Annotated in this window: 47 protein-coding genes, 2 pseudogenes and 1 other annotated feature (1 of these 50 running past the window's edge); of the genes and pseudogenes, 13 read left to right on the forward strand and 36 right to left on the reverse strand. The window is 34.2% G+C overall.

Going from position 1 to position 57671, the window contains the following annotated elements:
* A pseudogene (locus AC0C45_RS26360) lies at positions 1–400 on the reverse strand (hypothetical protein); the annotation flags it as partial.
* Positions 401–1299: 899 nt separating this feature from the next.
* On the opposite strand from AC0C45_RS26360, the gene AC0C45_RS26365 reads away from it, so the two are divergent.
* Positions 1300–2817, forward strand: a complete 1518-nt coding sequence (locus AC0C45_RS26365; protein WP_472929051.1) for a glycine betaine uptake BCCT transporter — start codon at positions 1300–1302, stop codon at positions 2815–2817.
* A gap of 281 nt (positions 2818–3098) precedes the next feature.
* Here the strand turns inward: AC0C45_RS26365 and AC0C45_RS26370 are convergent, their stop codons facing one another.
* The 22 genes from AC0C45_RS26370 to AC0C45_RS26475 form a co-directional block, all read right to left on the reverse strand.
* Positions 3099–3371 (reverse strand): HU family DNA-binding protein, encoded by a 273-nt coding sequence (locus AC0C45_RS26370; RefSeq protein WP_472929052.1) that lies wholly within the window; start codon positions 3369–3371, stop codon positions 3099–3101.
* 635 nt (positions 3372–4006) lie between these two features.
* Positions 4007–4213 carry a hypothetical protein gene (locus AC0C45_RS26375; protein WP_472929053.1) on the reverse strand — a complete coding sequence of 69 codons (207 nt, stop codon included), beginning with the start codon at positions 4211–4213 and terminating at the stop codon, positions 4007–4009.
* A gap of 444 nt (positions 4214–4657) precedes the next feature.
* Positions 4658–4813 carry a hypothetical protein gene (locus AC0C45_RS26380; protein ID WP_472929054.1) on the reverse strand — a complete coding sequence of 52 codons (156 nt, stop codon included), beginning with the start codon at positions 4811–4813 and terminating at the stop codon, positions 4658–4660.
* Between the two features lie 341 nt (positions 4814–5154).
* Positions 5155–5328, reverse strand: coding sequence for a hypothetical protein (locus tag AC0C45_RS26385; protein ID WP_472929055.1), 174 nt, complete (start codon positions 5326–5328; stop codon positions 5155–5157).
* 117 nt (positions 5329–5445) lie between these two features.
* Positions 5446–7248 carry a hypothetical protein gene (locus AC0C45_RS26390; RefSeq protein WP_472929056.1) on the reverse strand — a complete coding sequence of 601 codons (1803 nt, stop codon included), beginning with the start codon at positions 7246–7248 and terminating at the stop codon, positions 5446–5448.
* Positions 7249–7326: 78 nt separating this feature from the next.
* Positions 7327–7638 carry a hypothetical protein gene (locus tag AC0C45_RS26395; protein ID WP_472929057.1) on the reverse strand — a complete coding sequence of 104 codons (312 nt, stop codon included), beginning with the start codon at positions 7636–7638 and terminating at the stop codon, positions 7327–7329.
* Between the two features lie 383 nt (positions 7639–8021).
* Positions 8022–8492 carry a hypothetical protein gene (locus AC0C45_RS26400; protein WP_328264103.1) on the reverse strand — a complete coding sequence of 157 codons (471 nt, stop codon included), beginning with the start codon at positions 8490–8492 and terminating at the stop codon, positions 8022–8024.
* A 281-nt stretch (positions 8493–8773) separates the two neighbouring features.
* Complete coding sequence (locus AC0C45_RS26405; protein ID WP_074684451.1) at positions 8774–9619, reverse strand: STAS domain-containing protein; 846 nt, start codon at positions 9617–9619, stop codon at positions 8774–8776.
* A 20-nt stretch (positions 9620–9639) separates the two neighbouring features.
* On the reverse strand, positions 9640–10035 hold the full coding sequence (locus AC0C45_RS26410; RefSeq protein WP_472929058.1) for a hypothetical protein: 396 nt from the start codon (positions 10033–10035) through the stop codon (positions 9640–9642).
* Positions 10036–10195: 160 nt separating this feature from the next.
* Positions 10196–10693, reverse strand: coding sequence for a hypothetical protein (locus AC0C45_RS26415; protein ID WP_472929059.1), 498 nt, complete (start codon positions 10691–10693; stop codon positions 10196–10198).
* Positions 10694–10716: 23 nt separating this feature from the next.
* Positions 10717–11847: a bifunctional lytic transglycosylase/C40 family peptidase gene (locus tag AC0C45_RS26420; RefSeq protein ID WP_472929060.1), complete on the reverse strand. Its 1131-nt coding sequence runs from the start codon at positions 11845–11847 to the stop codon at positions 10717–10719.
* Entirely contained in the window at positions 11828–12406 is a 579-nt protein-coding gene (locus AC0C45_RS26425; protein WP_472929061.1) for a hypothetical protein, read from the reverse strand. The genes AC0C45_RS26420 and AC0C45_RS26425 overlap by 20 nt, the downstream gene beginning before the upstream one ends.
* A gap of 14 nt (positions 12407–12420) precedes the next feature.
* Positions 12421–14748: a CD3337/EF1877 family mobilome membrane protein gene (locus AC0C45_RS26430; RefSeq protein WP_472929062.1), complete on the reverse strand. Its 2328-nt coding sequence runs from the start codon at positions 14746–14748 to the stop codon at positions 12421–12423.
* Positions 14749–14750: 2 nt separating this feature from the next.
* The gene (locus AC0C45_RS26435) at positions 14751–15320 is read right to left on the reverse strand and encodes a hypothetical protein (RefSeq protein WP_472929063.1); all 570 of its coding nucleotides are present in this window, start codon (positions 15318–15320) and stop codon (positions 14751–14753) included.
* Positions 15321–15394: 74 nt separating this feature from the next.
* Entirely contained in the window at positions 15395–17938 is a 2544-nt protein-coding gene (locus tag AC0C45_RS26440; RefSeq protein ID WP_472929065.1) for an ATP-binding protein, read from the reverse strand.
* 20 nt (positions 17939–17958) lie between these two features.
* Positions 17959–18360 carry a hypothetical protein gene (locus AC0C45_RS26445; protein ID WP_057275146.1) on the reverse strand — a complete coding sequence of 134 codons (402 nt, stop codon included), beginning with the start codon at positions 18358–18360 and terminating at the stop codon, positions 17959–17961.
* A 12-nt stretch (positions 18361–18372) separates the two neighbouring features.
* Positions 18373–18645 carry a hypothetical protein gene (locus AC0C45_RS26450; protein ID WP_050691499.1) on the reverse strand — a complete coding sequence of 91 codons (273 nt, stop codon included), beginning with the start codon at positions 18643–18645 and terminating at the stop codon, positions 18373–18375.
* Between the two features lie 19 nt (positions 18646–18664).
* Positions 18665–19801: a conjugal transfer protein gene (locus AC0C45_RS26455; RefSeq protein ID WP_472929067.1), complete on the reverse strand. Its 1137-nt coding sequence runs from the start codon at positions 19799–19801 to the stop codon at positions 18665–18667.
* Between the two features lie 12 nt (positions 19802–19813).
* The gene (locus AC0C45_RS26460) at positions 19814–20029 is read right to left on the reverse strand and encodes a hypothetical protein (protein WP_207372608.1); all 216 of its coding nucleotides are present in this window, start codon (positions 20027–20029) and stop codon (positions 19814–19816) included.
* 14 nt (positions 20030–20043) lie between these two features.
* Positions 20044–20889 (reverse strand): replication-relaxation family protein, encoded by an 846-nt coding sequence (locus AC0C45_RS26465; RefSeq protein ID WP_193426746.1) that lies wholly within the window; start codon positions 20887–20889, stop codon positions 20044–20046.
* Between the two features lie 109 nt (positions 20890–20998).
* Positions 20999–24064: a TraM recognition domain-containing protein gene (locus AC0C45_RS26470; protein WP_472929068.1), complete on the reverse strand. Its 3066-nt coding sequence runs from the start codon at positions 24062–24064 to the stop codon at positions 20999–21001.
* Between the two features lie 713 nt (positions 24065–24777).
* Complete coding sequence (locus AC0C45_RS26475) at positions 24778–26754, reverse strand: primase C-terminal domain-containing protein (RefSeq protein ID WP_472929070.1); 1977 nt, start codon at positions 26752–26754, stop codon at positions 24778–24780.
* A gap of 761 nt (positions 26755–27515) precedes the next feature.
* Between AC0C45_RS26475 and AC0C45_RS26480 the strand changes: the two genes are divergently transcribed.
* Together AC0C45_RS26480 and AC0C45_RS26485 are read left to right on the forward strand one after the other, a co-directional pair.
* A complete protein-coding gene (locus AC0C45_RS26480) occupies positions 27516–27701 on the forward strand; it encodes a hypothetical protein (protein ID WP_025753616.1) in 186 nt (61 codons plus the stop codon).
* A 1308-nt stretch (positions 27702–29009) separates the two neighbouring features.
* Positions 29010–29864, forward strand: coding sequence for a MerR family transcriptional regulator (locus tag AC0C45_RS26485; RefSeq protein WP_280168443.1), 855 nt, complete (start codon positions 29010–29012; stop codon positions 29862–29864).
* Positions 29865–30137: 273 nt separating this feature from the next.
* Here AC0C45_RS26485 and AC0C45_RS26490 read toward each other — a convergent pair whose 3' ends face one another.
* Both AC0C45_RS26490 and AC0C45_RS26495 read right to left on the reverse strand, forming a co-directional pair.
* Positions 30138–30518, reverse strand: coding sequence for a hypothetical protein (locus AC0C45_RS26490; RefSeq protein WP_472929071.1), 381 nt, complete (start codon positions 30516–30518; stop codon positions 30138–30140).
* A gap of 278 nt (positions 30519–30796) precedes the next feature.
* On the reverse strand, positions 30797–30931 hold the full coding sequence (locus AC0C45_RS26495; RefSeq protein WP_275765105.1) for a hypothetical protein: 135 nt from the start codon (positions 30929–30931) through the stop codon (positions 30797–30799).
* A gap of 139 nt (positions 30932–31070) precedes the next feature.
* Here AC0C45_RS26495 and AC0C45_RS26500 point away from each other — a divergent pair, with 139 nt between their 5' ends.
* Complete coding sequence (locus AC0C45_RS26500; RefSeq protein ID WP_275765106.1) at positions 31071–31289, forward strand: helix-turn-helix domain-containing protein; 219 nt, start codon at positions 31071–31073, stop codon at positions 31287–31289.
* Positions 31290–31615: 326 nt separating this feature from the next.
* On the opposite strand, the gene AC0C45_RS26505 is transcribed toward AC0C45_RS26500, so the two are convergent.
* From AC0C45_RS26505 to AC0C45_RS26525, 5 genes are all read right to left on the reverse strand, one after another.
* Positions 31616–32014, reverse strand: coding sequence for a hypothetical protein (locus AC0C45_RS26505; protein ID WP_472929072.1), 399 nt, complete (start codon positions 32012–32014; stop codon positions 31616–31618).
* 62 nt (positions 32015–32076) lie between these two features.
* Positions 32077–32304 carry a hypothetical protein gene (locus AC0C45_RS26510; protein WP_098449875.1) on the reverse strand — a complete coding sequence of 76 codons (228 nt, stop codon included), beginning with the start codon at positions 32302–32304 and terminating at the stop codon, positions 32077–32079.
* A 229-nt stretch (positions 32305–32533) separates the two neighbouring features.
* Positions 32534–32743: a hypothetical protein gene (locus tag AC0C45_RS26515; protein ID WP_472929073.1), complete on the reverse strand. Its 210-nt coding sequence runs from the start codon at positions 32741–32743 to the stop codon at positions 32534–32536.
* A gap of 777 nt (positions 32744–33520) precedes the next feature.
* Positions 33521–35443 (reverse strand): threonine--tRNA ligase, encoded by a 1923-nt coding sequence (thrS, locus tag AC0C45_RS26520; protein ID WP_472929074.1) that lies wholly within the window; start codon positions 35441–35443, stop codon positions 33521–33523.
* Between the two features lie 54 nt (positions 35444–35497).
* Positions 35498–35735 (reverse strand) — a binding site (T-box leader).
* Between the two features lie 114 nt (positions 35736–35849).
* Positions 35850–36560 carry a 4'-phosphopantetheinyl transferase family protein gene (locus tag AC0C45_RS26525; RefSeq protein WP_472929075.1) on the reverse strand — a complete coding sequence of 237 codons (711 nt, stop codon included), beginning with the start codon at positions 36558–36560 and terminating at the stop codon, positions 35850–35852.
* 366 nt (positions 36561–36926) lie between these two features.
* On the opposite strand from AC0C45_RS26525, the gene AC0C45_RS26530 reads away from it, so the two are divergent.
* From AC0C45_RS26530 to kynA, 7 genes are all read left to right on the forward strand, one after another.
* Complete coding sequence (locus AC0C45_RS26530; RefSeq protein WP_472929076.1) at positions 36927–37712, forward strand: 2,3-dihydro-2,3-dihydroxybenzoate dehydrogenase; 786 nt, start codon at positions 36927–36929, stop codon at positions 37710–37712.
* A gap of 53 nt (positions 37713–37765) precedes the next feature.
* On the forward strand, positions 37766–39007 hold the full coding sequence (gene dhbC / locus AC0C45_RS26535) for an isochorismate synthase DhbC (protein WP_472929077.1): 1242 nt from the start codon (positions 37766–37768) through the stop codon (positions 39005–39007).
* 3 nt (positions 39008–39010) lie between these two features.
* Positions 39011–40630 (forward strand): (2,3-dihydroxybenzoyl)adenylate synthase, encoded by a 1620-nt coding sequence (locus tag AC0C45_RS26540; protein ID WP_472929078.1) that lies wholly within the window; start codon positions 39011–39013, stop codon positions 40628–40630.
* A gap of 27 nt (positions 40631–40657) precedes the next feature.
* The gene (locus AC0C45_RS26545) at positions 40658–41557 is read left to right on the forward strand and encodes an isochorismatase (RefSeq protein WP_472929079.1); all 900 of its coding nucleotides are present in this window, start codon (positions 40658–40660) and stop codon (positions 41555–41557) included.
* A 165-nt stretch (positions 41558–41722) separates the two neighbouring features.
* On the forward strand, positions 41723–50038 hold the full coding sequence (locus tag AC0C45_RS26550; RefSeq protein WP_472929080.1) for an amino acid adenylation domain-containing protein: 8316 nt from the start codon (positions 41723–41725) through the stop codon (positions 50036–50038).
* A gap of 27 nt (positions 50039–50065) precedes the next feature.
* Positions 50066–50689, forward strand: a complete 624-nt coding sequence (gene kynB / locus AC0C45_RS26555; RefSeq protein ID WP_472929081.1) for an arylformamidase — start codon at positions 50066–50068, stop codon at positions 50687–50689.
* 215 nt (positions 50690–50904) lie between these two features.
* Positions 50905–51741, forward strand: a complete 837-nt coding sequence (kynA, locus tag AC0C45_RS26560; RefSeq protein ID WP_472929082.1) for a tryptophan 2,3-dioxygenase — start codon at positions 50905–50907, stop codon at positions 51739–51741.
* Positions 51742–51875: 134 nt separating this feature from the next.
* On the opposite strand, the pseudogene AC0C45_RS26565 reads toward kynA, so the two are convergent.
* From AC0C45_RS26565 to AC0C45_RS26575, 3 genes and pseudogenes are all read right to left on the reverse strand, one after another.
* A pseudogene (locus AC0C45_RS26565) lies at positions 51876–52047 on the reverse strand (DUF8096 family protein).
* A gap of 427 nt (positions 52048–52474) precedes the next feature.
* Positions 52475–52771 (reverse strand): hypothetical protein, encoded by a 297-nt coding sequence (locus AC0C45_RS26570; protein ID WP_472929083.1) that lies wholly within the window; start codon positions 52769–52771, stop codon positions 52475–52477.
* Between the two features lie 68 nt (positions 52772–52839).
* Complete coding sequence (locus AC0C45_RS26575; RefSeq protein WP_472929084.1) at positions 52840–52992, reverse strand: hypothetical protein; 153 nt, start codon at positions 52990–52992, stop codon at positions 52840–52842.
* A 137-nt stretch (positions 52993–53129) separates the two neighbouring features.
* On the opposite strand from AC0C45_RS26575, the gene AC0C45_RS26580 reads away from it, so the two are divergent.
* Entirely contained in the window at positions 53130–53330 is a 201-nt protein-coding gene (locus AC0C45_RS26580; protein ID WP_098399970.1) for a helix-turn-helix domain-containing protein, read from the forward strand.
* Between the two features lie 154 nt (positions 53331–53484).
* Here AC0C45_RS26580 and AC0C45_RS26585 read toward each other — a convergent pair whose 3' ends face one another.
* On the reverse strand, positions 53485–53775 hold the full coding sequence (locus AC0C45_RS26585; protein WP_472929085.1) for a YolD-like family protein: 291 nt from the start codon (positions 53773–53775) through the stop codon (positions 53485–53487).
* 357 nt (positions 53776–54132) lie between these two features.
* Between AC0C45_RS26585 and AC0C45_RS26590 the strand changes: the two genes are divergently transcribed.
* Positions 54133–56325: an anthranilate synthase component I gene (locus tag AC0C45_RS26590; RefSeq protein WP_472929086.1), complete on the forward strand. Its 2193-nt coding sequence runs from the start codon at positions 54133–54135 to the stop codon at positions 56323–56325.
* Positions 56326–56463: 138 nt separating this feature from the next.
* On the opposite strand, the gene AC0C45_RS26595 is transcribed toward AC0C45_RS26590, so the two are convergent.
* Together AC0C45_RS26595 and AC0C45_RS26600 are read right to left on the reverse strand one after the other, a co-directional pair.
* The gene (locus AC0C45_RS26595) at positions 56464–56598 is read right to left on the reverse strand and encodes a hypothetical protein (RefSeq protein WP_472929087.1); all 135 of its coding nucleotides are present in this window, start codon (positions 56596–56598) and stop codon (positions 56464–56466) included.
* A 133-nt stretch (positions 56599–56731) separates the two neighbouring features.
* A protein-coding gene (locus tag AC0C45_RS26600) for a hypothetical protein (protein ID WP_472929088.1) crosses the window boundary here: on the reverse strand, positions 56732–57671 show its 3' portion. Its footprint extends 614 nt past the window's final position; only the last 940 of its 1554 coding nucleotides appear in the window; its start codon lies beyond the right edge, outside the window — the gene reads right to left on this strand; it ends in the stop codon at positions 56732–56734.

Raw genomic sequence — 57671 nt, forward strand, 5'->3', positions numbered from 1 at the left:
CCTCTTTACGTCCTGGAACCATCAATAGATACTCACTATGTCTAATTCCATTAAGCTTAGTTGTGACGACACCATTATTTTCAACAGTTGAAACCACTTCAATTTCATTTAACGAATAATAATCCAGAGAGTCGGGACGTGGATTCGTAATTAAAATATAATCTCCCTCTTCAGCTTTTCTATCATTACAAAGCGTAAATAATTGACGGTTAAACACAAAACTATCAAGACTCTTGGGTTTGTATCTTTCAACTTTTGCAGCTGTGGTTAAATACTGAGTTAAATCTCTCAGCCTAATAAGATGAACAGACTGTTTATATAAAGGTTTCACGGAATATACCCTGTGTAACTCATTATTATAATATACAAATTGTCCTTTTCTTACCTGATAAAGTTTCATGAATTGGTCCTCCTTCAGGTGTTACATATAAGTAATTTTCAAACATTTTGATAGCCTAGTATTTGTTATAAAGCCGAGGGTTAATATATAATTCATTCAATGATAGAAAGAGTTAGTTCTTTCCCCCAGTTAACTTTTTTATTATTCAAATCTCTTATTAGTTTACCTCTCTATTCAATAAATTATATCCTTTTCAACAATATATAACAAAAAAGTCCTTACTTACAAACAAAATTATTGACGATCCCACTCGTAACCCTTATGAATTTCTAAGCCATATACATAGTGACATAATTATTTTAAAGATAAGTACGCTCTATAGTAAACTTCAAAACCTTTCGGATTGCCAAGAGGATCTAACAGGAATTGAAGGAATGTATAGGATACAGTAAGATGTACACTTTAATCCTACTGACATTATTGATTTAAACTAGACAAAACTAATATTTATCAGAAAAACATTATTGTGATAAAAAGAGTCGGTGATAAGACATTTGTTTATGAGTAGTGTTATACTAGTAAGCAGTCTACTAATATCCCCTGAAATAAGTCCATCAGAGCAGCATGTCCACGAGACAAAAAACAGACAAATAAACGACATTTCAAAAAAGATGAAGAGTATTAATTAAATTATAAGAAAAAGAATGCTCTTGGGAGGCGCCTTAGTTTATTGGCAGATCGAGAGTTATTCAATGCTCAATTGTTTTAAATACGGAATATGAGCTAAGTAAAGTGTAAATAATTTAATTAAGGTATTTTATTAACGCAATCTTTAAGGGTTAGTTACTATTGCTTCATAAAAAAGTACAATGTCTAAATTGGTTTTGCATATTCTAATGTTCTCCAATCGAAGTAATACCCTCTGCGAATCAATCAAAGATGGGAGTTTTTAATTTAACATGAAAAATGTTTCAATAGTTTTTTATATTTCGGTAGTCATACTGGCTCTTCTTGTTCTTGTGGGAGTTACAATGCCTGCAACACTTGAAAATGTAACGAGTAGCTTGCAAGATGCTATTACAAATACGTTTGGCTGGTACTATTTAATTGTTGTGACGTTGTTTGTTATCGTTTGTTTGTACTTATTGGTAAGTCCTATTGGTCGGATTAAGCTTGGGAAAGAGGAGGACAAGCCTGAGTTTTCACGCCCAACCTGGCTAGCCATGCTCTTTAGTGCAGGAATGGGGATCGGTTTAGTGTTCTATGGTACGGCTGAACCAATTAGTCACTATGCGATTAGCTCTCCAACGGGGGAAACAGGGACAGATCAAGCAATGAAAGATGCAATGAGATATACTTTCTTTCATTGGGGCATCCATGCATGGGCGATTTATGGAATTATTGCTCTCTCATTGGCTTACTTTACCTTTAGAAAAGGAGAGCGTAGCTTAATTAGCGCTACATTAAAGCCAATTATTGGAAAACAAGCAGATGGGTTTATAGGAAAGATAATCGATATTATTGCCGTTATTGCAACTGTTATCGGTGTTGCTACGACCCTTGGATTCGGTGCTGTTCAAATTAACGGTGGATTATCTTATTTATTTAACGTTCCTTCCAATCTCATGAGTCAATTCCTTATTGTGTTAGTTGTTACTATCTTATTTATAGTTTCAGCATTAACAGGATTAGGTAAGGGGATTAAAATTCTTAGTAATACTAATATGATCCTTGCATTGGCACTTTTTCTATTAACGTTTATATTGGGCCCGACTCTATTTACGTTAAATTTGTTTACAGATACCATTGGCGCTTATCTGCAAAACTTAATTAATATGAGTTTTCGTATAGCTCCACTTAACGAAGAACATCGTAACTGGATCAATGGTTGGACCATCTTTTATTGGGCATGGTGGATTGCGTGGTCTCCATTCGTAGGAATCTTTATCGCTCGGGTATCGAGAGGAAGAACTATCCGAGAATTTGTCGTATGTGTTTTACTGATTCCTTCTCTTATCGGTTTCATCTGGTTCGCTACATTCGGTAGTGCAGGGATGTTACTTGAACATGATGGGATTGCTTCTATTTCAAAATTAGCAACGGAAGAATCACTCTTTGGTGTATTTGCCAACTATCCAATGGGAACAACCTTATCAATCATAGCTATTATTCTTATTGGCACTTTCTTTATCACTTCAGCTGACTCAGGGACCTATGTTCTAGGAATGATGACAACGAATGGTTCTCAAAATCCTAGTAATAGTGTAAAGGTCATCTGGGGTGTGTTACTTACAATTATAGCTCTTGTCCTTCTCTATTCAGGAGGCCTACAGGCTTTACAAAATACCATGATTATTGCAGCTCTTCCTTTTTCGATTGTTATGGTTTTAATGACGGTTAGTCTCCTTAAATCTCTTAACAAAGAAGCGAAAGAATTTGGAATTGGAAAGTTAAAAAAACAAAATAAAAAATCGTAATAAAAAAGCACATTTGTTAGCCTTTCAGTTAACAAATGTGCTTTTTGTTATTTCGCTTATATAAGTGTTTATTCTGTGTCTCTTATTTTATTAGAAAGGTTACTCCATGACCTCCAGAGGATAATAGTGAGGTTAGATAATCTACTGATGGGTAAGGCATTACCTATAAGCTAAACTATTATTAATTTTAAAAGAAAAAACAATAAAAGTATTGTTCTTAATAAGGGCTTTTTAAAATCTAAAAAGTATCTTAGTAATGGAATGTAATTTTAAATATATACTTATTTAACAGCTTCTTTAAGATCTTTACCCGGTTTAAAAGCAGGAAATTCAAAAGCAGGAATGCTTATTTTTTCACCAGTTTGTGGGTTACAACCCGTTCGAGCTGCACGTCCTCGTACTTCAAATTTCCCAAATCCAATCAAATGGATTCTTTCTCCTCTAGCAAGAGTTTCGGAAATCGTTTCAAATAAGGCGTTTGCAGCTTTTCTAGCGTCTCGCCTAGTCAATGATGTTTTTATCGCAACGGTATTGACTAATTCTGTTTTATTCATCGATATCCACCTCATCCTCTTATTTTTAGAATGTATAGAATCTAAAATAATATGATTTCTATATATTTCTTACTTAATAACATTAGATAAAGGGCAGGAAAACCCCTGCTTTCTATAAAAATCAATACTGTGCAAAAAATATTCCTCTGTAACCAGCACCTGAAAATGAAATTAGTATAAAACTGGCACCCTTCAACTATTTTAAAGCATCAACGAGAAGGCATAGATATTGCTCAATCTAAAGGGAAACACCTTGGTCTCCCATCATTACTTTTCCAAAGGAGTGGGATAAGGCATATAAAGAATGAACGTCTGGAAAGATCACTGTCGTAGTATTTATGGATGAAGTAGGAATGAAAAAAAGCGACATTTTATAATAGGGCAAAAGCTTACGGGGCAAGGAAGTAACGTCCTTTTGCCTTTGTATTTTGTTGGCCATGCTAGCAAAATAGGTGATGCTTGCTATATGTAGTTATTCCAATATAAATAATAGGCTACTTGTCTTTTTTCTAAACTGAACATCTCGACACTGAACCCATTCATAGAAAAACTTCTAGAGTCCGCGGAGGAAGTAGTAATTCACTCAAATTCATACATGTAGCTCTGGTAAAAATACTTTAATTCAAAAAAGCACCCTAAAAGTTAGCCTGTAAAGCTTCAATTTTTTTCTTAAGTTTTTGACTTTCTTCCTCTAACTCAATAATTCTATCCTGAATCTCTTTATTGTTCCAATTGTTTTCTAATTCTTCAGATGATTTTATTCGCTTTTTATGGATTTCAATTCGTTGTTTAGCCATCTCTTCTACTTCTTTATTTAATTGTAATTGTTCATATGGATTCATTGTATTCCCCCCTTTATAGTTTATGATTTTTACTTTCAACATCAGAAAACAAATCCCTTTAAAATAAAGTCCATTGGGGGCACTTCGAACCAAGGGCTCGTTTACTTTTCGCTTTGATGATTTATACAGCATTTTATATATCGTTGATTTATTAAAGTTTCTCTTAATTGTTTCAATCTTTAAATCTTATATATAAGTTCTTTAAAAAACATTCTCACTGAAAGACGTAAATCGTAATTATAAAATACGCAATAACTAAAGTTAGTATAGTACCTCCATTAATTAATGTAAATCTAATTAAAAGTTTGTTTCTTACTTCTTTTCTATAGGATGCATTATGATAAGCTTGAGTATTGTTAATATAGATTTGGGCAAGCACCTTTAGATTTTTCAAAAAAACAACGAGTACAAAAACAAATAATAACATCACTAAAAGACTAATCCTTATAATATCCAAATTTCAATATTATCCTTTCCTAATAAACACTTATTCAATATTTTTTTCTCTATTGTTTGATTCAACAATATCTTGTATAGTCCAGGGTGAATAACTATACACCCTAATTCATCTACTTTTGAAACAATATCAGTTGTTTTCATTAGCTTACTCACCCTACTTTTTATGCTTTAGATTTATCCTATCCATCAATTGAAACATCATGCATACTCAATAGTTCAAAACTCTCATGAGCTACTGTAATGATTGTCAGAGGAACCCCCGTAAGCAAAATAGCGTTAAATAACCTGTTTCTTATAAGAGATATAAATAAAAACAGCGCTAATACTATAACAATAGCCTGAGGCAATTTATTTCTCCTTATTTAATCTCAATTAAAATTTTAGGCCCACCCGCAAATTTATCTACTTAATAAGAAATCCAAGAATCTGCCCTATTACAATCAATGATACAAATATCTGACTACCCTTTATCAATCGCATGTTCACAACGCTGCCGTTTTGGAATATTTATCAGCTGGAAAGTAGACCACTTTATCATAGGATTTGATACTTTCTTCTGGTGAAGAGAATAAATCTTTTAAGTTAATGTTTTCTACGTCAGTCACATAAGCTACAATCAACAAAATAAAAATAATCCAGTATATGATTCTTTTCAATCCTAAAACTCCCTTATTAAAAACAGTGTTATGAGAAGCACTCAGAATTGCAACAAATAAACAATTATCCACGAAATAAAGGATATTTTCCTCTTTCGGCTTCTCAGCAACAACATTTTAACCATTTACTGTCTTCTTTTTCGTGATTTTTAATTTCTTTAAAAAAGGTAAATATCGAAGTCTGTTAGTGAGTTCATTTTTAATCTTTTGGTAAACCATTAAGTCATTAGAAGAAATATTAAATACTATACTTTGTATTTTTTGAGGATAAAACCTCATCTCATTATCTTCGTAGCAGGATTGAAAGAGACATTTGATTTCCAGTATAGATGAATTATAAACAGCCTCACTTATTTGTATCGCAATCCAAAGATTAGCTGTTGATATATGATACATATAACAGTTCTCTTTTTCTAAAACTTCTTTCCATATTTTTTCAATCTTTAAACCTTGTTTTAAATCGTCCATTACTTGCAGTGTTGTAGAAATACGGGTCTGCGTATCTACAACATTGAATTCTATATGTTTTATGAAATTTTCTGTATCTACAATATCATTAGATTTAACATAAAATTCTTGCTTTAAATCGTTAATTTCTTCTTCTATTATTTCTTTTTGAGAAAGTAAAGAATTTATTTTTTTTAATTCATTCATCTTAAATATATTAAAGACACGTTCTATAAATGAACTTTTCTTTTCCAACATGTTTTTAACCGTTACCAGTTCATCTTTTTTATCATTGAGTTGTACAATTAATCTTTCTTTTTCATTTACATTTCTATCTCTAACTTTTATTCTGTGCTCTTTTTCCTGTAGGAGCTCTTCTCTTTTCATAATAGTTTGTTCTATCTGTTTTTCTAATAAAGGGATATTTTCCTGATTCTTTAAATAGTAGGAGAAGTCTTCACCATTATCAGTAGTCTTCACTGCCTTGTGGGCTGATAAAGTATCCGTAATTATAGGTTCGACTCGCTTTAAGTCAATGACAGGGAGCGTAAAAGGACATGGTTCATTTTCTTCCAAGTCAAAAAATACAATCTGATTTGGTAAAGAAAATAACTCCATCTGTGCGAAAGTTTTATTATTCCGAGTTCTACCGTAACATCCAATATTACGATTTTCTAAACACTTTAAATCCCCTTCATGATAGATATGATCAGGAGACACGGAGAGTCTGAATGAAGGAAGAGGTGTGTTTTCTTTTTCTTTAAAAATAATATTTATATAACCACCTTTATTTCGATTTTCTACTTTTTTTATAACTCCGGTAACAATTAAAATAGTCTCTTGATGATTTTGAACTATCTTTTTTGCTTCAGATGAAGAAAATAATATATCTTTAATTTTCACATTGTTATCGTCCTCTGTCTTAACTATTAATTCAGTCCATGCATTGTTATAACGGTTATAAATCCCCTGCAAAGCTCCAAATGATTGATATTGTTTACGTTCTGTACTATCTCTCTTATCTGTTGAAAATCTATTATTCCTAGTTCTTTTTGATTGGGTCTTTTTTAAAATAGTAAGATGAGGTACCCCTTTTGGATCGACATCTATGCAATCAAAACCATTAGAAATATTTTTCAAATAGCCTGTGGGATCATTGAAGCAGCAGCCTACATTATGTTTATTTTCTTCGTTTTTCTCATTTAGATGTCGAAGTCGAAAATACGTCCCTCCTACCTTAGTATTATCAACATGAGTTAATAGAGGAATTTCGCCTTTGTTAGGATCATTCCCATGTACCTCTTTCCATTTTAAATAACAACCATAGCAATAAAAGGAATCTTTAATATCTTCATATTCTTGGCTATTATACCCATATTTTTCTCTAATCCTTAGGACACGTTCAGCCGTTTCTCTTTCCCATCTACTTCCGTTCTCTCTTATGGCATATTGCATCGAAGTAACGAAACCCATTATAAACACCCTCTTTATTAATAACCTTCTATTTTATAGAAAGGATTCCCTTTATAATTTTTCTTTTTGCAAGCCATATTAATTGAGGCCATTTTTACTAGCCGATATCCATTCAGATATTTCATCAAAAATATTCTGAACTTGTTCTTTATTTAAAACTCCAACTTTTTCCCAAACGATGGAGAGATATTCCTCTAAGTGACTAGGATATGAAAGAGATTCAGTAACAAGGGCTTTATAAAATAATGGATTCCCCCCTTTATCTACTTCACCTTTACATCTATAGTTTTCAAATTCCCATCCTCTTTTTGTTTTTTTAAAATGATAAAAGTCCTTATCCCCCCATTGAGGACTGTAAATCTGCATTTTGAATCTAGATGTCCTACTCAATTGTAAATACCTCCTCAAAAATATAATTTTAATAAGGCACTTTTTATCTTTACCCTTTAAACATATATTTTATTTACATCTTTTTTATCGTAATTTTGGCGGTTCTAATTACGTCATCCCTATACGGCTCAACTCTATTATGATACTTATATTTTTTCATTTTTACGAGCTTTATTACTCCCTATAAGAGGTGGTGTGATAACGAAAAATGTAGATAATATATGGTGTAAAAACAGAAAAATACTGCCTCTTCCCAGTTAAAAGAGGCAGTATTTTTCTGTTCGTTGAATGGTAGTCGTTAGGTGACGCTCTATTGCATCCCAGATAGTTTGCTCCAAATATAAAATTTTAAACATTTTATTAAGTAAAAAGAGCTCAGCATACTAGGATCTTTTGCTGGATAAGGTATTATCTTTTACATACATTTCATAATGTCCATTTATATAACTAGTTACCTTTAAATTAAGTAAAAGGGCTTTTAGGTTAACTAGTTCAGAATCTAATCCGCACTCTCTTGCCATATCTTCAATCTTCTTTTTGATAATTTGTATATTATTTTCTAAATCAGTTACCGTTTTTTCACTGTATTGGAAGGGAACTTCATCTACAACTTCTGTAATTAATTGATTTTGTCCTTCGTATTCTGATTTCCCTTTAATTGCAGCCTGTTTTCCAATCAATACAGCCTGCTCTTTTATGTCTGACAGAAGAATCATTAAATCAATTCGTTTACTCATAGGTATATGCTGCTTATCAAAAATAGAGATAATTTTTGTTTGATAGTCATCCATAGTGGTATGTAGTTGATATTTTGCTTCTCGAATTACTTCTTCCTGATTTTTAATAAGTATCATTCAAAAATTCTCCTATCATCTTCATATATATCCTAATTAAGGATATATATTTGGTATCCCTTGATAAAAAGAAAGAAACAAATCTTTACCAAATAAAGACATGTTTCTTCTAGAATTCCAATCCAGTGTATTACTTTACCCTTTGAGTTGAAAAATAAACATAAAAAAACTAATTATTACAGAAAGAATGAATATATGATTACCAATAATGGTGATTGCGCCAACTAAAGATGTATACGAAATTCATTTTCATTTTATTCATGCAAATTGGATAAGAGCGTTTATTCTAAAGTATCTATAGTTAAATTTAAACCAAGAAGCGCTTGCTCTAGATTTGCTTTTATCGTTATTTTGCTAAAATCAATTCCTAGTTGAATCATCGTCTGGGCAACTTCAGGTCGGATACCAATTAATATTGTTTTTACCCCAAGAAGACCTAATGCGTCTACAATTTTAAAAATCTGATGGGCAACCATGGTATCTACAATCATCACTCCGGAGAGGTCAAATAGCAAATGTGATAATTTTAGTTCATTTGCTTTCTTTAATGTTTCCTCTAGTAAAAGCGTTGCTCTTTCCGTATCTACCTCTCCAATGAGTGGTAGTATAGCAATACCTTTGGTGATTGGAACCACTGGTACGGATAATTCAAGAAAAGCACTCTTTGCTTTTTTTAGTGTTTCTTGATGAATATTAACATATGTCAAACTAAAAGCATAAACAGCTTTATCTAATAAAGGATCAATGATAGTGATTAATTCAAATATTGTGTCTGTAGGTATATTATGATCTCTTATTTCTTCTTTAAGGAATTCCCATATGTATTTTCGGTAATAGGTCGTATTTTCTAAAGTCTCACTCAGAGAAATGCCTAGATTTGATGCAAATTCTCCTGACTCTTTTGCCCATTTCACTATTTGATCAACAATTGTTTTTTGATCGGTTTTTTCCATGAGAGCCTGCCCAAAATAACTGATGAAGGTTGCTCTTAATTCAATAATTTCTTCTTTTGTAACATTGACGTCTTTTACCTCTTTAAGGTCAGTCATTCTATTCGTGTGTACCATTTGTGCAATTTCATATTTTTTTTCTAAGATTTTTTCTCCCAGAAAGCGTAAATTATCCATTTCAAATTAACCTCATTTCTTTAGCCGTTTAGATTGCTATTTTTATTTTTAATTTCTAAAGATAAATTTTTAAAAATTTTTAACCTATCCTCTAAGCTACTTCTCAAGATAATATTTAAAATTAGTAGGGTAAATGCGAATAAAGATGCTATGAAGAATATAGGTGTAAACGCCGGAACAAAAATAAATACAGCAATTACCGCAATAATGGTGAAGGTTAAAAAATTAAGTATTTTCTTATTTAGTTTATTTGTTCTTTCTAAAAGCTCTTCATTTCTCTTTATATACTCTTTAATTTTTTCTGGACTTTTCGCAATATAGTCCCTTTCTAATTTTTTATTCATCTTACTAATTCCTTGAAACACAATAATAATTGCTAAGGTTACGACAAGAGATATAATAACATAGTTTGGCATTTAAACATCCTCCTGCTCTTTTTCAGTTAAATTTATAAAATCAGAAGCGCTCAAATTTACAACGAATAAGGTGGCTTACCTGTAAAATAATAGCTAATTTCGTCACGGCGCTTCTGGGCAACGCCATATTTTCTATTCATTAAAGAGAATGAATCTCTTTTTACACATATTCACCGATAAAATACATTTCATTTTTCTGATCCATTAATAAGTGATAACAAAAAGCAAACTCCGGTTTTCGTATAAACATGATTTGCGATTCGATATCTTGATTATGGTCAATCACCCTATTTTCCATCTGAACATGTTGACTATGAAAATACTCTTGATTTTGCATATACTCTTGAAAGTTTGGGTCATTGGTGTAAACGCGTAATACGGTATACGTTTCATATGAAGTATCTTGCTGCATGTTTTTAGTAGACTTTTTAGAGGAAAAGACAGAGCTTTCGCTCTTGAGTTTCAATGCAAACATAACCACTACCCATCCAGAAACAAACATAAGAGGGTAAAAGAATCCACTATGGGTCAAATTAAATAATTGACACGATACGATTAAAACAACAAAAGCAGTGATAGGCAGCCAATGATCGCTCCAAAATGTTTTTATATTCCTTACTAAAGTTGTTTTTATCTCTTCTACTTGTTCTCTTTCCATGTACTCATCCTCCTTTTAAAAAACTAAGCTACACGTCGAACATTTCCGTTAAACTTTGCTTTCCAATAGGTATTGTTTAAGTCTCCAACTGATACACCTTGTGAACTACTGTCATTAAGAAACTTGCCATCTCCCAGGTAAATGCCAACGTGGCCATTAATTTTATATGTGTCAAAGAAAATGACATCTCCACGCTTCATTTCACTTGCCTTCACGACTTTACCGCGCTTGATTAACGTATCTGTTGTAGTGGCGCTGACCGGACCCAAATCAACACCTGCTGAACTATATGCCCATCTTACATAAGAACTGCAATCAAACTTCCTGGCAGCAATATCACTTTGGTTTCTTCCGCCACCCCATACATATGGGCTTTTTCCGACTATAGAAGAGCCGACTTGAATCGCCTTTTCAATAGCTGCGGAACCTTTTGCAGAACCCCCTTTAATAGAAACGGCTTCAACAGAACCACTTGTGTATTCTTTCATAAATCCCATAACTCGTGATACGTACCAGCTAGCGTGATTATATGCAAAGACTGCTTTTTGATAGTTTCCAGAAGCGCCACCATTGGCAGCTAAGTAGTTTGCCGTAGAATACATAGCATCGGTAACATTCCAGGGGTCTGCTTTGCCGTCTCCGTCCCCATCGACTCCAAATCCACCGTACTTTTTAATCGCGGTTGGACTTTCTAAAACGTCTTTTGGAATACTGGCGTTTCCCAATCTCGTTCCACCAGGATAGGACCATCCAACCCATGTTTTTGACATAAATTGAGTATGACCTAACGCTCCAACACTAGATACATTTAAATCTTGCCCAAAATGCGTTTCGACGCGATGAATCGCGGCAATGAGTGTCCAGGGGATATTGTATTTTTCACCTGCTGCTTTATAAATCGGAATATATTCTTTTGGAATTTGCCCTTCTCCTATTTTAGATATCTGAACGTCTCCAAAGCCCACCCCTGTACCGTCAATCTCTGTTACTTCCTCTTGATCTGGTAGAAGAATGCCAAATACACTAACCATAGCCATAGCACTTATGACAACCCCTAATGCTAATAAGGCTGCAATAATAGCTAGTAATATCTTAGACTTTCGTTTGGCAGAATGGTTTAACTTATGGATTGGCTTAATTCGGTAAGTTGACACGAACCCCCACCACCTTATATCCATTATCTTGTTTTTTAAGTGTAACTAAATACCAATCTTCCTCTGGTTGTGCATTTCCTTTCACATCATAGACCTTCCCTTGCATAACGACATTCCATTGAATAACTTCTGGATCATCATTTGAAACCTCCGTTGTTTGAAGGGTTTCTGGCACAACTTTATCATAGGTTAACGTTCCACGTTCTTTTTGATTTTTATAGTTTTGATACATTTCATCTGACATATAAGGCTTTGCTTTTTCAATATGTTCTGAAGGGCTTTTACCGTTAAAACTAGCAAAGGCTCTGACAAACTCTGTTGCTATTTCTTTCGTACTCTGTAAATCTTCTTTTGTATTTCGTTGTGTCTGGTCATATGGGTTTTTATTATCTTTAGTAGTCGTTTCTTTTTCTTCTTGTATAGATTCAGAAGAAGGAGCTTGCTTCTCCTCTTGTGAGGAAGAAGCAGGCTTTTCCTTTGCAATAAAGGAACTAATCATAATGCCCAAGAAGACAATGACACTTAGGAACACAAGCATTTTCTTTTGCTGAACACTCATGAAAAGAACCTCCTTTAGTCTTGTCGAGACTGTCGTCTCATTTGTTCGATCTCTTTAGAACGGTCTATATGACCTCCATTTGATTCATTAGCAGCAGAAGCCTGTTCTTTACCCTGCTGTATCTCTTGCTGTACCTGTTGTTGTCTCATTTGCTTATGAAATTGCTGATTTGCTTTTTCAGTTTGTGGTGGTTTTGGCTGCGCTTTTAACGGTGCTTGCTCTTGATTGAATTGTTTAGTTGAAATTTCTCCATTAGCTGGAACTAAACGTCTAGAGGTGTGGATTGGTGCTTGTTGGCTTTCCGAACGCACTTCTTGTCTTCTCATTTGCTCAATAACTTTACTTGATTGAGAAGAACTTGATTCTTGTTGCGGCTGTGCTTTCAAAGGTGCTTGATTTTGATTTTCTTGTTGACGCATCTTTTTCATAACTTGCTCATTCTGATTTCCAGAAGCAGATTGATTATTTTTCATAGCTTCTTGTTGTTCCGGGTTTTTAGGTTGCGCTTTTAATGGTGCATTGACTTGAATTTGTTGCTGTTGTTTACTCATTTGATCGGATACAGATTGATTATAGTTCGGGTCATTTTCCTTTACTTTTTTATGGGGGTTTGGGATTACACCATTTTCAGATGATAAATTTCTTTTCCCCTCTTTTTCTTGTCGTCTCTTAAAAGGCATGACATTACGCTTTGGTGTGTCTTCAATTACATTTCCGTTACTATCAATGGGTTTATTTCGACGTAAAGTCGGTTTATTACTTTGTCTTTCCATTGCTTTTTCCATATGTTCTTTAGCTCTCGCGTCTGTAGTGCCTGGCTGACTAGATAAAGATCGTGAGTGTACGTTATTTCCTAAATAAAATGGCTCTATTCGTGCATATTGTCGTTGCTGATTTTGATACTTAATAGCATCAACCTTTTCTCTCCACGCTTGTTTTATTCGTTGTTTCTTTTCATCGTATAGTTTATAGCCAAAAAGCTGCTTTTGAAGAGCAAATATAGCTGCTACAATGATCAGGACGGCAATAATCGTTTGAGCATAGGCCCAGTTATTCTCGCTTGCTACCTTATAGGAAATATTGACAAAGCTAAACAATAAAATTAACAAGACAGTGAGTCCTATACACATTGCCAAAAACCCTAACAGTTTCATAGCAAATTGCTTTGCAAACCTTCGAAACGCTGGAAAGATACTAAGGAATAAGACGAATACCCCTGTAATAGCTGTAAGCAAGAATCCTACACCGTATATTTGAATGAATGTTGCTAAATATCCCACCATTGCTAATATGACAAGGGCTGGAACCCAAATTAACAACGCTAACACAATTCGTTTATTTGTATACTCTGGTGAAAAAAGAGAATTCTTAGCACTCTTTTTAACAAGTTTCTCTCTTTCGTCGCTCCCTGGCTTTTCACTTAACAAATCTTTTACCGTCTCTTTACCTGCTTTTATTTGGGCTGATGAAGCATTATCAGCTTTTCCTCCACCAATTACACCGTAGTTTGTCGTACCAAATTCAAGCAACAAGTACGGTTTTACAATCAATAAATCATGCATTAAGTTTCGTATTCTTGATACGCCATACCGGACGGATGATGTGTCTTTGTAGCTTTGTGTAGCTTGATCTTCTTGGCGATCTTGAATCATTTCTTTTCTTATTGCATCTTCATTTCCGTCCCCTAACGAATAGGTAGAAGAAGTTAAAACAGCGCCAGAGATATAATTGCGAGCTTGATTTAATTGACCTAACAATTGGTCACTATTTTGCACGTATGCTGTAAAGACGGCTGATAATAAGGCTGCTACAATCAATCCTGATATCGTAGCTCGGTACTTCTTTTGAGCAAATGAATAAACAAGCCAGCCAGCTACCATAATCATCATAAAACCCATAAATTGACCAATTCCATATGTTCCGCCTGTTTCCGAAATAAAGACTGTAATATAGGACAACATACTGTCAATAATATCGAAAGTGAACGCTTGCTCCATTAAGAAAATTCCGAAATTTACAACCACTAAATATCCATACCAGATAGCACTCAATATTTGTTGTTGAAAGGCTGCAATGTTGTTATAGAGTTTTTCATCAACTTTAAAAATATTGATTGAATCATACCAATGACTGTCTTCATCGCCTTTAACAGAGATATCAATATCGTAATTTTCTAAAGGAACCTCGTTATAGCGAAGTAAAGGTGCATTTGTTTGTGGTAAATCACTTTTAGGCATTAATTCGTCCATGACGTTAGGAGCTTCTGCATGTGTAGCTACTGGACAAAGTGTAGCAAGTATAAAAACAAATAGAATTACCTTCAACAGAAGTTTTGTTTTCATTCTCATTCTCCTTCAATATCTTTAGGTTTAAATTTCTCTTTCTCCTTACCTGTTAAATTCGACGAATAATATATTTTAGGTGAACCTATCTCTTTGCTTCCTTGGATTTTCTTTAAGCTAGGATAATTAAAAACTTCAATTGGATAATATTCTCCTGACCTTTCATAAACATGAACTATTAGAGTAGTTGGCTCTTTTAAACCATCTTCATTTTTTCGAAAAGCGCTGTATTTAAATTTATAAAAATAACTTTTATTTTCGGTAAGGGTGTACTCTAACACACCATATTTTTCAATTTGCTGATCTTTATATTGTTTATAGTCTTCTGCAATATATCTTTTAGCTTTTTCTAAACTATCGTAACTTTTGTGCTCTCCTGTGTGATCTTCCATTTTATAAAGCTTATCTTCTGCACCTTGTTCTACATATGTGGCATACTGTAAAGCCGTTTTACAAGGCTCAATTTGTTCGCATGTTTTTGGCTTTGGCTCTGTACTTGTTTCCTTATTCCCACAACTTGCAAGCACACCCACAATTGAAACTATAGAAATAACTGCTAGTATCTTTTTCATGTTTATTCTCCTTTTCTCTAAACCTCTTAGAAGGCTCACCCTCCGTTTTATCTACCGACGAAGGGTTTAACCTTTTACACTTGACTTGCAAGCTCCCTGACGTCTATAGACGTGTCAAATGCATCAAATAGATGTTCCTGCAAGATACGAACTTGCATTACGCCTGTTCGTTGATGCAAGTCACGATACAAGCAATAACCTGACTGCATTTTAGGCATCATATCTTCTAAACCGGCACTGTCTTCTAATTTCATAAACTCTTGAATGGTCTCAATCTCTTCTGGTATATCTGTACGGAAGCAATATGCTGTACCAATTTGACCGCGCATACTGCTTGGAATATCCATTAAGTTTTGTGTCATTAAATAAATTGGTGAGAACAAGGAACGTCCTTCACGGAATAAACGGTCAATTAAACGTTCCCCTGCCGGGTTTTGGAAGAAGTTCCATGCTTCGTCAATCGCAACAACCGTTAATTCATTTTGGAACATTCGTAAAAATTTCATCATATAGGCTGTCAAACTAAACAGAATAGCTACTGACACAATGTTCGCTTCTGTATACTCTTCCGGTGGTGTGCTCTTTTTCGGTAACTGTAAATTATCAACTTGCAGGACATTGAATTGATTCGCGTAATTTAGGACGTTTTCATCATTCATACGCTTTCCAAAGATCAAACGGGCTAGTGACACATCTTCAAATTCTTCTAAGATAGAAGCCAACTCCAATGCCATTGGTCGATGATCTTCTGGCAGGGTGTCATTTTCTTGTACTAAATGTCGTAATTCATCTTTTACAAATCGAATAGAAGGCTCTGCCAATTGTCCAACACGCTTGACGGCTTTTGTCACAATCGAACTTTTTGCACTATCGTTTCGAATATTAATGTTTAACAAGTAATAGATTATTTCTCGGGAAACTTCGACAGCTTCGGCCCGATTATCAAATAAAAGGAACGGGTCTAATTTCCCTGCATCTTCATCTTTGGTTGAAAACGAGATAAAGTTAAGTTCGCTTCCCAATTCGGTTAATTTTTCATCCCATTTACAAATGTCTTTTCTCTCTGACTTTGGATCCAACAACAACACTTTTGCCCCACTTAATGCGGCTTCATAAATATCTCGATTGGCAGCCATTGATTTCCCAGAACCCGTTTTTCCTGTATAGACGGTTACAAGAGATTGTGTAAGAGCCGCACCTGATGCGGCTAAGCCAGGTAATACATAAACAGCCGTGCCACTTAATGTTCTTCCTGCATAATAGCCGTATTCGTCTCCTAACTCTTGACGATTCCCAAAAAAGCTAGCTGTTACCGCATTAATGTCCACATCCTGGATAAATTCAGTTACATAGCGTCTTGAACCGGGTAAGCATTCAAGTAAGCTTCGCAATTGAAGACCATACGTATTTTGAAGCGTAATTCCCATTCCTGCATACTCGTCGATCAAGTCATTTACACGCTGCATTAATTCATCCCGATCAGAAGAACTAACTGAGAAAATAGCACTCATTAAGTAGCCGCCTTCTCGTTCCTTCTCTACATTAGCAATAATGTTTTCAGCATGTGAAATACCTTGATAAACGTTTGATCCTGCATCTTCTCCGAATGCGTTCAAGTGGTTCGCTTGATCTTCTAAATTTGATTTCTTACGACGTAGCTTCCGTAACCGTTGGTCTGCGTCTTGATAACTCATTTTCAAGTTCACACCTACCGCAAAAGGCAATGACCGTAAGGCTTCTAACCATCGCGTTTCTGGAAAATGAATTTCTTCCGGCATACCCACCATGTGCAAGAAAGCAACATGCGTCTGATGGTTATATCCTTTCGCATCTGTTTGATGCAGTGTTAAATATCGACGCGATTTAGGATTTTCAATCCCAGTTAATTGAAGATTCAACACATCGTCTTCCGTTTGAATGCGAGCAATGAGCTCTCCTTGTTTATTAAAAATAGGGGTGAAGCGATCTTCCCACTTTTGCCAATTAGGTGGAAAACGTAATCCTATATTGAAAATCCACGGAATTAATTTTGTCATTCCTTCCGTTGTGACAGGTGTAAAAGAAAAAGGTAAGCCTTCAAGAAACTTCGTGACTTCTTTATTGGAACGAGAGATTTTTCTCAAACGATCTTCTGTTAAATACACGTGATGATCTCCGCGGATTTTCGCAAATTTAGAGGAAAGCCAATCTTTTAATGCTTGGTACATTTCCTTATACGTCATATCCTCTGCCTCGTCGTCTAGTGTGCTTTTACCTAGTTCAACTCCAATGTAAAATTCATAGCGACGCTCTTCTGCACCTAGTTCATCACTTGTTTTAAGATAATGAAAAACGGATTGAATATGTGAACTGGCAACCACTCGTAAGTTACCCCGAATCATGGATGCGTATTTTTCGCGAATATCATCAATCGATTGCCGCGTTGGGACAACAATACATTGAATTTCTCGTTTGATCTCTTTAAACAACCGTTTCAATTCGGAAAAGTGAGCCATTAATTGTGCTTCTGAATCAAAACTTGTATGAAACCCACTAAATTTAAACCACCCTTGTTCCCGACTATCTCTTGTGATCACAACATTTCGCCAAACAGCTACAATGTCATTTTGAATATCCATTTTCACATTCACTCCTCACATCATTTTCGATAAATAGGAATTTTGCGTTTGTACGTAATCTTTTTCGCTTGTTCGACTTCTTCAAATCGAAAGAGCTCTTTTGGCTCCATAAACGTTTTATACTTCACTTGCCAATAACGAATAATGTTCATATGTTCTTTGGTTTGAGAACCTAAGAGATAACCAAAAAATGTAGGTGCTGCCACACAAACAACAATAACTCGCGCAACTTTGTTAGGAATAAAAGGGGTCATAGGAACAACTAAAAGAAGACTTAGGAGAAAGAAAACGAATATCACAATGATTTGAGTAACAGTCACAGAAAAGGGAAGCGAAATGCTTTCCCTTCCCCCTGCTAGCCCTCTCACGATATTTGGAATGGCGAAAATCTTGTTGGTACAATAGCCTGTAACACGTCTCATGCATAGACCTCCTTAGCTTGAAAGACCGAAGAATTTTAGAAGCGAATCACCCAACGAAATAATGTTACTTGGGCCATAAATAAATACACCAATAATTCCACCGAATACAACAACCATAAGAGCACCGCGGTACTTTTTCATGACCAGTGATCCAATAATCGCAAACAGCACTACCCAGATGAAGACGGTCTGCAAAACACTCATTACATTCGTGTCACCTTGACTACTAACACCTTGCAAATTGATATCACCCAACATAAATGATTGTAAAAAAGTTGTAAGCATTTCTTATCCCCCTAAGATTTTATTTAATTTCGTAAGAAACAGGTTTCATGGTTAAAACTTCGAATTTATCTTGACCATCACGTTGAATAGAAAATTCGTAGCTGTGATTGCTTTGAATACCCGTGACGGGTTGTTCTAATTTGACTGAACATCTGACAATATACTGATCTTTATTCGATTTCTTTTCATAGACGGACACATCACCCATTGAGACATAATTCATTAATCCGTTTAGCGATTCAGCTTTTGCTGAGTCTTTAAAGAAAAACTTCGTTTCATCACTTCGATCTTTTGCTGTATAGGTTTTAAAGAAGGATTCTAAGAAGCTTCGAACCTCGTTATTAAGTGTTGCATTCGTATTTTTATTCTCTTCGTTTTCTGAAACAGTCACTTGCTGATTCGGTTTTGGCATATAGGGTTGCGGTAGATCAATGATGCTATAACCATTTTTATCTTCATAGATGCGTACCAAATAATAGAGAGTCGCTTGTTTCTCTTCATTCTTTTTCTCGATTTTTTCTTTTCCATCTTTGTCTTTTGATTTCTTTTCCACTTCTTTAGTTGAAGTCACATTGACTTTGATAGATACGTCTGAAATATGGTCATCTTTTTGCTTAATCGAAACCACATCACTACTGTCATAACGCTGACTACCAGGGATATTGGCATAATCGATTCCAGCATCTTTATCTAGACCGGTTGCTAGAAAGCTCTGTAAAGCTTCTTCACGTTCCTTTTGTTTATCCTCTCCTGGTTCGATGCTTGTGTAATGACGTATAAATTGAGTAGTAAAGTATTCAATAGCTGCAATATTTTGAGTATTTTGATTATTTTTAGGGCTATTATCTTGTTGTTGAGCTGACACTTGATCTTCTAAGTCACTAAGAACAAGATTATGTCGAAAAGCACTAAAGACGCCCAAAGCTACAATGACGATACTTACAATCATAATCACTCTTCCAATTGTGGTAGCTGTAGAACGTTTCATACTCGCTCGTTTGATCATGACTTGATCTTTCTCTTTTTGTTTCTCATCTTTCTTTAGCAAATTCGGCATATATTTTTTGGAAGTACTAACCTTGTCTTTCACCTTCTCCTTTATTCCCTGTGATGATTGATTAGGAGTAGGCTTCTTTTTTTTCTGCCATTTTCTCATTGTCATTCCTCCTTACTTTTTACCAAAAAACAAGAAGACTACAACTGCGATAAGAATAATTGTTCCTGTAACCCCATAACTTGCAACGCTTTGGTCATAGAGAACCGAAAACTCCTCTTTTCCGGCTTGCCAAAGGACGTTCGCTTCTGGGAATGTCCGTAGGATAAAACTTCCTACGAGACAAATTCCAGCGATATAAAGAAGGGTTTTGAATGTACTGCGAACCACTAGCTAGCTCCTCCTTACAATCCTTTTTTTACATCTGACGAGTTACTAAATACATAATGATAAATGTCCCCAAATGCATCTTTTTTTGTTTCTTCAAGATTAGCTGCTAACACAGGAACTTTAATGTGTGTTCGTTCTTGAGCCGGAATACTCAAGAGGTCACGCATGGTTTTTTTGGTGTTCGTTTCATTCCCTGCAATAAATAAGACCCGCCAATCTAAAATAGGTTCTTCAAATCCCACATGCATATCGTATTTTTCAAGCGTTTCTTTTCCTCGTTTCAAAAAGTCATTGTAACGAATGATTTTCTGGATGGTATTTTGACGCTTAGCTACACTACGTTCTAGCTCAACGAACAAGCCAATATTTTGGTCGCTATCTGCTTCACCAACAACGAGCACTCCGTCCGGTTTGATGACCTCTGATTTACTTTTTCCATATTGGAACGTTCCTCTCGCTTCTGGAATCCATTCTTTAACCGCAAGTCCTAGTTCTTCTGCTTGTTGCTTATAGGATAAAACCAAACGGTTTAATATCAATTGATGCTGATACCAGGCTGGCACATCTGTTGACCATTTTTTCTGCCATTTCGAGAATCCTTGCAGCTCTTCTACGATTTCAACACCAAAGGCATCCAACGTATATAAGTTCCCTGGCTTCTCATATCCTGGCATTGGAACCGTGAAACTCTTGATATGCTTCGATTCTTCAAGCAATCGTAATCGCTGCATCACATATTTCCGATCCGCGTAATTCGTTAAAATATGGTCAACAATAAAATTTGAATCAATGTAGATGAAATCATGTAGTTTAATTAATAAGTCTGTATCTTGTTCATTCAGCGTGATATATTTTTTCATTCAGTTTCGCCTCTCCCTTGTCTATAAGAGGAACGTTCATTTCGTGAGTGTGTAAAAAGTCTTCCCTTTTTCACATAAAACGTTTACTTTCCCTCTTTTCCTTCCGCCTCTATTCATTCTTTTCTGAAGGTTTTTTCTTTCGTAATGATACAATAGGTTGCAGTTCTTTTGGTAACTCTTTTGCTTTTTTCTTTGAAAGTGTGACAGCAGGTTCAATAGGTGTGGGCTCTATTTCTCGAACCTGTTCTTTATCCTCTGAAACAAGTTCAACAGAAGCTGCCGTTTCCTTCATCGCCTGTTCTTCTGCTTTTATAGGCTTCTCCCATGAAAGCTTAACTATCGGTTTAAACGGCTGTTTTTGTGTAGGTTTTTCTGATTTTACTGGCGCTGTTTCTTCTACACGTTTTTTCCTTGAAAGCTTGATAGTCGGCTGAATTGGTTCTGGCTTTACTTCTACTTCTGTCTTTTGGATAATCGGTCCAGCTTCAACTACTTTTTCAGAACCTACATTTTCATTATCCACACGCTGTTTCTTTTGCAAAGAAATAGGTGTTTCTGGTTGAGCTTGTAAAGGAGCTCTCGGCTTTTTCTTTTCCTTTGTCGGCTGCTTTTTAGGCATGTATTCTTCACCTTGTAAATAAGCACAAATCATCAAATCAACTTCTGATTTGTGATAACCATTCTTGGATGCCAATTCTTTTACTTTTTGTGCTGTCCAGGCATTGGCTTTTGCTTCTTCTACTTCATTTTTAAAGGTAGCCTTTTGTCCATTTGGCATATAACGATCTAGTGGCGGCAATTTAACCACACATTGAACGATTTCGTTCGAACCATTGATTTGGTCTTGTGTACGAATGACGGTGACTAAATCCGGCAAGCTTGTAAAATAGGATTCTGAAAAAAGAGGTTGATCTTTTTTCGAACCTGGCACACTAAACATCTTACTGGCTGCTGCCGCCCCTTCTGGCCCCTGCCTGCATACAAAGAAGTTACCTTGCACTTCTTTTAACGCATTTTTCAGCTCTTGATCTAATTGGTGCATGGATTGTGTCCCAATTCCTAGCGATAACCCTTTTTGACGTTGCTCGGCAATAATTCGAGGAAGAATCGTCATTTTCTCTAATCGTGCGGCTTCATCAAAAACAAATTGATGCATAAGAGGTGTTCCCCCTCTTGTATCGGCAACACGGTAATACAAATAGGTGAGAAACCCACCAATCAATCCAGCTTCTTCTTCACTTAATCCACTAAAGTCATAAAAGATAATGTGGCCTTCATCCATCCATTGAAGGATAGGAAGCGTAAATTCTTTTTGACCAAACATCCTGCGTAACAATGGATTTGAGGTAAACGTATCTAAGCGATTAAATAAAGCAATACGACTAGCGTCAATTAAGTCTTCAGCTTCATTTCGCCAAAAATCTAACACATCATAAGCCTCAGAATTATCTTCTAAACGATTCAAAATCCGTTGTCGGAACGTAAAATCATTAATTAATGGTTTTACACCTAAAATCGTGTGGAGCTCTCCTGTGTCCAATACAAGCGTTTTGATGCAATTTACCAAAAGGCGTTCGGTTTGTTTAGCCACTTGGAAGTTTTCACTGATGATCCGCATAATGATTTGTGTCACTCGTTCAGGAGATTCATTTGGAAAACGATGCAATAAATTTAAAGCCGGTGGATAATCCGTATCTTTAAACGAGATCCAATGTACTTTATTCCAATTAATCTCTGCCCCGTCGTGTTCAGCTTTCAGCATTTGATTGAGTAAAATCATGGCTGTGTTTCTTGCTGGGTCAACAAATGAGAAGCCAGGAGACATTTTGCCTTCGTTTCCGCATTTGATAAATGACTGAACATAACTCATTAACACATTATTGAGTAACGTTGATTTCCCTGAACCCGTCACACCAAGTAGTGACCAATGTTTTTGCAACACACTCATTAAAATTCTTACGGTGCGATTTTTAACAAATTGATGATGCTGCACACCAAAATCAACAGAACCTTCTTCATTACTTAGAACATGATCTGGAAGTAATTCTTCCCCACGTTTCGAATGTGGTATCTCTTTCGCAAGTTTCTGCATGATGTTTCGTTCATCAAAGTGCGGTAAATGAAGAAGATTTGCAAGTTCGCTTCCTGTCCAAGTCATGTTGTAAGGCGTTCCCGTCGGATACCATTGCACAGCCTTTTTCCATTTCTTATATTTCAGTTCATTCACATTGTTTAAAACGGAATGAATGGCGTTTGCAATACTTTTAACAACGGGTACACCTGGATAATATTCAGAAGCAATTGACACGGTACAATCAAAGGCAACTTCATTTCCAGAATAGCGATGTTTTAGGCTCGCTAATTCTTCTTTATCAAAGGCTGAATGATCTTTAAAAGGTTTATCCCCTTTCAAGTCCTCTTCCAGCTTCTGAATGGCTTTTCGAAGCTTCCACCCATCGTTAGGTGTAAATCCGACTTGCAACCACGTATCAGCTTTCATATGTGAAATGATTCCGGGTAGTTGATCTGACTTGTAGCGTGAAAGTGGCAATGATTTTTTTAAGTTGTTGCTTTTTAATTTCAAACGCCCTGCCACTGCTTTTTTACTTGGAAACTCTAAGTTATCAGCAGGGAAAAACGTTAAATTTGGATAGACACTATGAAAGTTAGACTTAATCGCTTCTAATTGATTCTTTTCAGCCCCAATATAAAAACGATATTGCGCCCCTGCTTCATCATCAATGGTGTAATGAATAATAAACGAAAAGCGTTCACGTCCAAGGAATAGACGTTCAATCCATCTTCGTTTTGTGCCGTGAATCCTTCGCATTAACTGACTAAGCATTTCTTTTGAAACACCATCATCCGTATGTGGCAATAGTTGAACATAATCAAAATGTCGTTGAATCCGAAAGACGGCACATATCCATCGAATTAACAGAAAAAGAAGCAGCACGGCAATTAGAATTTGAATGATATGAATGCAAATGGTCAGCCAATGCTGAATCGTTTCTGGACTGTATGGTAAAAGAGACAAAAGCCAGTCTTTTTTCCAAACACCCATGCCAGCCATACCAAGAAGTACAACAGCTATCCCCTGCCGTGGATTTTCAATCAGTTGGTCGAGAATATCGTCAAATATCGTTGCTTGTTTTTTTGACGGTTTTTCTTGCAAGTGGTTTCCCCTCCTTGTTGAGAGAGAGGAAGGAAAAGAGCTATGAAGTTTTCGAGGAACGAGGTTCTTTGGCTGTTGGGTTCTAAGCTGTTTTGAAGTTGGGTTCTGTGTTGTAAGGAAGAACGATGTTGAGTTTGTTTGTATAGGTTCGTAGGGTGTCAGCATGTGTAAGGCCATGTTGATTGGACGTTTGGTGCGCCCCCCCGCCGATACGAATAAAATATACAAACGAAAAAAACAGGAGTAATAGAGAGCTTCTCCTATCGGTACATGATTACTAACGTAATCAATGTTACCTCTAGGAAAGTATCTTGAAAAAATTAGGTTGTTCATGACCTAATCCCATTATATGCCTCATGTCTTAGAGCTTCAAGGGATTCCCAGTAAAACTGACCTAATACCTAGTAGAAGTTTTACTACATAGACCTTTAAGGTCAAATTTTTCAGAAAATCCTTATTTTATCTTCGTATTAGCATTACTATTAACCTATTAATTATACCCTATTAAACCTTTTATCATATATTCGATAATGTATATATCATCGTATTCAATAGTAAATCATCTAAATCTTTAATCAAATCAAGATAACAATTGCCTTTGTTCCTTTATTTGTATACACTATTTTTGACTATTCTGTAAGGGGAATAGTTAACTTCGTGAGTGGAATCAAGAAGAGATTTATATCTTTTCTTGATTCTTTTTTTTACAGAAATTAATCATCCCTTTTCATGAAAAGTTTGAACTGATTCAAACTAGTATTTAGATCAAAAGCAGAATGGTTGTAATAGTGTTTGCGTCTTTGACGTGCAGATTGCTCACGTTCAATTTCAGCCAATTTAGTCTCCACTAACTCTCGGTCTACTACCCTAGCAGCCTTCAATTCGTCCTCTAATTCCATGCCTACATGTGATAATGTAATGTCACCTAAACCCTCAATTTTTTCAACAAACTGTGTAATCTGCTCAGAACGATAATTCGCAAATAAACCCTTCATCGTGCCGAAAAGATACTTTAAGAAATGTTCGTCGCCCTGGAAGTCTCCTGCAATCATCGAACCTTTTTTCTCAATAGTTAGCGCGACAGCATCCACGGCTAAGCGTAGATAGTCGTCAGTAGATGCAATAGAATGATAGGTAATACCAAACGTCTTGAAAGCTAATTGAATCTTGCCCCACGCACGGAAGATAAAACGTCCAGCTACAAAACTACGGTTGTAAAGAGCACTAACAAACGCACTAGGCACATTCCCAGGGATAGGAGCAGGCTTAGAAAGAGTAGAAGACGTAGGTAAAATAACAGGTGTTAACGTTTCTTTTGGAAGAGCTAGGCTATAACCTGTAGAGAGAGGTATAGCCGTCCCACCCACCACCGTATCTTTAATTGTATTTGAATTGAACCCATTATTTTTAGAAATAGGCGTATTCTCTTTTTTTGACGCTTCAGATTGCGTTCTACGAGCTTTTACTTCATCAATAATAGTTAACTCTGTCGAAGCCCCTCTTCCTTTACCAGAGACCTTTTTCGAAAGGATTTCTTGCTCTTCCAATCTAGCAATCACTTTTTTGAACGTTGCATAAGGAATTTTCTTTTCAGCATCAACATTTGAAGTGATTTGGTCCGAAATGTCGCGCTGTGAACCAGATACTTGTCCTCCTTGCGCACGGATAAATGCTAATACATCGCCTTCCCACTCTTCGATATGACTGTATGTACGTTCTTCACGTGGTTTCGCTTCTTCCCAAATCACATAGCTAAATAGCATGCCCGATAACTCACGAATTTTTTTCGCAGATGGAGCATGAAAACGGCCACGATATGCACTTTTAACCTTGCGTTTAATCTCAATTTGACGCATTTGAGGCGTATTTTTTTGATTCCAGTTATGTAAGTATGCTTCTGCTGTTTTTTCATCGTATCCAGCAGCCTTATAAGCGAGCGCAAGCGTATAGCAAGCCATATCACGTTGGCCCTTATTTACACCTTCTAGGATTTTTAAAACAGCAGGATGCTTTAAAAGGTTTTCATAGCCTTTACAGAAACCTTTTTTGTATGTATGTACGACTACTTGATTTTGTTCCTGAACCAGCTGAAACCATTCGCATAACGTATCAAAAGAGACACGGTTCTGAGAATGAAAGACGGTATTTTCATCTGTTGGTAAACGGAATAAACGCTCAGGACCCACAGCATGGACATCTCCATGAATCATTTCAGCCATGCATGTTTGAATACGGCTATAATGTGCATTTAGCTTGTCTGAAGCCCGTTTTGGTTGTTCTAAAAACCAATGAACATGAAACCCTTTTGATGGCGTCTGAATGATTAAAGAAGGCATTGGAAGCCCTGCTTGTGTAATGGCCTCTTGCACATCTGGAAGAGTCATCCCCTCGTTCCCACCATTTTTTACATCAATATCAATCGACATGGCATTGATCCACCGTAAAGTACTCAGACGACGTAAATCATTACGATAAAACGTATTTGGCGTAAAGTATGTATAGTCTTTGCTGACATTAAATAACGAACCATATGTACGAACAGCTTTTGTTGTCTCTTTTGTAAAGTCTTTTGATACAAATACCCAGCCTAAACGGTTATTGTAACCGGTCTGTTGCTTCTCTGATTGTTTCTTTTTTTTATTAGTTAATTGATCCCTATATATATTTACAGCAATACTTGCTAAATTCATTGGTCTTCCTCCTTTCAAGAATTATTGTTTAAAAGAAACAAAAAAGGCTGTTCGCAAGCTCCATGCCTGCAAACAGCCTTGTATTCTTGAAAGAATGCCAAAAGTTTAGTTACTCTCAAAGGTTTATACGATGGAAAACAAAAGAAATGCGTAAACAATTTGTCTACATTTCTATTATTTTGGCAGAAATTATTACAATAATATCGTATAAAAAACCTTGTCAAAAAAGTTTAATACTGTTATTATGTGTGTATAACAGTATAAACAAATGTCTTCTTGGGCATTTACTTTCAAGCCACAAACTTTGGTCGGGGCGGGGCTTGATTTTTTAAAAAAGAACGTGTTTCCAGCACGTTCTTTTTTTTTGAACGTTATCTAATATTTTTTATAATTAAGTATTATTAAAAACTAGTAATCTTTTCTATTGTTTTTTTGTTTCTTTCAATATACCTCTTTTTAGATATTTCGTCCACCTGCTTTTCTTTTTATAAAACGATAATATCAAAATCAGTTACTATATACCGGTATTTTACCGGTATATAGTCTATTCTGTCAACAGTAACATTGAATATTTTACCATAAAAAATTTAACATTCTAGATGGAAACCACCTCTAATATTGACTCCAGAAGGCAAGAACAGTAAAATACCGGTAAAAGAAATATATTTATTATATTTTAAACTACAAATAACAATATCAACAACTAAATTAATATTAAATTCTATTTGTTTAATGCTGTTTCTACCAATGGAGGAATAATAATGCCTAGCTTTGATAAAAATAAAAAAGAAAGAATTGAGCTCTTCTTGGATAAAGAAAAAGATGCTGATGTAATCGCTTTTTTGAATAATAGTGGTACCACAAGAGCTGGACTTATAAGACATATTCTTCATGAGTATGTAATTAATTCAAAAAAAGGAACATCCATATATCGATTTCGTGATTAATCAAAAATTATTCTTTGCAAGATATACAATGAAATACTTAGAAATTTAAAACTTATTTAAAAACAGATTATCTAATCTGTTTTTTTATTTGGAAATCACCTCATTAAAACATTATGGATAATAGAGATCGACCACCTTTAGTTTCACTTAAGTTCAACTAAAGGTGGCCACTTTCAAAACAATTGCCTTTGCAGAAGTATTTAGTTAACCTTAAGTTAAACCAATGTGATTATATTCATCCGTATCCACTTGCTTGGAACGCATTATTATTATATTTTTTATACGTTCTAATTACACAAGAACAGTGGAACGGGAATCGTTCCGCACAAAAATAAATTTCTTTTCACTTTTATATGATGAGTTGAATTTCATTTAAACAAGAACGTGTTTTTCTTATACTTACTAAATTAAATTCATTACGAAGACCATTGGAACGGGAATCGTTCCCCTTTTAAAATCAGTATTTTTATTATTTTTTTATCGATTTTATTATTGTCATAGAACGTCTTAAGAACACTAAAAATATTTATCCCTGTACTATACTAACTTTAAGAGTGCTATCTGTTCCAAACTAAATTTTAATTTATCTAAACTTCAATTTAGAAGTTGGATTTCTTAAATAAGAACGCTTTTTTCTTATTAGTACTACATAAGATTTAGTACGTGAATTATTAGAACGGGAACCGTTCCTATTTAAATCGTTATTTTTTGCCATCTAAATGATTAATTGACGTTAATTCCATTAATATTAGAGACAGCTTCAAAAACACTCAAAATACTTACTTATGAAATAAGAACGACTACTCATTATAAATGGAAAGAAGATCATCATTTCATAATGAATGCCATTGATGTAACAATAAAAAGATATAAGAGTATTTGTTAGTTAGTTAATCAATTTAATCTTAAAGTTCTTTACAATCCCATCTTCTAGGTAGTATATTCATGTTAAAAATAGTACTTTTTAGTGCCAATATTTCTTTAAAGATATTCTCCATTTAGAAGAAACATGAAATAACTTGCCAAAAGGGATTTTTAATAGAAAATTTAATTTATAATGTAAGCTATAAATTAAAGCTCTTTATTAGAGTTAAGGTTAGTTCATCAGGAACGCTTTTTTCTCTTATATTTTATTTCACATTAAATAAATGGAACGGAAGAACGGGTACCGTTCTTCTTTACTTAAAGGTTTTTAAAATTTGAATACATATCAATAATTAAAATTCTATTCATTAGAGAATGGTTAAAAAATATTAAACTTTGATTCACAAAAGTTATATTTTCATTTAAAAAGGAGGGACCCTATATATGAATGAAGAACAGTGGAACGGGATTAGTGACAAAATACCAAAAGCATATTGGACAAGGGAAGTTGCGGAATCCTTAGGAATTAGTGATAGCTATCTAAGAAAATGGTGCTTAGAACTAGAGAAAAACGGATATAAATTCCTAAAAGTAAAAGATGGGAAAAACCGTGATAATCGTGCCTTTACAGAACACGATGTAATTGCATTACGTAAATTCCAATCTCTTTTAAGTCAGCCAAATGTTACGAAGTCTCAAGTAGCACAAATTATTTCAAAAGATTATGCTCCTGTAGACAGAGATACTAAAGAATTATCTTCTTATTTACGGGACAATGATCGTGATAAAGCACAAAAAGAAGTACACGATCTTATACTGAAAGATGTAATACATGAACTGCGGCATGAGCTTGGTAATGTAGAGAATAATATAATAGCCAGTCTAGGAGAACGGATAGAGGAACGACTAAGTAAAAAAATCGAGGGACAGATAGAAAATTTTTTAGCAAGACACTTACTCTTACAAGAGGAACGGATAGAGGAACGGGTAAAGAATATAATGTCTCAATACTTGGAACGTCAAGAAACTACCATGAAGGAAACATTCAATCAAATACAAACTTCACAGGTGCAAGATAGGTCTTCTACAGAGAATAATGAAAAAATAATTTCTGAACTAAAAAACTCTTATATAAACCAGCAGATGCAAAATGAGACTCGTGAAAAAGAACTTCAAAAAGAATTAAGTGAGAGAGAAGAGCAGTTGAAAGAAGTATTAAAAGAACTGAAGACAATTAAAGAACATATAGCTGTTACAAATGAAAAGAAGGGATTTATTTCGAGACTATTTGGCAAATAAAAAGGCCGATAATGCTTCCACTTGAATAGATTTTGTTTTTCCATACTGATCACGTCCTCCTTTTAGATTACTAGCATCCGTATATCCAAGTTTTAGAGATTACTTGCAAGTGTTCTGACGCATTTGTACCAGAAACCTTTTTATCAAATTTTTTTTATAAAATAGGAATCTCCTTAACAAAGACCGCCCATTATGTATTAGTGTATAAGGCGGTCTTAACTGTATTCATGCTATATGTTTATGACAAAAATATCGACATTATTCTAAAAGACGTCAGGTGAAAAATGCAATGGCCAAGATCGCTGCTACACACCCTAAATAAATGTTCCCACTCCAATCTCGTTTTTCTTTCTCTTCAATTACATAGCTATTGTAAGAGTCAGCAATTGGTTTCACTTTTAATTTGCGTTGCATATCTTGCTTCCTATCTAAGATCAATTCGGATTCCTCCATTGTTTGATAATTGGACGGCAGGAAGCGTCCTTGCTCGTCTCTCAATCGGTTGCTGACGTCTATTTTGCCCGGCCGTCGCATTGTTGGAAGTATGCTGCTGTTTTGATTGAATAACTGTTTCTGGTATTGATCTGCTATCTGTTGGTGCTCCAAATAATTTAGTAGTACTTGAAGCCGTTCTTTTTCCTTCCATGACATCACTTTTTATTCCTCCTTCCTCTTCCTTTAAAACTCCTTGCTCCAACCATAATTGGTGGTCGCTATCCTGCCACAACGGGGAGGGAAGAGGGACGTCACCTTTTTTATAATGACTTATCAATTCTAAAAATCTATTGTTATATGCAGCTGCAAATAACGCACAGCGAATAATTTGATTACGGTCTAGTGTAGTTGTTTTAAAAAGAGTGTCAACATATGTACGATAGATGTTGTTGTATCTCACTGTAGGTCTATAAGCAATACTAATGCTTTCTGACTTCTTATTTCTCTTCATAAGCGCTTTTTTCTTTCAAAATGACCTCTAACCTCTTTTTACCTTCTGACGTCAAATAGACGTCTTTTGAACTTAATAAAGAGATTGCCAATTCTTTTGTCATTTCACTCGCTCCATTCATGTTGTTTTGACGCCTTTTTGACGTCTTACTAAATGATATGAGTCATAGCATGTACAATATTCCCTAAAGTTCCCTAATAGGTTGTATAAATTCCTTTTACATTGACAAGAATGATTAATGCAAAAGGAGGCGTTTTGCTATGTTTGCTAAACCAAGAAGTAAGTTTGGTCGCTTCATCGATAAGAATGGGTATACGCAAAAAGAAATTTCAGATATATCTAAACTAGGCAAAAATACAGTAACTCGATTATGCAGTGATCAACATTACAGACCTAGGGGAGATACCCTAAAAAAGATAATTATTCTACTGAAAAAAATAAATAAAAGTTATAAAATTGATGATTTTTTTGATATTTAAACTAGCGATAATAAAAAAGCTTTAACATTATTTATAGTAAGGATTTTTATCGAAGGTTTTCATTTAGTATTTAATTAAAGTTACAATATGTGTAACTATAAGTTTTTACAGTAGATGTTTGTAAATCCTTAGACCTTTATATGGCTTCTTAAAAACTTAACAAATATACTTATTTAGATATACTTAAAGATATCTATTAACATATAATGCATGACCTATAATGCTGTTTTATAAAACTAACTGTATAATTTAATGTGATTAGAGGTCTAATCACTAAATTTCAACGTACCAAAAACACCTAAACTTTTAATTAGATGTTTTTTGATTTATAGTCCTTCAAATACAATTTTAACGTTTTTATTTTCCGCAAACTCGCTTATATACTGTAGAATTAATTCCTTTAGTTGATAAAATCGTAGCAACTCAACTTTTAATTCTTCTTTATTTGAGTTTGTCAAATGTTGAGGCATGTTGTGCAATGCATCAGCAACCAGACTAAGCAACAAGAAAATGTCATTATGTAAGTATTCCTCAATTGTGGCGTACATCTTGATAGAAAACAATTCTCTTTGAGCTGACAATAAATTGGTTACATGTTGCTGCGCTCTTTTAACTAAATCCTCATCTGAACATTCATCTAGCATTTTAGCGAAATCAGTTGTAGTATCAACTTCACCGCGAAAGTATGGATTTCTAACGTGTTCTACAAACGTGTGAAATGACATTTTTTACTTCTCCCTTATATGTATTAATTATTTTTTTACATACTTTTTCCCAACTCAACAACCTATTTTTTATCATCAACAACTTCAAAATAAGCCTTTGGATATGAACCTATCCAATTAGATAAAACATCCTTATCCACTTTCATATCCGAAAAAACGTTGTAACCCCTCGCGTCAGCAGTCTCAAACCCGTAATATTCTTCTTCTTTTTTAATACTCAATCCTTCTTCCTGACCATCAAAGACACACACCATTTTTTTGAATTTGATTTCCGTTTTTCGAATGCTCATCCTTTTAATCTCCCATCTTGTGATTTTCCCTTTTATTCAAAATTATCTCATATTTACATTCATTGCTTTACACATCGGTTTACTCTCTAATTTACCTTTCCACCTTTCCGCCTCTCCACATCATCTTTCTTACAAATTCCAAAATCAGCTGCAATACGCCCATAAAGCCTGTATTAACGCGGTAACACTACCGAAGTAAATACTGATTAATAACCGAGGTAAATAGCCCTTAGATACTACGTAGGTACCGCGGTAAGGTTGCTACCTTATGACCTTTTGACAATTTTAACGTAGCTAAAAGCCACTTATATATATGAGCAAGTGTAAATCCTGCTTTCTCCAAATCCTTTGGAAAATAGTCTGGATGATCGCGAAGCCAATAAAGACGTTCAAGAGCTTCCGGCATGGCCCCTAAACTATATAAAGATTTACTCTTCACTTTTTTTCCTACCCTATAAGTTTTTTTATAAATAAGTTTTTCCTTTTGACTTTTGTTTTGCCAGATAACCAGGTTCTGTTATTTTAATTTTCATAAAACCAGCCCCCCTTTGGGTTTTACTACACATCTAGAATTTAAAAATGTAGTAAAACTTTTTTATCCTTCACACATGAAAATTTTCACTTCAAGCCATGTAGATACAGCAGCAGTGTTGCCTGTCCACTCGAAAAATAAAAAAGAATCCTTACTACAGTACGTAAGGAGTAGGTAGTGATGTAAGATGTACTTAATTTTATATGCTAGGGGTTGGCCTAGTGGCTTATCTTTTTATAAAATGTGTGATCCTACATGGGTAAAGAACTAATTCAAATCAAAAAAGCCTCTTTTTGAAAAAAGGAGGCTTTTTTGTAAAAATTATCTAAAGGACAAATTAAATTTATTATATAAAATATGAAATAAACTTTATAAGTGTTATTTATTCCTTTTAGGAAAATATATGATAATTGCCATAAGTAAAGCCATAAAAAATACAATCACTTTAATCAAAACGATTAGAATCTCGCTATTAGTTATCAGTGTAATGTAGCTAAAAATAAGTGTGATTACAAACAATATAATTACCAATTTTATTTCTTTTAGTGACAGCATAACAATAGAGTTAACCCTTTTCAACTTTATTTTTACTGGAAGTAAAGTTACCTTTCTAAAGCAAAAAAGCTTCTAGAAGAGATTTGATCACTTCTAAAAGCTCTCTGCTTTCAATGCATAAATAGTGGATTAGACAGTTTTATTAGTAATTTCAGATGTTAATGTATTAATGAACTCTTCTAGTTCTACTGTCTGTGATTTTTCTTCTCCATATTTTCTTACGTTTACTGATTTATTTTGAAGTTCATTGTCTCCTAGGACTAAGATATAAGGAACTTTAGCTACCTGTGCTTCCCGAATTTTGTAACCAAGTTTTTGATTACGACTATCTACTTCTACTCGAATTCCACTTTCTCGTAACGTCTCTTTAATATGTTGTGCGTATTCATCGTGAGCTTGTACAGATACTGGCACAACCTTTACTTGTACAGGAGCAAGCCATGTTGGGAAGGCTCCACCAAAATGTTCAATTAAAATACCGAAGAAACGATCAAGTGATCCAAAAATAGCACGGTGAATAACAACAGGTCGTTGCTTTTCATTTTTTTCGTTAATATAATTCAAATCAAACTTTTCAGGAAGTTGGAAATCTAATTGAATTGTTGCACATTGATGACTTCTTTTTAATGCATCTTTAATATGGAAATCAATTTTTGGTCCATAGAATGCACCATCACCTTCATTGACTTTATACGTAAAGTTCAATTGTTTTAATACACTCTCTAAAGAACTTTCAGCAAGTTCCCAAAGTCTGTCTTCTCCCATTGAGTCTTCTGGTCGTGTTGATAATTCAATATCATACTCAAATCCAAATGTCTTGTAGATGTAGTCTACCAATTCAATGACTGATTTAATTTCACTTTCAATTTGATCAGGAGTCACAAAAATATGAGCATCATCTTGACAGAAGGTACGTACTCTTAGTAATCCATTCAATGCACCACTAAATTCATGACGATGCACTTGGCCAAACTCACCCATTCTAATTGGTAAATCACGGTAAGAATGTAATTTATTTTTGAAGATTAGCATGTGGCCAGGACAGTTCATTGGTTTCAATGCAAATTTAGCATTATCTACTTCTGAGAAATACATATTGTCTTTATAATGATCCCAGTGCCCTGATTTTTCCCAAAGTTCTTGGTTCATCATGAAAGGAGTTCGTACTTCTTCATAATTATGTTTGTCTTGCACGCTTCTTAAAAACTTTTCTAATTCATTTTTTACAATTTGTCCTTTTGCTAAGTAGAATGGCATACCTGGAGCTTCTTCAGAGAACATAAACAATTCTAATTCATTTCCTAGCTTACGGTGATCGCGTTTTGCAGCCTCCTCCAAGAAAGTTAAATATTCATTTAATTGTTTCTGTGCAGAGAAAGCTACTCCGTATACTCGCTGAAGCATTTGGTTATCACTATTACCTCTCCAATAAGCTCCTGAGACCTTCATTAACTTAAATGATTTGACAAGTCCAGTAGAAGGTAAATGTGGCCCACGACATAAATCTAAAAATTCACCCTGTTTATAAATTGTAACCGGTTCATCTGCAGGAATATCATTTAACAGTTCCAATTTCAATGTATCGTTCATTTCAGTGAAAATTTCTTTAGCTTGCTCACGTGTTACCTCAATGCGTTCAATTTTATGATTCTCTTTAATAATTTTTCTCATTTCATTTTCAATGCGTTCTAAATCACTTGAAGTAATTGATTCAGGAAGATCCATATCATAATAAAAGCCGTCTTCAATTACAGGTCCTACACCTAATTGAACTTTCTTATAAATTCTTTTTACTGCTTGAGCTAGTATGTGAGCAGTTGTGTGTCTCATAATATCTAGACCTTCAACAGAATCTAGAGTGAAAATTTCAATTGTTGCATCATTTTCAATGCCTCTATGTAAATCATACAAATCTTCATTTACTCTACCTGCGATAGCCTTCTTTTTTAAGCTAGAACTGATAGACTCTGCAATTTCTCTTAATGTAATTCCCTTTGAGAATTCTTTCTCGTTCCCATCTAAAAAACGAATAATAATTGATTCTTTACTCATGTTAATCTCTCCTATTTAAACAAATTTACGAAAAAAAAGCATACTTATCCCTAAGAAAGGGACGAGTATGCTTTAAGACCCGTGGTACCACCCAAATTTCCATTAACAAAATAAATACTTATTAATGGCTTTGATGCTATAACGTAGCAAACGTTATTGATTACTAAAAATTGAAAGTTCACCAATAAAGCTCTGAGGTGGTAAGTTACCATCTAGAATTAGGAAGTTTTCAGCTACCCTTCCCTCTCTGTGAAACATAAATAATAACCCATGTCCTCTTCGTAGCAGTAAATAATTAAATCATTTATAAAATATACAATATCATTTATGGATTTTCAAGTAAAAAATGTTAATAATTCGCTTATTTTATTATTGATAATATACATATTTGGATTAAATTTGCTTTTTATTTCAACTTGATAGAGCTACAAGTATGGGTTTTAATTATTTCTTCAAATTCAAGTATACAAATTTTTTTGGGAAGATAATTATCCTTTGCACAAACAGATAGTTTGTAATTGTCTAAAGAGTCATATTGCCTAAAGAAATAAGGTTGTATAATGCCATCTTTCTCTATCTTGATATCTCCAGATGTTATGTTATTAATACTATATTGTTGCAAAGGAATAGTAAGTCCTGTTCCTAATGCCTTTGTATAACTTTCTTTCAAAGTCCAAAGGCTATAAAAGTAATTGGTTTGATGTTCTGGTTTTACGGATTTTAAATTTTTTAGTTCTTTCAACGATAAAAAAGTTGAGAATAAATTTAAATCTATAGAGTTTATTTTCTCAATGTCTATACCTATAGAGCACCTCCCATATGCACATACCACCCACCTTCCTGAGTGCGATATATTGAAAAAAAATGTCTTATCATTTTCCAAAAAAGGTTTTCCATATTGATTATAAATATATTTAATGTCTTCATTTTTCAGGAATAACTCTTTGGAAAATATAAATCTCATTAATAAATCTCCAGTTAAAGATCGATAACTATCCTCCAAATTAACATACCGATTAATTCTTTGTATCCTGTGTACCGGCAATAATTCTACTAAGCATCGGTAGGTCTCTTCTTCTATATATTTTGGTATTTCTACAGCACATATATTAATCATTCTAAAACCTCAATTCGATAAAATTCCAGATATTTAGGAATCATTTTTATAAATTATTTTTTAAATAAAAATAACTAAATTATAATAAAATGTATTTATAGTAATATAATGTTAATTTAATAACTAATAAATTACATTAATAGTTTATTTAACCATAAATTTCGTTGGTATTAAAGTATATTTATTACAATAATGTATCAAAAGTTACAAAAAAGTATAGTCAAACCATGGTTATATATGTATAATATTTTTTTGTTGATTATATTTGTAAAATAAATTCCATTATAATCAACAAATACAATTTTTAAAATTTTTAAAAAACGAAATATTTTTAACTTTAATAAACTAAAGAAAGGAGAGTTTTGAGTGAAAGTATTTGATAGGAAGAAGAAAGTAGCTTTAGTAACTGGAGCAGCTCAGGGGATTGGGGAAGCTGTAACAAGAGCTCTATCTAACCAGGACTATACCGTTGTGGCAATAGATAATAACTCTGACAGATTAAGCATTCTTGTAGAGGAGTTAAAATCACAAGGCTCGGATGTCGTTGGTTTTACAGTAGATGTTAGTGATAGCATTGCTGTTCAAAAAGTGACAGATGAAATTGAACAAAAAATTGGATCTGTTGAAGTACTTGTAAATGTTGCAGGAGTATTAAGAATGGGTTCAATTAATTCACTAAGTAAAGAAGATTGGGAAAGAACATTTGCTGTTAACTCTACAGGAGTTTTTAATGTATCTCAGTCTGTTAGTAAATATATGATTGAGCGTAGAAGAGGTTCAATTGTAACTGTTGGATCTAATGCCGCAAGTGTACCGAGAATGTCAATGGCTGCCTATGCGGCATCTAAAGCAGCAGCTACAATGTTTACCAAATGTTTAGGTTTAGAACTGGCCCAATATAACATTCGTTGTAATCTAGTGTCACCTGGCTCTACTAATACAGAAATGCAATGGGCTCTGTGGGACAATGAAAATGGAGAACAAGCAGTTATTAAAGGTTCTTTAGAAACTTTTAAGGTTGGGATTCCTCTCCAAAAGATAGCAACGCCTTCTGATATCGCAAACACAGTTCTATTTTTAATTTCAGACGAAGCAAATCATATTACTATGAATAATGTATGTGTAGATGGTGGAGCAACTTTAGGTGTTTAATCAGCACTACATTTTTTATAAAAATGAAATGTAATAGAAGGAGCATAGTATTTATGGGACAAAAAGGAAGTTCTGCTTTATTAGAGAAAAAACTATTAAATAATTACGAAGTAGGAGATTTCTTTCTAGCTACCCCAAGTAGAACAGTATTGGGAAAAGGAAACTTTCTTACTGTTTCTGCTGATGAGGAGACAGGTAACAATTTCAGTGATTTAACCAATCGTGTTTCAGCACTACTAAGTGATGCTAAGAAAAAAGGGCATAAAAATCCAACAATTGTCGGAGCATTACCTTTCGATAGCCGTACTACTGCTAAATTAGTATTACCTGAAACTCTGGAAATATCAGAACCTTTGGAATTTGATTCGAAAGATAAGCTAGAAACAGTAATATCCTCTACATATGTTATAAATCCTGTACCTTTACCTAAAGAATATGCTAACGGTGTACAAAAAGGTATTAATTATATAAAGACAAATCGTTTGGAAAAAATAGTTTTAGCCCGATCGTTGCAACTTACTTTACCCGAACCAGTTAATGTTAATCAATTGATTCATAATTTAGCAGTGCATAATAAACAAGGTTATACATTTGCTGTAGATTTACCAAACGAATCTACTGACTATAATTCTAATAGTTTCGTTGACAGAAAAACTTTAGTAGGAGCTAGTCCTGAGTTGCTTGTTTCTAGGACAGGTTTAACATTAAAGGCAAATCCACTGGCAGGCTCTAGACCTAGGAGCAAGGACGCGGAAGAAGATCAGCGTAGAGCTAATGAGCTACTCTCTTCCACTAAAGATTTACATGAACATGCCGTAGTCGTAAAAGCAGTTGCTGATGCTTTAAAACCTTATTGCAAGGATTTAGATGTACCAGAAAAACCATCCTTGATACACACTGAAACAATGTGGCATCTATCTACGGAAATTACGGGTCAAATTGATGATCCATCAATTTCTTCTTTAGAATTAGCTCTGAGTCTACATCCGACCCCAGCTGTTTGTGGAACTCCTACAGACTTGGCAAAACAATTGATCAACGAGATTGAGCCATTCGATAGAAACTTTTTTACAGGCATGGTGGGTTGGTGTGATGCAGAAGGTGATGGAGAATGGATTGTTACTATCCGTTGTGCTGAAGTAGCAAATAATTCGTTGCAATTATTTGCAGGAGCAGGTGTAGTTGGCGACTCAAAGCCTGAAGAAGAAGTAGCAGAAACATCAGCGAAATTCCGTACTATGTTGCATGCCATGGGAATTGATAAAGAATCATTAAACTTAAAGTTGGAGGAATAAGTAATGTTAGATGGATATGTGCCATGGCCAAAAGAACTTGTAGATCAGTACAAAAAGACAGGGTGCTGGAGAGGGGAAACATTCGGGGGAATGTTACGTGATCGTGCAAAGCATCTTGGAGAACGTATTGCCATCACAAGTGGAGAGAAAAATATCAGTTATAGAGAATTAGATGCTAAGGTAGATAGCTTAGCTGCTGGGTTTCAAGAATTAGGTATAAAACAGAAAGACCGTGTAGTAGTACAACTACCTAATGTCATTGAATTTTTTGAAGTTTGCTTTGCATTGTTTAGATTAGGTGCCTTACCTGTTTTTGCTCTCCCTTCTCATCGTAAAAGTGAAATACAATATTTCTGTGAATTTTCTGAGGCTGTAGCTTATGTTATTGCAGATAAACATGCCGGATTTAACTATTGTCAACTTGCAGAAGAGGTAAAGAATGAAGTACCAACTTTAAAAAACGTAATTGTAAATGGAAAGACAGATAAATTTGTAAGCTTACAAGACTTATATACAAAAAATACCTTAAATGAGCCAGCAGTAAGCCCTCAAGATGTTGCATTTTTACAATTATCAGGTGGGAGCACAGGCTTATCTAAATTAATTCCTAGAACGCATGATGAATACATATATAGCTTAATAGCTAGTAATGAGGTCTGTCACCTCAATCAAGAAAGTGTATATCTAGCAGTGCTTCCTATTGCTCATAATTATCCTCTTAGTTCACCAGGTGTATTAGGCACGCTATATGCTGGTGGGCGAATTGTTCTTTCATCTGGTCCTAGTCCTGATGAAGCCTTTCCGTTGATTTCTAAGGAAAGAGTGACTATCACAGCTTTAGTTCCACCACTTGCTTTAATATGGTTAGAAGCTGTAGAAACTCGTAATTATGATTTCTCTAGTCTCCAAGTTCTTCAAGTAGGGGGAGCTAAGTTTAGTGCGGAGGTTGCTAAGCGTATTAAGCCTGCATTTGGATGCACTTTGCAACAGGTATTTGGGATGGCAGAGGGATTGGTTAACTATACAAGATTAGATGACCCGGATGAAATTATTATAAATACCCAAGGAAAACCAATGTCAAAATATGACGAGATTCGTGTAGTTGATGAAGATGATCACGAGGTAAAACCGGGTGAAGTAGGCCAGTTATTGACACGTGGCCCCTATACCATTCAAGGGTATTATAAAGCGCCAGAACATAACGCCAAGTCTTTTACCTCAGATGGGTTCTATCGCACAGGAGATTTAGTAAGGATAAATGAATTAGGGTATCTCATGGTTGAAGGAAGAGATAAGGATCAAATCAATAGAGGTGGAGAAAAAATTGCTGCAGAGGAAGTTGAAAATCACCTTCTTGCTCATGAAGCTATACACGATGTAGCTATTGTATCTATGCCTGACAAATTTCTTGGAGAGCGTTCATGTGCTTTTGTTATCACACGAGATGAAGCTATTAAATCGAATGACATTAAACAATTCTTAAAGGAACGTGGTATTGCTTCGTTTAAAATTCCTGACCGGGTTGAATTTGTCAGTGATTTTCCTTATACAGCGCTCGGAAAAGTTAGTAAAAAAGCTTTACGTCAGATAATTGCAGATAAACTTCTTACACCCAATCTTTAAGTTTTAATTAAAAAGGAGAGATATAAAATGGCTATTCCAACTATTTCACCATATTCAATGCCAATTGAAGCAGATCTACCACAGAACAGAGTATTATGGCAAGCAGATCCAAAGCGTTCAGTCTTACTTATACATGACATGCAACAGTATTTTCTTAATGCATATCAATTAGACGCTTCACCTATAACAGAGCTTATCAAAAATATTCAATTATTAAAGAATGAATGTAAAAAACTTGGTATACCAGTAGTCTATACTGCCCAACCAGGTGACCAAGATCCAAAAGATAGAGCTTTACTCACAGATTTCTGGGGAACTGGTCTAGAGGATAAATTAGAACAGACAAAAGTAGTAGATGAATTGTCCCCTGATAAAGAAGACACCGTATTAACTAAGTGGAGATATAGTGCGTTTAAGAGATCTGAACTTCTAAATATTATGCGTAATCAAGAACGGGATCAGCTAATTATTTGTGGAGTATATGCTCATATCGGATGCCTTCTCACAGCAAGTGATGCTTTCATGCAAGATATCCAATCTTTTTTTGTGGCAGATGCTGTAGCTGACTTCTCCCTAGAGGATCATCAAATGGCAATAAAATATGCATCCAGTCGCTGTGCTGTAACAATTACGACTCAGAATTTATTGAGTTCCATGAAACAGGAGATTAGTGGCACTTCAAAAGATAATGCAGAACTTATCGAGGAAAAGCTATTGGAAACAGTCTGCAACCTTCTTGAATTATCTCCTTCAGAAATAGATGAAGAAGAGAATCTTATTGAAAAAGGTCTTGATTCTATCCGAATTATGAGTTTGGTAGAAACGTTACGTAAAAGTGGATTAGATATATCATTTGTAGATTTGGCAGACCAACCAACTTTGTCACATTGGAAAAAAATAATAATCCGTGAAAAGCAAACTATCTAATAAACTATTTATCTTTAACAATAAAACTACAAACTTCTCCATGTGACTTTAACATATGGGGAAGTTTGCATACCTACACATCTATGAGTTAAAACTTATAGTCATTTTTTAACTGTTATCATCAATATTTTTATACATACAAACTTAAAAAGGAGTTAAGTGTTCATGATTAAAACTCAAAATGCGCGTCTTCCTTTATCCAGTGCTCAATCTGAAATATGGTTTGCACAACAGCTAGATCCAATGAATCCCATTTTTAATACGGGAGAATATACAGAAATCAAAGGGGACATTGATGTAAGTGTTTTAAAAGAAGCAATCAAAAAAACAATTTTAGAACTAGATTCTTTTCACGTACACTTTGGAGAAGACAAGGAAGGGCTATATCAAAGTTTTAATGAAGTAAATGATATCCCTGTACAATATTTTGATTTAAGCGAAGAAATTAATCCACATGAGGCAGCATTAACCTGGATGCATAATAAATTAAAAGAACCTGTAGATCTGAAAAGGGGACCTTTATTTAATCAAGCAATTTTTAAAATTGCAAACAACCATTTTTATTGGTATCAATGTATTCACCATATTGTCGTAGACGGTTTTAGTTTTTCTCTTATATCTAAGAGAGTTGCGCAAATTTATTCTGCACTAAAATCAGGAAAGGCTTACGAACAAAACGTATTTGAACCTCTTACTTCAATTATAGAAGAAGACGAGAAGTACTACCAATCAGATATATATTATCAAGATCAACAGTTTTGGAAAAATTACTTTTCTTCAACGCTGGACGTTGTTAGTTTATCGGATAAGTCTTTAAGATCATCTAATGATTTCTATAGGGAAACTGAATACTTATCCAATACAGATTTCAATAATTTGCAGGTAGCTTCAAGAAACGGAAAGGTTAATTGGTCAGATCTTGTAATTGCTATTACGGGTGTTTATCTACACAAAATTACTGGGGCAAAAGAAATTATCTTAGGATTGCCTACAATGTGTCGCTTAGGTTCTAAATTACTAAGAGCTCCTGGGATGGTAATGAATATTTTACCGTTACGCTTGATGTTTGAACCAAATGCTAGCTTATCAGAGATGTGTAAACAAGTCTCAGAAGAAATAAGAAAAATACGAAAACACCAATATTATAGACCAGAACAATTACGCAGGGATCTTAACCTAAGTAACAGTGGAAACAAGCTGTATGGTCCTGTAATAAATGTCATGCCTTTTGATTACAACTTGAATTTTGCAGGAATTCAAGGAATTACACATAATTTGTCAGCAGGGCCTGTAGAAGATATCTCTATAAATGTTTATTATAGATCCAATGGACAGGACTTGCGTATAGATATGGATGCAAACCCTGCGATTTATGAAAAGTCTGATCTTACATATCATTTAGATAGATGGATAAACCTTTTGAAGAATGGTGCTTCAGAGTATTTTTATAGGCCAATTCGTTCTATTGATGTTTTGCTTCCTGAAGAACGTAATTTAATTATTAATGAATTTAATAAAACTAAAATGGAGTATCCAAATAAGCAAACTTTACATGAGTTATTTGAAGAACAAGTAAAAAAAACACCAGATAAATTAGCTGTCGTTTCTGAAGAAAAGTCTCTAACTTATAGAGAACTGAATGAAAAAGCCAATCAACTTGCCCAAGCTTTAAGAGGAAATAATGTTGGTCCAGATCAACTTGTGGGTATTATGGTAGAACGCTCTACCTATATGGTTGTGGGTATACTTGCCGTTCTTAAAGCTGGAGGAGCCTATGTTCCTATCGACCCTAATTATCCTAGAAATAGAATCGATTATATATTAAGTGATTCAGGAGCTAATATTCTTCTAACACAAAACAATATAGATGAAAATTATACATTTGATGGGACTACTTTGTATTTAGATGATAAAACAAATTATTTACCGAAGAAATCAAATTCAGATTCTATTGTAAACCCTAATAATTTAGCCTATGTCATTTATACTTCAGGAACAACAGGCAGACCAAAGGGAGTAATGATAGAACATCACGGGATTTCTAATTTAACAACTTATTTTAATAAAAAAATAAATATAAACTGTCAAGATAAAGTGCTGCAATTTGCTAGTTTTTCATTTGATGCTGCTAGTTGGGAGATATTCACATCTATACTTACAGGAGCGACTTTATATATTCCTAGCAAATCTACAATATTAGATTACCAATTGTTTTTAAAATACATGAATGACCATACAATAACTACGGCATTATTGCCTCCTACATATGTGTCTAACTTAGATCCAAATGCTCTACCTTATTTAACAACTTTACTTACAGGTGGATCACCTACTTCAACAGATATAGTGGACAAATGGAAACGAAAAGTAAAATACATTAATGCATATGGTCCAACTGAAGACAGTATAATTACAACGCTATGGAATACCAAAGAGGATTCTAGTGATGTAATTTCTATTGGCTCTCCTGTAGCAAATCATCATGTATATATAATGAACTCAAATAATAACCTTCAACCTATCGGAGTTGCGGGGGAATTATGTATAAGTGGAGTTGGTTTAGCAAGAGGGTATTTAAACCTGCCAGAGTTAACAAGCCAAAAGTTTCAAGATAATCCTTTTTATGCTGGCGAAAAGCTGTATCATACAGGAGATCTTGCAATGTGGCTACCTAACGGTCACATCAGGTACCTTGGACGAATAGATGATCAAGTAAAAATTAGGGGCCATCGTATAGAGATTGCAGAAGTAGAGAAAGCAATAACAAGTTTAAAAGGTATTGAAGAGGTGATTGTAACTACTGTAGGAATTAACGAATTAGAAAAATCTCTTTGTGCTTATTACATCGGAAATAATAAAACTTTTAAAGCTAGTGAACTTAAAGAGATGCTATCCCAACAGCTTCCTAATTATATGATCCCTGCCCATTTTGTAAAGGTTGAAAAATACCCTTTAACCCCTAATGGCAAAATAGATTATAAAGCCTTGCCTGTTCCCAATGTGAATAGTGATGTTGGAGATAATTATGTTGCTCCACGAACAAAGGTTGAAGAGGATCTAGTCGCTGTTTGGCAAAATGTTTTAGGTATGAAACATATAGGCATATTAGATAACTTTTATGATTTAGGCGGAGATTCTATTAAATCTATTCAGGTTTCAGCAAGACTCCTTCAAAAAGGGTATAAAGTGTCTGTAAAAGATTTAATGCAGTCTCCTACTATAGCACAACTTAGTGGACAAGTAGAAACTTCTACAATTTTGGCAGATCAGGGAGAGGTGAAAGGTATATCGCCATTGACTCCAATTCAGCTATATTTCTTTGAGGCTTCGTTCGTAAATCATCATTTCAATCAAGCTATGATGTTATATCAAAAGGAAAGTTTTAATATAGAAGCCTTAAAAGAAGCTTTAACAAAGATTGTTTGCCACCATGATGCTCTTCGCACTGTCTTTAATAAAGTAAAAGAGAAGCATCAAGCTAGAGTTCGAGGAATAGATGAAGGTTCTCTATTCGAGCTAGAAATATTTAATTTACGTAATGAGGAAAATATAGAGGACACTATTAATAATAAGGCAAATAAAATTCAAAGTAGTATGGATATTAAAAATGGACCATTAATTAAAGTTGGATTGTTTCAAACTTCTAAAGGTGACCATTTATTAATTGCCATTCACCACTTGGTCATTGATATGGTGTCATGGCGCATACTATTTGAGGATTTACGAACTGCTTATAATCAATTCATACAAGGTGAAGAAATTAAGCTACCATTTAAAACAGATTCCTTTAAAACTTGGTCTGAACATCTAGTCGAATATGCTAATACTGAAAGTCTACAAAAAGAAAGACAATATTGGAATCAAATTGAAACATTAAATTTTGAACATTTACCTAAAGATTATGAATCACAAGTCTCTTTAAATAAAGATAGCGCTATTATTACAGTTAATTGTACAAGTGAGCAAACTGATAAGCTTTTAAAGGAATCCAATCGTGCTTACAATACCGAAATTAATGATTTGTTATTAACAGCTCTAGGAACTGCAGTAAATGAGTGGAGTGGGATCGAAAATATTTTAGTTAATTTAGAGGGGCATGGACGAGAGTCTATTATTCCTGAAATAGATATAACTCGAACGGTTGGCTGGTTTACAACTCAATATCCTGTATTACTGCATATAAAATCTAATAGTAATGTATCAGATCATATAAAGGTTATAAAAGAGAACCTAAGAGCTATTCCAAACAAAGGTATAGGTTATAGTATGCTACGTTATCTCTCTAAAAAACCAGATGAAATTTCTTATAATCTAAAACCGGAAGTTAGTTTTAACTACTTAGGACAGATGGATCAAGATTTAGAAAATAACTCGTTTGAATTTTCATCTTATGCAAGTGGTAACACTATGAATGAGAATACGGAAAGGCTATATAACTTAAATATTAGTGGCATGGTACGAGCTGGACAATTAGTTTTTGAAATTAATTACAGTAAGACTCAATATCACGATGATACTATCAAAAGATTAGGTAGTAACATGTTAAAAGCAATAAACGATATCATTGAGCATTGTACAAATAAAACTAATGTAGAGCTGACACCAAGTGATTTAACTATAAAGGGTTTATCTCCTAATCAACTTAAATCTATAGTGAACTATACAAAAGAAGTAGGAGAGATAGAAGATATATATGAACTTACTCCAATGCAAAAAGGAATGTTGTTTCATAGTCTTATCGATGAAGAAAAAACAGCTTACTTTGAACAAATGTCATTTGAATTAGCTGGGAAGCTTGAATTTGATGTATTAAAAAATAGTCTAGAAAAGCTTATCCAAAGGCATGCTATATTAAGAACTAATATTTATCAAAGTGAAGAAGGTAATCCTCTTCAAGTTGTGTATAAACAGCGACCTTTGCAGTGCTTATATAAAGATATAAGCGAGAAAAATCACTCAGCTCAAAATAGCTATATTCGATCATACCTAAATTCAGATAAAAAGAATGGGTTTGACCTCGAAAAAGATTTACTTCTAAGAGTGGTTATATTTAAAATTGGCCAAGACACTCATAAAGTAACACTTAGTTTTCATCATATTTTAATGGATGGTTGGTGTATACCCCTAATCTTGAAAGAATGGTTAGAAGATTATAATGCTAGCCTACAAGGAGAAAAACCAAACAACCCAGAAAATTTGACTGTTCCATATAGCCGTTACATTGAATGGTTGGATAAGCAAGATAAAAGAGAGGCAGAAAAATATTGGCTTTCATATCTGGAAAACTATGAAGAGCAAACTAGTATACCTAATGCCAATATTAAGAATGGAAAATCAATCTACAATTTAGATACCGTCATTTGTAACTTAGGAGAGGAACTAACTAAGAAATTACAAGAACTATCAAGTCTCAACCGAGTAACTTTAAACACTACAATCCAGACAATTTGGGGAATACTTCTCCAAAAATATAATAATAGTAAAGATGTAGTATTTGGAACTGTAGTGTCTGGACGACCTGAGGAAATTTCAGGAATTGAGAATATGATTGGTCTGTTCATCAACACTATACCTGTTAGGGTATGTAGCGAAAAGGATACTACTTTAACAGAACAGTTAAAATCGTTGCAGAAAATGAGCATAGATTCAAAAAAATATGATACGTACCCGTTATATGAAGTTCAATCACAGTCAGACCAAAAACAAAATTTGATTAATCATATTATGGTATATCAAAATAATCCGTTAGATCAGGCAATCGAAGGGGTAACTCCTAATAAACTTAACTTGAAAATTAAAAACTTTGTAGGGGAAGAACAAACTAATTATGATTTTAATATTAAAATTATTCCTGGCAAAGAGTTAAAGCTTTATTTTGAATATAATTCTAATGTTTATGGGCGTAGTGGTGTTGAAAGAATAGGCCAGCACTTTAACGAGCTTGTCAAACAAGTAATAGAAAACCCAAAAGTCCGTATTGAGGATTTAAATATAATTACCTCTCAGGAAGAAACACAAATTTTAGAGGTATTTAATGATACCCAAGAAGGTTCCCATAACAATAAAAACATTCATCAATTATTTGAAGAACAAGTAGAACAGACACCTAACCAAGTTGCCGTGGTTTATGAAGAGCGCCAACTAACTTATAAGAAGCTTAATGAGCGTGCAAATCAATTAGCTAGGACATTAAGAGAAAGAGGAGTACAACCAGAACAATCAGTAGCAATTATAACGGATCGTTCTGTAGAGATGATAGTTGGAATATTAGGTATTTTAAAATCAGGTGGTGTATATGTACCTGTAGATCCAGATTTTCCAGATGAGCGTAAAAAGTTTATGTTAGATGATTGTGGTAGCAGAATATTATTACAATCACACTTAGATAAAGAGGTTAATTTCAATGGTGAAATTATAGACCTTTCAGATTCAAAATCCTACCATGAAGATGCTAGCAATTTGAATCCTGTAGTTGGACCTAATAATTTGGCATATGTAATTTATACTTCAGGGACTACAGGAAATCCTAAAGGTGTAATGTTAGAACATCATGGTTTATGTAATTTAAAGTTATATTTCTTAAACACATTAAAAATGAATAAAAGTGATAGGGTCGCTCAATTTGCCAACCTATCTTTTGATGCATCTTTATGGGAAATCTTTAGTGCTTTCTTTAGTGGTGCAACTTTATACGTACCATCTAAATCAGTTGTATTAGATTATTCCCTATTTGAAAAATTTATTATTGAACATAAAATTACAGCTTTATCTTTAACTCCAGGTTATGCAATTTACCTAGAACCGAGTAAGTTACCATCATTGAAAAAAGTAGTGACATCGGGATCGTCTTCTTCAGGGGATTTAGTTGATAAATGGAAGGATTATGTTTTATACATTAATGGTTATGGACCAACAGAAAATACTATTTGTACATCTACTTGGTTAAGTACGGCAGGTTATGTAAATAGCTTAATTCCTATAGGAAAGCCAATTCAAAATCATTATATCTACATTGTAGACGGTAATAATAAACTACAACCTATAGGGGTTGCTGGAGAGCTATGTATTAGTGGAGAAGGCCTGGCAAGGGGTTATTTAAATCGTCCAGATCTAACAGCAGAGAAGTTTGTGAATAATCCCTTTAGACCTGGAACAAAGATGTACCGAACAGGTGATTTAGCTCGATGGTTACCGAGTGGAGATGTTGAGTTTTTAGGACGAATAGATCACCAGGTAAAAATACGGGGCTATCGTATTGAACTCGGTGAAATTGAGGACTGCTTACTTGCTACGGAAGGGGTGACAGAAGCAATAGTTATTACTCACAAAGACGAAAAAAGCAATAATTCTTTGTGTGCTTACTATGTAGCTGATAGAACCTATTCAGTTAGTGAAATTAAGAAAATTATATCTTCTAAGTTACCTGATTATATGATTCCTTCTTATTTTATACAGCTTTCTGAAATGCCATTAACACATAATGGGAAAATTAATCGAAAAGCATTGCCAAAACCTAATGTAATGAACTTAGGTACCGAATTTCTTGCTCCAAGAACACCTATCGAACTCCAATTGGTAGATATATGGAAAAAAGTTTTAGGAGTAAAACGAGTAGGAGTAACAGATAATTTCTTTGATTTAGGTGGTCATTCATTAAAGTTGTTAGCTTTAGTCAAACACATAAATGAAGAGATAAGTAGGGATTTTTCAATTCAGCAAATATTAGAGAATCCTACTATTGAGTTGTTAGCTATTGAATTAATGAATACTAACATAGATGTTAAAAATCAAACGAAATTTATTCCCCTAACTCAGGGTACCGAAATTAATGTATTCTGTTTTCCAACTGGTCTAGGTTTAGGAATGACATTTATTGAGATGGCTCAACTACTAAAAGGAAATTGTAATTTATATGTTACAGATTTTATGGATCAATATTCAGATTATGAAGAAATGGTAGAAAGGTATGTACAAAATATTTTAGACATTCAAAGTGAAGGTCCCTATATTCTTCTTGGATATTGTGCTGGAGGAAACCTAGCATTTGAAGTTGCTAAACTTTTAGAGAAAAAAGGTAAAAAAGTATCAGATATTATTATGTTAGATGCTACCTTACGAAATATAGAGGTTAATGAGATGTTTAAAGACAAACTGCCATATATTGAAATAGCTCAGGCTAACCTTCCAGAATGGGCAACAACGTCTTATACAAAGAATAAATATAACAAATTCAAATTATATCTCGAACAATTAACCAACAATGGGGAAATAGAAGCAAATATTCATAACCTAACAGTTGATACAATAACAAATGAATTTAAGAAAAAATGGGCTAACCACACTTCTAGAGAGTATATAGAATATGAAGGAATAGGAACACACGATGAACTTTTAAGTCCTGAATTCATAAGCCATAATGTATCAATCATTAAACAAATTTTCCAGAACATTGCTGAGTTCTCAACTTTGATTAAAAACTAAAAATGTAAATGAATGAGGTTAACTATAATGAGCGAATGGATAGATATTTCACAGCCTTTAAATGAAAGAGTTGCTGTCTGGACTAATGACACTCCCTTTTCCTATAAAATCAATTGGAGTAAAGAACAAAGTGGATCTGTGAATGTTGGTCAAATTACAATGAGTTTGCATACCGGTACACATATTGATGCTCCATTTCATTTTCAGAATGAAGGAGAGAAGGTTGCCGATTTAAATGTTAATCAGTTTATTGGCAAAGCTCGAGTTGTAGTTGTAAAAGATCAAGAGAAGATTGACGTAAAGACTTTATCTGGCTTAGAACTTGATAGTGTGGAACGTTTAATAATTCGCACAGATGCTTGGACCAATCGAGAAGTGTTTCCCTCGTCAATACCGTATATAGATAAGGGAGTAGCTAGCTACTTGGACAAAAAGGGAATTTTTCTTGTAGGTCTAGATTTGCCGTCGATCGATCCATTAGATAGTAAAGAGCTTGTTGCTCACCATGAATTTTCACATTATGGAATCAACATTTTAGAGGGTCTTGTACTAGACGAAATAATGCCCGGAGATTATGAGTTAATCGCACTTCCCCTTCCTCTCACTGAGGGGGATGGAAGTCCAACTAGAGCTGTTTTAAAAAGATACTGAAAATAAATTACAACTATTCAACCCATAGGAGTGATTTCACAAAAAGCTTCTATGGGTTGAATAGTTAAAGTATAAATTTTCAAAAAGAATTAAATAGAAAAATGTGACTTTTGAGGTATATAACAGACGATTAAAAGTGATTTACTATGTTAACCCACCTCTTAGAGATAAACGTTTTTCTGCCGGGTTAACAAGGTTTATAGAGGAGAATAAAGATGATAAGTACTTATGACAAGCAAGAAACAAAAATGAGAGAGAACTACAAAAATGGAATGTCTTATGGTGATTATTTGTATCTTGATCAAATTCTATCTAGCCAGCATCGGTTATCTAATCACCATGATGAAATGTTATTTATAATAATCCATCAAACAAGTGAGCTATGGATGAAGTTAATATTACATGAGTTAGAAGCTGCTATTGCGGAAATTCAAAATAAGAATATAAAGGGCTCTTTAAAAAAGTTATCACGTGTAACTAGAATTCAGGAACAATTAATTAATTCTTGGGATGTCCTTTCTACTTTAACACCTTCAGAATATATAGAATTTCGAGAATCATTAGGTCAAGCTTCTGGTTTTCAATCTTATCAAAATAGATTAATAGAGTTTACATTAGGAAACAAGAATGCGCACACCCTATTTGTTTACCAAAATCAAGAAGAGTTATACAAAGAGTTAAAAGATGCCCTACAAAAGCCAAGTATTTATGATGTATCTATACAAGCTCTTGCAAATGCTGGACTTAATATTGATCAAGAAGTATTGTTTAGAGATTTATCTCAAAAGTATTATTTAAATTTTAGCGTAGAGGAAGCATGGTTAAGTGTCTACAAAAATACAAATCAATACTGGGACCTGTATGAATTAGCCGAAAAGTTGATGGATATCGCTAACAAACATCAACTTTGGCGGTTCAATCATATGATTACTGTAGAAAGAATTATAGGTAATAAAGTTGGTACGGGTGGATCATCAGGAGTTAATTATTTAAAAAAAGCTCTGGATGAACACTTCTTTCCAGAACTCTGGAGCCTAAGAACAAAGCTCTAAAAGATATATCGGAATCAGGGGCAGCAGCATTGTAAATTGTATACCTCAAGTTCTTAAAAGAGTAAAAACAAGATTGAATTTTTAAAAAAGAGAAGGCTAAAAACCTTCTCTTTTTGTTGTATAACCATCTATGCTTATATACTCTTCTTCATGCCATAATCCCTACATTCACCTAAGAAAACGCCACCTTTTACAGAACTTTTGAAGTAAGCTGAATTGCAATTATCGCAACGACCACTTATCTGGATATTCTGCGTAGTCATACAATTTATCAAGATCTATTTCTTGCTGCTGTCTTTCTTCTATGTTAATCACTCTTTTCTATTTCGCTTTTATTAGACTAACACGAATAAATGCATTTCAAAGAGTTACCTTAAAATTACTGTGGTTTTTCCACTAGTTGCATCTGAAAAATTTGAGTTTCTTGAATAGCTGCTCTTTGAAGTTCCTGTTTGAAGGATTCCCCTTCTTTTAGTTTTATAGTTCTCTTCGAACCGTCACGTAAAGTGTATACTCTAAAATTACACATAAATTAACCTCCAACATAGACTAAGCAAAATTAGCTCCAATACGTACATAAAACCTATATCAATGCGGTAACACTAGCGAAGTAGATAGCCTTTAGATACTATGTAGATACCGCGGTAAAGTTGCTAACTTATGACCTTTTAACAATTTTAATGTAGCAAAAAGCCACTTCATTACTAAGTGGCCTTTTTAAATTATAGAAAGTTTACTTAAACACATCAAAAGGTGCCCCATTCTCTTTTTGTCTTATTTCAATAGCTAAAATCCATTTATATAAATGAGCAAGTGTAAAACCTTTTTTCTCCAAATCCTTTGGAAAACAGTCTGGATGATCGCGAAGCCAATAAAGACGTTCAAGGGCCTCCGGCATGGACCCGAAACTGTATAGAGATTTACTTCTCACCTTTTTTCCTTCACGATAGGTTTTCTTTATAAATAAATACGTTTTTCCTTTTGATTTTTGTTTTGCAAGATATCCAGGCTCTGTTGTTTTCACTTTCATAAAACCAGCTCCTTTTGGGTTTTACTACACATTTAGAATTTAAAAATGTAGTAAAACTTCCTAATTCTTCACACGTAAAACTTTTCACTCCAAGCAGCATTACTAACAATTCTTTCGTATTCTTCTTCGCAATCATCATCATTCATATTTTTTAAATGCTCATTAGGATACTTCAAAAAATGACGCAGAACAGAGCGATAATAGCTTTCTTTTACCTTCATTTTTAATACCCCCTAAATTTAATTTCCTACTTTTACCCATTATACATTAGTGGGTAGTGGGTTGTAAATGATTTCCTTATACTTATTCGGTTATGTATAGTGTATAATGGTTAAATCTTAATTTAGGAGGAATTCCCATGTTCGTTGTAAAACCTAGATTGAATGCTTTAATGAAAGAAAGAGGGCTGACACAAATGAAATTGTCTGAAATGTCAGGGGTTCCCCAATCAAGTATTTCACGATTCGATCGAAATAATCAGCATATTGATTGGCATCTATTTAAAATCGCTAAAGCTCTAGGAGTATCATTAGAGGATTTATTTGAAATTGAAGAATAATTCTTCATCACCTCACTTTTCATGTGCGGTTACCTCGTGAAAATATATAAAAGAAAAATATAATGTTAGAATCAACTTATCTAGTTGTTCAACTTTGCTAAAAAGCAGCCAAAATATATTATTTTGGCTGCTTTTTTAGTTTTTGATTATAAACTTATTTAAACCTAAGATCGATTAATGATGTTAGTGGTATTTCATTTCTTAATTCAAATACCTCATCAATAAAGTAAAAACATTTTTTATGTACATTTATATGTTCAATTCGCCCTGTTTCGGTTATACAGTGACCTTGTTTGTAATATGTAAGATAAACTTCTTTTTGGTTATGTATTGCTTCTGAGAGTGTTTGATTAATCTGCTCTACTTGATCTGCGGATAAAAGTGGCTGCTCAACTTTCAATTGATTGTCTAATACCTTGGTCAGACCTATATACTGTTCAGGCATAGACGCAAAAGCCCTCCATTTCACCATTTTATCAAGACATTCTTTAAGATGTTTCTTTTGTAGTAATATCTGTATCGATGTATATATGTATCCCTAAATAATTTTTATTGAAAGATAAAAGGGGAAGATTCTGAAACTACATGAATAATCCGACTTATCTTATTATTCTGTTCTATTTATTGACTATTAAATTATAATTGAGGTAAAATTTTACTTGTTAGAAGTTTAGAAGAGTTGAGGTAGGTAGTTGTAGAGTGAGAAGAGTTGAGCCGAGCCGAGTTTGAGATTCTATTTTTTAAAGTTAATACACTCTCACGTTTTATTCCTCACTCCTCTTATATAAGGAGGAAAATTAATTTGAGTATTTTATCGAGTCAAATCCCCATTCTTGACGAAACCCATTATGTTACCAATGAAGGAATTGAAATCACACGAAGAAAGTGTTCAGTGGATCTAGAGACAGCGACTGAGACGATCCTTAAGGAAATTGATTGTAAAAAAGGTGCACTATTTTCTAGTAGATATGAATACCCAGGGCGTTATTCACGTTGGGATGCAGGTTTTTATAATCCCTTACTTGAAATTCGTTCAAATGGAAACAAGTTTAGTATATATGCTCAAAACCAAAGAGGGGAAATCCTGTTAAACCCTATTGGTAACAAGTTACAGAGTGTAGCCGAAATTACTTCTCTCGTTCTTAATAAAACGTCTTTAACCGGAACGATTCAAGAAAATCACGAAGTTTACGATGAGGAAAAAAGAAGTCAACAGCCCTCCATCTTTACCATCATAAGGGCCATTAAATCTCTTTTTGCTTCTAGTGAAGATTCATTTCTTGGATTGTATGGTGCATTTGGTTATGATTTAGTTTTTCAATTTGAACCAATGAAATTAAAGAATCATCGTCACGTTAATGATTCTGATATTGTACTTTATATTCCGGATGAATTAGTTATTGTCGATCATCAATTAGAAAGTGCTTACCAATTATCATATGAATTTAGTTATGAAGGAAAAAGTACAACAGGACTCCCAAGGGATGGGGAGCTTGCGGAATATAACTATGATTCAATTAGTAAATCAAATAGCTATCAACCAGGAGATTATGCTGATATTGTTCGAAAGGCGATAAAATCATTTAAAAAAGGTGATCTTTTTGAGGTGGTACCCTCACATTCATTGTTTGAGAAATGTGAGAGTACTCCATCAGAAGTGTTCACACGTTTACAACGTATAAATCCAAGTCCTTATGGGTTTATTATCAACCTTGGAACTGAATTTTTGGTTGGTTCATCCCCTGAGATGTATGTTCGAGTGGAAGGTGATCGAGTCGAAACATGTCCTATTTCAGGCACGATTAAACGTGGGAAAAATGCGATTGAAGATGCTGATCAAATACGGACATTATTGAATTCGTCGAAAGATGAGGCAGAGTTAACAATGTGTACTGACGTTGACCGTAATGATAAATCACGGATATGCGAACCTGGTTCAGTAAATGTAATAGGAAGACGACAAATTGAAATGTATTCGCACTTAATTCATACCGTTGATCACGTGGAAGGTCATCTACGACCTGAATTCGATGCGTTAGATGCCTTTCTTACTCATATGTGGGCTGTGACGATTACTGGAGCTCCAAAACGAGCAGCTATCCGTTGGATAGAAGATCACGAACATTCCCCAAGAGGCTGGTATGGTGGAGCTGTAGGATGGTTTAATTTCGATGGATCGTTAAACACAGGGTTAACATTAAGAACCATGAAATTGAAAAATGGATTAGCAGAAATTAGAGTAGGTGCTACACTTTTATATGATTCCGTTCCTGAAGATGAAGAACAAGAAACATTAACAAAGGCAGCAGGATTACTTCAAGCAATTCGGGAAACCAATAAGGGTGATCGTAAACAATCGAGTGAGCTTTATCAGTCAGGGAAAGGAAAAAAAATATTAATAGTTGACCATGAAGATTCCTTTGTACACACACTAGCTAATTACATGAAGCAAACAGGTGCTGAAGTATTAACTCTTCGTACTCCAAAAGCACAAGAAGCAATAAGAAAAAATCCGTCATTCGATTTAGTGGTCCTTTCACCGGGTCCAGGAAAACCAGAACAGTTTCATGTATCAGATACAATTAATTTGTGCCTAGAACGAGATTTACCGTTATTTGGCGTTTGTTTAGGCCTACAGGGTATTGTAGAACACTTCGGAGGTTCCCTTAACATCTTAGACTACCCTCAACATGGTAAACCTGCTATAGTCAGACAAACTCAGCAAAGTTACTTGTGGGATGGTCTTCCGGAAAAATTTAATGTTAGTCGATACCACTCGTTATATGCAGAAAAAGTACCAGAAAACATTGACATAACAGCCTTTTCTGATGATGATGTCGTCATGGCGATTCAGCATAAAGAACTTCCAATTTCAGCTGTTCAATTCCATCCTGAATCCATTTTGACAACTCATAATAACATGGGGTTAAAAATGATTGACAACGTCATGAAAAACATAAAGAGAAAAAATCAAAGAGATAAATATTCTTTATAAATCCCAGGCAAATGCTAATTCGGCGTTAAGTACGAAAAATAACAACACATAGAAAGGGGGCAGCTTTCAAAGTTGCCCCCTTTCTATGTATTCAATAAATACTATGTATACTATGTATTTACAGTATTATTATCTATTCTATAAAAAAACAAATAAAAGGGGATAATAATCTTTATATACTTTATACCCGTCCTTATAATATGCTATTGTTTCCACCATTCCTCTATCTTTGTGCTTCTCATTTCTAATTCTTTCTAGCGCTTCTTCATTCATTTTTACCCCCCTAAAAAGGAACATGTGTTCTTATTTTAAACGAACAGATTAAAAATTTCAAACCATATACAATCTTTTATACAAAAAAAGCGAAACTCAAAGGCCCTAGCTTTTAAGTTTCACTTTTTTTAAATCAAATGCCCAACTTCGCATCTTCTTCCTCTTCTTCTTTTTTAAATCTATCTCTTGTCTCTTTAAACATCTCATTAAACTTTTCTATTGATTCTCTTCGAACGCCTTGTAAGCGTTCGTCTCCAATTAGTTTATCAAGAAACTCTAAATATTCTTCGAATGTTTTCTCTTGGAAGAGCCAGCTCTTTTGAGAACAACCGTCTAATAATGCTATTGCATTATTAATTATTCTTTCCGTTTCTTGTTCACCAGCATTCAATACAGCTTTCAGTGATGCTAAACGATATTTCTTAAATCTAAACCTTTTATCCTCATTAATAAAAGTCTCTAAAAATATTCCTTCTACAAGATAAGGAGATTTTTTAAATTCATTATTATATAAAGATGATACAAAAGCTTCGGCCTCTCTAGCTCCACCATCAGCAGCTTGCAATATATTTCTCCCTAACTCAATTAAAAATTCCGAACCAAGAGTATTAATTTTTTCTACTCCAAGAGCCAAAATTGCTTCTACAACTGGATTTTGGGCATACCAGTTAGAAGATTTTAAATCAGAAATAAACTCTTCTTGATACCATTCTAAAGGTACTCCTACTGATAATTTTCTTGTTACACTACATTTCCCTAAAGCAGTTTTAAAGCGTTCGATATGCCTATCATTTAGTGAATCTTCATTATAAAGATTCAAAACACTCGTTAGGTTATCTATACTAGGTGTTTTAAATTTCCCATCATTACCTATAGGCTCAATTAAATGACCAAGTATAGAATCTTTTATACTTTCATCTAGGAGACTCCAGTAATCTTTTTTCACAAATACCTTAGTTATGATTAAAGGATATTTATGTAACAACACATCTATTTGCCATAAATCATCCGAAAAATTATTGTTTGGATTTTTAAGTAGTACATCTAAGAAAACAGAACCTCTTCTTTCAAAT

It is taken from the genome of Priestia sp. VA7 (assembly GCF_055710015.1).

Excerpts from the sequence above, each read along its gene's own strand:
- AC0C45_RS26365 (WP_472929051.1), top strand. The coding sequence starts at position 1,300 with ATGAAAAATGTTTCAATAGTTTTTTATATTTCGGTAGTCATACTGGCT.
- AC0C45_RS26370 (WP_472929052.1), bottom strand. The coding sequence starts at position 3,371 with ATGAATAAAACAGAATTAGTCAATACCGTTGCGATAAAAACATCATTG.
- AC0C45_RS26375 (WP_472929053.1), bottom strand. The coding sequence starts at position 4,213 with ATGAATCCATATGAACAATTACAATTAAATAAAGAAGTAGAAGAGATG.
- AC0C45_RS26380 (WP_472929054.1), bottom strand. The coding sequence starts at position 4,813 with ATGAAAACAACTGATATTGTTTCAAAAGTAGATGAATTAGGGTGTATA.
- AC0C45_RS26390 (WP_472929056.1), bottom strand. The coding sequence starts at position 7,248 with ATGGGTTTCGTTACTTCGATGCAATATGCCATAAGAGAGAACGGAAGT.
- AC0C45_RS26400 (WP_328264103.1), bottom strand. The coding sequence starts at position 8,492 with ATGATACTTATTAAAAATCAGGAAGAAGTAATTCGAGAAGCAAAATAT.
- AC0C45_RS26405 (WP_074684451.1), bottom strand. The coding sequence starts at position 9,619 with ATGGATAATTTACGCTTTCTGGGAGAAAAAATCTTAGAAAAAAAATAT.
- AC0C45_RS26410 (WP_472929058.1), bottom strand. The coding sequence starts at position 10,035 with ATGCCAAACTATGTTATTATATCTCTTGTCGTAACCTTAGCAATTATT.
- AC0C45_RS26415 (WP_472929059.1), bottom strand. The coding sequence starts at position 10,693 with ATGGAAAGAGAACAAGTAGAAGAGATAAAAACAACTTTAGTAAGGAAT.
- AC0C45_RS26425 (WP_472929061.1), bottom strand. The coding sequence starts at position 12,406 with ATGAGTGTTCAGCAAAAGAAAATGCTTGTGTTCCTAAGTGTCATTGTC.
- AC0C45_RS26430 (WP_472929062.1), bottom strand. The coding sequence starts at position 14,748 with ATGAAAACAAAACTTCTGTTGAAGGTAATTCTATTTGTTTTTATACTT.
- AC0C45_RS26435 (WP_472929063.1), bottom strand. The coding sequence starts at position 15,320 with ATGAAAAAGATACTAGCAGTTATTTCTATAGTTTCAATTGTGGGTGTG.
- AC0C45_RS26440 (WP_472929065.1), bottom strand. The coding sequence starts at position 17,938 with ATGGATATTCAAAATGACATTGTAGCTGTTTGGCGAAATGTTGTGATC.
- AC0C45_RS26445 (WP_057275146.1), bottom strand. The coding sequence starts at position 18,360 with ATGAGACGTGTTACAGGCTATTGTACCAACAAGATTTTCGCCATTCCA.
- AC0C45_RS26450 (WP_050691499.1), bottom strand. The coding sequence starts at position 18,645 with ATGCTTACAACTTTTTTACAATCATTTATGTTGGGTGATATCAATTTG.
- AC0C45_RS26455 (WP_472929067.1), bottom strand. The coding sequence starts at position 19,801 with ATGAGAAAATGGCAGAAAAAAAAGAAGCCTACTCCTAATCAATCATCA.
- AC0C45_RS26465 (WP_193426746.1), bottom strand. The coding sequence starts at position 20,889 with ATGAAAAAATATATCACGCTGAATGAACAAGATACAGACTTATTAATT.
- AC0C45_RS26475 (WP_472929070.1), bottom strand. The coding sequence starts at position 26,754 with ATGAATTTAGCAAGTATTGCTGTAAATATATATAGGGATCAATTAACT.
- AC0C45_RS26480 (WP_025753616.1), top strand. The coding sequence starts at position 27,516 with ATGCCTAGCTTTGATAAAAATAAAAAAGAAAGAATTGAGCTCTTCTTG.
- AC0C45_RS26485 (WP_280168443.1), top strand. The coding sequence starts at position 29,010 with ATGAATGAAGAACAGTGGAACGGGATTAGTGACAAAATACCAAAAGCA.
- AC0C45_RS26495 (WP_275765105.1), bottom strand. The coding sequence starts at position 30,931 with ATGAATGGAGCGAGTGAAATGACAAAAGAATTGGCAATCTCTTTATTA.
- AC0C45_RS26500 (WP_275765106.1), top strand. The coding sequence starts at position 31,071 with ATGTTTGCTAAACCAAGAAGTAAGTTTGGTCGCTTCATCGATAAGAAT.
- AC0C45_RS26505 (WP_472929072.1), bottom strand. The coding sequence starts at position 32,014 with ATGTCATTTCACACGTTTGTAGAACACGTTAGAAATCCATACTTTCGC.
- AC0C45_RS26510 (WP_098449875.1), bottom strand. The coding sequence starts at position 32,304 with ATGAGCATTCGAAAAACGGAAATCAAATTCAAAAAAATGGTGTGTGTC.
- thrS (WP_472929074.1), bottom strand. The coding sequence starts at position 35,443 with ATGAGTAAAGAATCAATTATTATTCGTTTTTTAGATGGGAACGAGAAA.
- AC0C45_RS26525 (WP_472929075.1), bottom strand. The coding sequence starts at position 36,560 with ATGATTAATATATGTGCTGTAGAAATACCAAAATATATAGAAGAAGAG.
- dhbC (WP_472929077.1), top strand. The coding sequence starts at position 37,766 with ATGGGACAAAAAGGAAGTTCTGCTTTATTAGAGAAAAAACTATTAAAT.
- AC0C45_RS26540 (WP_472929078.1), top strand. The coding sequence starts at position 39,011 with ATGTTAGATGGATATGTGCCATGGCCAAAAGAACTTGTAGATCAGTAC.
- AC0C45_RS26545 (WP_472929079.1), top strand. The coding sequence starts at position 40,658 with ATGGCTATTCCAACTATTTCACCATATTCAATGCCAATTGAAGCAGAT.
- AC0C45_RS26550 (WP_472929080.1), top strand. The coding sequence starts at position 41,723 with ATGATTAAAACTCAAAATGCGCGTCTTCCTTTATCCAGTGCTCAATCT.
- kynB (WP_472929081.1), top strand. The coding sequence starts at position 50,066 with ATGAGCGAATGGATAGATATTTCACAGCCTTTAAATGAAAGAGTTGCT.
- kynA (WP_472929082.1), top strand. The coding sequence starts at position 50,905 with ATGATAAGTACTTATGACAAGCAAGAAACAAAAATGAGAGAGAACTAC.
- AC0C45_RS26570 (WP_472929083.1), bottom strand. The coding sequence starts at position 52,771 with ATGAAAGTGAAAACAACAGAGCCTGGATATCTTGCAAAACAAAAATCA.
- AC0C45_RS26575 (WP_472929084.1), bottom strand. The coding sequence starts at position 52,992 with ATGAAGGTAAAAGAAAGCTATTATCGCTCTGTTCTGCGTCATTTTTTG.
- AC0C45_RS26580 (WP_098399970.1), top strand. The coding sequence starts at position 53,130 with ATGTTCGTTGTAAAACCTAGATTGAATGCTTTAATGAAAGAAAGAGGG.
- AC0C45_RS26585 (WP_472929085.1), bottom strand. The coding sequence starts at position 53,775 with ATGCCTGAACAGTATATAGGTCTGACCAAGGTATTAGACAATCAATTG.
- AC0C45_RS26595 (WP_472929087.1), bottom strand. The coding sequence starts at position 56,598 with ATGAATGAAGAAGCGCTAGAAAGAATTAGAAATGAGAAGCACAAAGAT.